At 41.0% G+C, this 57,671-nt stretch carries 50 protein-coding genes and 2 pseudogenes (2 of these 52 running past the window's edge); 16 read left to right on the top strand and 36 right to left on the bottom strand.

All coding sequences use genetic code 11. From position 1 onward, the window contains the following. The 6 genes from purF to truA form a co-directional block, all read right to left on the bottom strand. Window positions 1–597, bottom strand: the 5' end (the start) of a protein-coding gene (purF, locus tag KO530_RS20085) for an amidophosphoribosyltransferase (RefSeq protein ID WP_216050229.1). 930 nt of this gene lie to the left of the window's left edge; the window shows 597 of its 1,527 coding nt (coding positions 1–597); the start codon lies at window positions 595–597; its stop codon lies off the left edge, out of view. A 9-nt stretch (window positions 598–606) separates the two neighbouring features. After that, window positions 607–1,098: a CvpA family protein gene (locus KO530_RS20080; protein WP_216050228.1), complete on the bottom strand. Its 492-nt coding sequence runs from the start codon at window positions 1,096–1,098 to the stop codon at window positions 607–609. A 76-nt stretch (window positions 1,099–1,174) separates the two neighbouring features. Continuing rightward, window positions 1,175–1,831 carry an SPOR domain-containing protein gene (locus KO530_RS20075; RefSeq protein ID WP_216050227.1) on the bottom strand — a complete coding sequence of 219 codons (657 nt, stop codon included), beginning with the start codon at window positions 1,829–1,831 and terminating at the stop codon, window positions 1,175–1,177. Window positions 1,832–1,879: 48 nt separating this feature from the next. Next, window positions 1,880–3,151 (bottom strand): bifunctional tetrahydrofolate synthase/dihydrofolate synthase, encoded by a 1,272-nt coding sequence (folC, locus tag KO530_RS20070; protein WP_216050226.1) that lies wholly within the window; start codon window positions 3,149–3,151, stop codon window positions 1,880–1,882. Beyond that, a complete protein-coding gene (gene accD / locus KO530_RS20065; RefSeq protein ID WP_216050225.1) occupies window positions 3,151–3,999 on the bottom strand; it encodes an acetyl-CoA carboxylase, carboxyltransferase subunit beta in 849 nt (282 codons plus the stop codon). The genes folC and accD overlap by 1 nt, the downstream gene beginning before the upstream one ends. Window positions 4,000–4,193: 194 nt before the next feature. Then, window positions 4,194–4,991: a tRNA pseudouridine(38-40) synthase TruA gene (truA, locus tag KO530_RS20060; protein WP_216050224.1), complete on the bottom strand. Its 798-nt coding sequence runs from the start codon at window positions 4,989–4,991 to the stop codon at window positions 4,194–4,196. Between the two features lie 341 nt (window positions 4,992–5,332). Between truA and KO530_RS20055 the strand changes: the two genes are divergently transcribed. Continuing rightward, window positions 5,333–6,028 (top strand): DUF6090 family protein, encoded by a 696-nt coding sequence (locus tag KO530_RS20055; protein ID WP_216050223.1) that lies wholly within the window; start codon window positions 5,333–5,335, stop codon window positions 6,026–6,028. Between the two features lie 307 nt (window positions 6,029–6,335). Here the strand turns inward: KO530_RS20055 and KO530_RS20050 are convergent, their stop codons facing one another. The 7 genes and pseudogenes from KO530_RS20050 to KO530_RS20020 form a co-directional block, all read right to left on the bottom strand. After that, complete coding sequence (locus KO530_RS20050; RefSeq protein WP_216050222.1) at window positions 6,336–9,623, bottom strand: FimV/HubP family polar landmark protein; 3,288 nt, start codon at window positions 9,621–9,623, stop codon at window positions 6,336–6,338. A gap of 406 nt (window positions 9,624–10,029) precedes the next feature. Continuing rightward, a complete protein-coding gene (locus tag KO530_RS20045) occupies window positions 10,030–11,046 on the bottom strand; it encodes an aspartate-semialdehyde dehydrogenase (RefSeq protein WP_216050221.1) in 1,017 nt (338 codons plus the stop codon). 58 nt (window positions 11,047–11,104) lie between these two features. Beyond that, on the bottom strand, window positions 11,105–12,235 hold the full coding sequence (locus KO530_RS20040) for a 4-phosphoerythronate dehydrogenase (RefSeq protein ID WP_216050220.1): 1,131 nt from the start codon (window positions 12,233–12,235) through the stop codon (window positions 11,105–11,107). A gap of 8 nt (window positions 12,236–12,243) precedes the next feature. After that, the gene (locus KO530_RS20035; RefSeq protein ID WP_216050219.1) at window positions 12,244–12,693 is read right to left on the bottom strand and encodes a DUF3291 domain-containing protein; all 450 of its coding nucleotides are present in this window, start codon (window positions 12,691–12,693) and stop codon (window positions 12,244–12,246) included. A 280-nt stretch (window positions 12,694–12,973) separates the two neighbouring features. After that, a complete protein-coding gene (locus KO530_RS20030; protein WP_216050218.1) occupies window positions 12,974–13,819 on the bottom strand; it encodes a fumarylacetoacetate hydrolase family protein in 846 nt (281 codons plus the stop codon). A gap of 12 nt (window positions 13,820–13,831) precedes the next feature. Continuing rightward, a pseudogene (locus tag KO530_RS20025) lies at window positions 13,832–14,593 on the bottom strand (SDR family NAD(P)-dependent oxidoreductase). Between the two features lie 109 nt (window positions 14,594–14,702). Further along, window positions 14,703–18,701 (bottom strand): eCIS core domain-containing protein, encoded by a 3,999-nt coding sequence (locus KO530_RS20020; protein ID WP_216050217.1) that lies wholly within the window; start codon window positions 18,699–18,701, stop codon window positions 14,703–14,705. Window positions 18,702–18,941: 240 nt separating this feature from the next. Between KO530_RS20020 and KO530_RS20015 the strand changes: the two genes are divergently transcribed. Continuing rightward, window positions 18,942–20,336 (top strand): M20/M25/M40 family metallo-hydrolase, encoded by a 1,395-nt coding sequence (locus tag KO530_RS20015; protein ID WP_216050216.1) that lies wholly within the window; start codon window positions 18,942–18,944, stop codon window positions 20,334–20,336. Between the two features lie 59 nt (window positions 20,337–20,395). Further along, on the top strand, window positions 20,396–20,866 hold the full coding sequence (locus KO530_RS20010; protein ID WP_216050215.1) for an FKBP-type peptidyl-prolyl cis-trans isomerase: 471 nt from the start codon (window positions 20,396–20,398) through the stop codon (window positions 20,864–20,866). Between the two features lie 222 nt (window positions 20,867–21,088). Here KO530_RS20010 and KO530_RS20005 read toward each other — a convergent pair whose 3' ends face one another. After that, window positions 21,089–21,844 carry a class II aldolase/adducin family protein gene (locus KO530_RS20005; protein WP_216050214.1) on the bottom strand — a complete coding sequence of 252 codons (756 nt, stop codon included), beginning with the start codon at window positions 21,842–21,844 and terminating at the stop codon, window positions 21,089–21,091. A gap of 98 nt (window positions 21,845–21,942) precedes the next feature. Here KO530_RS20005 and KO530_RS20000 point away from each other — a divergent pair, with 98 nt between their 5' ends. After that, window positions 21,943–22,635: a Crp/Fnr family transcriptional regulator gene (locus KO530_RS20000; RefSeq protein WP_216050213.1), complete on the top strand. Its 693-nt coding sequence runs from the start codon at window positions 21,943–21,945 to the stop codon at window positions 22,633–22,635. A 35-nt stretch (window positions 22,636–22,670) separates the two neighbouring features. On the opposite strand, the gene fabB is transcribed toward KO530_RS20000, so the two are convergent. Next, a complete protein-coding gene (gene fabB, locus KO530_RS19995; RefSeq protein WP_216050212.1) occupies window positions 22,671–23,885 on the bottom strand; it encodes a beta-ketoacyl-ACP synthase I in 1,215 nt (404 codons plus the stop codon). Between the two features lie 210 nt (window positions 23,886–24,095). On the opposite strand from fabB, the gene mnmC reads away from it, so the two are divergent. Next, window positions 24,096–26,120: a bifunctional tRNA (5-methylaminomethyl-2-thiouridine)(34)-methyltransferase MnmD/FAD-dependent 5-carboxymethylaminomethyl-2-thiouridine(34) oxidoreductase MnmC gene (mnmC, locus tag KO530_RS19990; RefSeq protein ID WP_216050211.1), complete on the top strand. Its 2,025-nt coding sequence runs from the start codon at window positions 24,096–24,098 to the stop codon at window positions 26,118–26,120. Between the two features lie 16 nt (window positions 26,121–26,136). Here the strand turns inward: mnmC and KO530_RS22260 are convergent, their stop codons facing one another. The 6 genes from KO530_RS22260 to KO530_RS19960 form a co-directional block, all read right to left on the bottom strand. After that, the gene (locus KO530_RS22260) at window positions 26,137–26,871 is read right to left on the bottom strand and encodes a FlgO family outer membrane protein (protein ID WP_216050210.1); all 735 of its coding nucleotides are present in this window, start codon (window positions 26,869–26,871) and stop codon (window positions 26,137–26,139) included. A gap of 4 nt (window positions 26,872–26,875) precedes the next feature. Continuing rightward, complete coding sequence (locus KO530_RS19980) at window positions 26,876–27,628, bottom strand: FlgO family outer membrane protein (protein WP_303501152.1); 753 nt, start codon at window positions 27,626–27,628, stop codon at window positions 26,876–26,878. 15 nt (window positions 27,629–27,643) lie between these two features. Beyond that, window positions 27,644–28,264 carry a FlgO family outer membrane protein gene (locus KO530_RS19975; protein ID WP_216050209.1) on the bottom strand — a complete coding sequence of 207 codons (621 nt, stop codon included), beginning with the start codon at window positions 28,262–28,264 and terminating at the stop codon, window positions 27,644–27,646. Window positions 28,265–28,542: 278 nt separating this feature from the next. Continuing rightward, window positions 28,543–28,824, bottom strand: a complete 282-nt coding sequence (locus tag KO530_RS19970) for a YfcL family protein (protein ID WP_216050208.1) — start codon at window positions 28,822–28,824, stop codon at window positions 28,543–28,545. A 40-nt stretch (window positions 28,825–28,864) separates the two neighbouring features. Beyond that, window positions 28,865–29,995, bottom strand: coding sequence for an ATP-NAD kinase family protein (locus KO530_RS19965; protein WP_216050207.1), 1,131 nt, complete (start codon window positions 29,993–29,995; stop codon window positions 28,865–28,867). Continuing rightward, window positions 29,992–30,534 carry an elongation factor P hydroxylase gene (locus KO530_RS19960; RefSeq protein WP_216050206.1) on the bottom strand — a complete coding sequence of 181 codons (543 nt, stop codon included), beginning with the start codon at window positions 30,532–30,534 and terminating at the stop codon, window positions 29,992–29,994. The genes KO530_RS19965 and KO530_RS19960 overlap by 4 nt, the downstream gene beginning before the upstream one ends. Before the next feature lie 167 nt (window positions 30,535–30,701). On the opposite strand from KO530_RS19960, the gene KO530_RS19955 reads away from it, so the two are divergent. The 4 genes from KO530_RS19955 to KO530_RS19940 all read left to right on the top strand — a co-directional run bounded on the left by KO530_RS19955 (window position 30,702) and on the right by KO530_RS19940 (window position 33,866). Further along, window positions 30,702–31,454, top strand: a complete 753-nt coding sequence (locus KO530_RS19955) for a CBM9 family sugar-binding protein (protein WP_252729375.1) — start codon at window positions 30,702–30,704, stop codon at window positions 31,452–31,454. A 7-nt stretch (window positions 31,455–31,461) separates the two neighbouring features. Beyond that, complete coding sequence (locus tag KO530_RS19950) at window positions 31,462–32,163, top strand: FFLEELY motif protein (protein ID WP_216050205.1); 702 nt, start codon at window positions 31,462–31,464, stop codon at window positions 32,161–32,163. A gap of 107 nt (window positions 32,164–32,270) precedes the next feature. After that, complete coding sequence (locus KO530_RS19945; protein WP_252729404.1) at window positions 32,271–32,678, top strand: acyl-CoA thioesterase; 408 nt, start codon at window positions 32,271–32,273, stop codon at window positions 32,676–32,678. Window positions 32,679–32,702: 24 nt separating this feature from the next. After that, window positions 32,703–33,866 (top strand): retropepsin-like aspartic protease family protein, encoded by a 1,164-nt coding sequence (locus KO530_RS19940; protein WP_216050204.1) that lies wholly within the window; start codon window positions 32,703–32,705, stop codon window positions 33,864–33,866. Between the two features lie 6 nt (window positions 33,867–33,872). Here the strand turns inward: KO530_RS19940 and KO530_RS19935 are convergent, their stop codons facing one another. The 4 genes from KO530_RS19935 to prmB form a co-directional block, all read right to left on the bottom strand. Beyond that, entirely contained in the window at window positions 33,873–34,676 is an 804-nt protein-coding gene (locus KO530_RS19935; RefSeq protein ID WP_216050203.1) for a hypothetical protein, read from the bottom strand. Between the two features lie 153 nt (window positions 34,677–34,829). Beyond that, on the bottom strand, window positions 34,830–35,963 hold the full coding sequence (locus KO530_RS19930) for an MFS transporter (RefSeq protein ID WP_216050431.1): 1,134 nt from the start codon (window positions 35,961–35,963) through the stop codon (window positions 34,830–34,832). A gap of 59 nt (window positions 35,964–36,022) precedes the next feature. Beyond that, on the bottom strand, window positions 36,023–37,120 hold the full coding sequence (gene aroC / locus KO530_RS19925) for a chorismate synthase (RefSeq protein WP_216050202.1): 1,098 nt from the start codon (window positions 37,118–37,120) through the stop codon (window positions 36,023–36,025). A gap of 20 nt (window positions 37,121–37,140) precedes the next feature. Further along, entirely contained in the window at window positions 37,141–38,082 is a 942-nt protein-coding gene (gene prmB / locus KO530_RS19920; protein WP_216050201.1) for a 50S ribosomal protein L3 N(5)-glutamine methyltransferase, read from the bottom strand. 97 nt (window positions 38,083–38,179) lie between these two features. Here prmB and smrB point away from each other — a divergent pair, with 97 nt between their 5' ends. Further along, a complete protein-coding gene (gene smrB / locus KO530_RS19915) occupies window positions 38,180–38,782 on the top strand; it encodes an endonuclease SmrB (RefSeq protein ID WP_216050200.1) in 603 nt (200 codons plus the stop codon). A gap of 453 nt (window positions 38,783–39,235) precedes the next feature. After that, complete coding sequence (locus KO530_RS19910) at window positions 39,236–39,964, top strand: NAD(P)-binding domain-containing protein (protein ID WP_216050199.1); 729 nt, start codon at window positions 39,236–39,238, stop codon at window positions 39,962–39,964. Window positions 39,965–39,982: 18 nt separating this feature from the next. On the opposite strand, the gene KO530_RS19905 is transcribed toward KO530_RS19910, so the two are convergent. The 3 genes from KO530_RS19905 to KO530_RS19895 all read right to left on the bottom strand — a co-directional run bounded on the left by KO530_RS19905 (window position 39,983) and on the right by KO530_RS19895 (window position 45,314). Continuing rightward, window positions 39,983–40,624 carry a hypothetical protein gene (locus tag KO530_RS19905; RefSeq protein WP_216050198.1) on the bottom strand — a complete coding sequence of 214 codons (642 nt, stop codon included), beginning with the start codon at window positions 40,622–40,624 and terminating at the stop codon, window positions 39,983–39,985. Window positions 40,625–40,728: 104 nt separating this feature from the next. Then, window positions 40,729–42,333 (bottom strand): glutamate--cysteine ligase, encoded by a 1,605-nt coding sequence (gene gshA / locus KO530_RS19900; RefSeq protein ID WP_436792311.1) that lies wholly within the window; start codon window positions 42,331–42,333, stop codon window positions 40,729–40,731. A 134-nt stretch (window positions 42,334–42,467) separates the two neighbouring features. Beyond that, window positions 42,468–45,314, bottom strand: coding sequence for a M16 family metallopeptidase (locus KO530_RS19895; RefSeq protein ID WP_216050429.1), 2,847 nt, complete (start codon window positions 45,312–45,314; stop codon window positions 42,468–42,470). A 137-nt stretch (window positions 45,315–45,451) separates the two neighbouring features. Here KO530_RS19895 and KO530_RS19890 point away from each other — a divergent pair, with 137 nt between their 5' ends. The 4 genes from KO530_RS19890 to KO530_RS19875 are packed head-to-tail and all read left to right on the top strand — an operon-like array spanning window position 45,452 to window position 47,984. Further along, window positions 45,452–46,012, top strand: coding sequence for an Hpt domain-containing protein (locus KO530_RS19890; protein ID WP_216050197.1), 561 nt, complete (start codon window positions 45,452–45,454; stop codon window positions 46,010–46,012). A 21-nt stretch (window positions 46,013–46,033) separates the two neighbouring features. Beyond that, window positions 46,034–46,735: a TIGR01621 family pseudouridine synthase gene (locus KO530_RS19885; RefSeq protein ID WP_216050196.1), complete on the top strand. Its 702-nt coding sequence runs from the start codon at window positions 46,034–46,036 to the stop codon at window positions 46,733–46,735. Continuing rightward, entirely contained in the window at window positions 46,732–47,100 is a 369-nt protein-coding gene (locus KO530_RS19880) for a VanZ family protein (protein ID WP_216050195.1), read from the top strand. Before KO530_RS19885 ends, KO530_RS19880 begins: the two co-directional genes overlap by 4 nt. Beyond that, on the top strand, window positions 47,100–47,984 hold the full coding sequence (locus KO530_RS19875; protein ID WP_216050194.1) for a ketopantoate reductase family protein: 885 nt from the start codon (window positions 47,100–47,102) through the stop codon (window positions 47,982–47,984). Before KO530_RS19880 ends, KO530_RS19875 begins: the two co-directional genes overlap by 1 nt. A gap of 33 nt (window positions 47,985–48,017) precedes the next feature. On the opposite strand, the gene lysS is transcribed toward KO530_RS19875, so the two are convergent. From lysS to KO530_RS19835, 8 genes and pseudogenes are all read right to left on the bottom strand, one after another. Beyond that, window positions 48,018–49,562 carry a lysine--tRNA ligase gene (lysS, locus tag KO530_RS19870; RefSeq protein WP_216050193.1) on the bottom strand — a complete coding sequence of 515 codons (1,545 nt, stop codon included), beginning with the start codon at window positions 49,560–49,562 and terminating at the stop codon, window positions 48,018–48,020. 44 nt (window positions 49,563–49,606) lie between these two features. Then, window positions 49,607–50,705, bottom strand: a protein-coding gene (gene prfB, locus KO530_RS19865) for a peptide chain release factor 2 (RefSeq protein ID WP_216050192.1) whose coding sequence is annotated in 2 segments (ribosomal slippage) — window positions 49,607–50,629 and window positions 50,631–50,705 — 1,098 coding nt in all. Because the reading frame shifts where the segments join, the coding sequence is not laid out codon by codon here. 187 nt (window positions 50,706–50,892) lie between these two features. Further along, window positions 50,893–52,629: an arginine--tRNA ligase gene (gene argS, locus KO530_RS19860; protein ID WP_216050191.1), complete on the bottom strand. Its 1,737-nt coding sequence runs from the start codon at window positions 52,627–52,629 to the stop codon at window positions 50,893–50,895. Between the two features lie 34 nt (window positions 52,630–52,663). Continuing rightward, the gene (gene prfC / locus KO530_RS19855; protein ID WP_216050190.1) at window positions 52,664–54,250 is read right to left on the bottom strand and encodes a peptide chain release factor 3; all 1,587 of its coding nucleotides are present in this window, start codon (window positions 54,248–54,250) and stop codon (window positions 52,664–52,666) included. A gap of 117 nt (window positions 54,251–54,367) precedes the next feature. Continuing rightward, entirely contained in the window at window positions 54,368–54,973 is a 606-nt protein-coding gene (locus KO530_RS19850) for a mobile mystery protein B (RefSeq protein WP_216050189.1), read from the bottom strand. Beyond that, on the bottom strand, window positions 54,970–55,437 hold the full coding sequence (locus KO530_RS19845) for a mobile mystery protein A (RefSeq protein ID WP_216050188.1): 468 nt from the start codon (window positions 55,435–55,437) through the stop codon (window positions 54,970–54,972). Before KO530_RS19845 ends, KO530_RS19850 begins: the two co-directional genes overlap by 4 nt. Before the next feature lie 248 nt (window positions 55,438–55,685). Further along, window positions 55,686–55,808: pseudogene (locus KO530_RS19840) on the bottom strand (DNA polymerase III subunit epsilon); the annotation flags it as partial. Between the two features lie 131 nt (window positions 55,809–55,939). Continuing rightward, a complete protein-coding gene (locus KO530_RS19835; protein ID WP_216050187.1) occupies window positions 55,940–56,977 on the bottom strand; it encodes a LacI family DNA-binding transcriptional regulator in 1,038 nt (345 codons plus the stop codon). 209 nt (window positions 56,978–57,186) lie between these two features. Between KO530_RS19835 and KO530_RS19830 the strand changes: the two genes are divergently transcribed. Beyond that, window positions 57,187–57,671, top strand: partial view of a glycoside hydrolase family 43 protein gene (locus KO530_RS19830; protein ID WP_216050186.1) — the 5' portion only. The gene runs 1,126 nt beyond the window's last position; the window shows 485 of its 1,611 coding nt (coding positions 1–485); the start codon lies at window positions 57,187–57,189; the stop codon falls past the right edge of the window.

The raw sequence follows: 57,671 nt of genomic DNA, 5'->3' as shown, positions 1-57,671 counted from the left end.
CTGCTCAGTTTTACGCTTACCTAAAGCAAGAGGACGTATGCCATATGGGTCTCGAAACGCAACCATGCCATTGCCGATAATCGCAGCAACCACAGCATAAGCGCCACGAATCTTCTTGTGCACATTGGCAACCGTGGTGAAAACCTCTTCAGGGGTTAAGGTTAAACCTGCACATTGTTGTAATTCATGGGCAAAAATATTTAATAAAAGTTCTGAATCAGACGTCGTATTGATATGTCGTCTGGCAATACGGAATACTTCATCTTGCAAATCATGGGCATTGGTTAAATTCCCATTGTGTGCAAAAGCAATTCCAAATGGCGAGTTGACGTAAAACGGTTGGGCCTCTGCTGAGCTTGAAGACCCTGCAGTGGGGTAACGCACATGACCAATACCAAATTGGCCTGTTAAACGTTGCATATGGCGGTTGTGAAATACATCTCGCACCAATCCATTCGCTTTTCTTAGATGAAACATTTTATCATCTATAGTCATGATCCCTGCGGCATCTTGCCCACGATGCTGAAGAACAGTTAACGCGTCATAAAGTGCTTGACTTACTGCACTCTTTCCAACAATTCCGACAATACCACACATGCAATTTACCTATTTATTCGGCGTTAAAAAACTGGAGTTATTTTGTATAAAACTAAAAAACCACTCAATAATGGGAGTGAATTCAGGAACTAATACTGACTCTATCCACCAAGACGACTCGGAAGCAGTAGTGAAGGTATCTAAGAAGAACAAAGCAGCACTCACAATCAGAATGCCACGGATAATACCAAAAACTGAGCCAAGGGCTCTGTCGGTACCTGTGAGTCCAGTAAACTGTACTAAGCGCGCAATTAAGTAATTTATCAATCCGCCTAGAATCAGCGTACTGGCAAACAAAATCGCTATGGACACCCCATTTCTGACCATCTGATCATCAAATTTAGTCATGTAGACGGCAAGGTATTCATAAAATTGGCTAGCAATAAAAAAAGCGGCGAACCAAATAGCTAAAGAGATAGCTTCTTTAATAAATCCCCGTACCAAACTTATAATGGTGGAGACAGCGATAACGCCAATGATGGTGAAATCTATCCAATTCATAATGACCCGGTCATATTAATTGTTGGTTCGTTAAAATCGCGCGCATTCTATCAGAGATAGCATATATTTCTAGTATTCATTTCACTGTGAATGGTGTTACTCGACCCTGCAACTTAGTCAATTCGCGAAGATGTGGAACCGCTTTTTGCAGTTTTTCTTTATTTAACTCAGGTCCAACAAACACTTTTGTTAACTCACCAGTGCTCGTTTGAACTGGTCGACTGAATGCTTGATAACCTGCATTTCGCAGTGTACTAAGCAATTCGCTGACATTTTTTTGATGACGAAACACACCTAATTGAACAACCCAACCTGCTTTGGCTAGTAAACGATTGTCCATTTTACCGGGATTGACTTCTACTTTGTCTTCAATCGGGTGATCTATTTCGCTCGGGGTAATTTTTTTATTTTCAGTTTTTTGAGAAGATGAATCATTAACCGGCGAGTCTTGGCGCGATGCCAGCTCGTTGTTATCTTCATTTTGGTTAATCTCAAAATCGTCGATTGCTACGTCAGGTACAATTTCAACCTTGCGATTTACTTCTTGTTCGACTTGCTCGAGAGGGAAATCTTGCGTTTCATTAAGTTCACGCATTTTAGGTTGATCTGGTATTGATTCAAATAGATCTTGGCTAGTTTGTTTTTCACCATCGAGCAAATCAGGCAGAAAAATCACTGCTAATGCAACGACTATAATGGTGCCCACCAATCGGTTTTGTAGTGCTGAAGACAAGACTTTTCCTCTTTTAGACCAGTAGCATCGTATATTTATTCAGTCGAATTAAGATGCTTGCAACACTTCGCTTACCGTGAAAAATGAACCAAACACAATGATCAAATCATCATTTCCAGCATTTTTCGTTGCTGCAAGTAGCGCATCAGAAACATGCTCAAACTCTACCACTTTTTGTGATTTAGTGAGCACTGTTTTTAATTGTTTACTCTTTGCGCCGCGAGGCACATTAAGAGACGCAACATACCAATTGGCTTTCAGCGATTCAAGTGGTAAAAAACTACCGGCGATATCTTTATCTTCCAACATAGCCACAACCAGATGCAATTGCGTGTATTTCATTCGTCCAATTCGTGCGGCCAATAACTCGGTTGCTTGCGGATTATGGGCGACATCAACAATGATCTTAGGCTGCTGACTAATCTCTTCAAAGCGCCCAGGTAAGCTCGATTTTTCGATGAGTTCGTTGACCTCATCTTGATTGCGAGGTAAATGCCCTAACAAACTCAATACTTGCAACGCCGTTGACGCGTTTTGCATTGGGATCAATGGAATTGATAAATCACTAAATTGGACTGACTGATTATACCAACACCAACTTGTATCACAATCCTCAAAGCCAAACTCTTTTCCTTGCCAAGATGGTTGCGCTTGCATTTTATCAACCGCTATTAACAGTGTTTCTGGCGGCACTGGCTCGCCTACAACTACAGGAACCTTGGGACGCATTATGCCGGCTTTTTCTGTAGCAATAAGCTCTCGGGTATCCCCTAGCCAATCTTGGTGGTCAAGGGCAATACTTGTAATTACAGCGAGATTGGGATCAACTATATTAACCGCATCCAAACGACCGCCTAAACCAACTTCCAACACCACAAAGTCTGGTTGCTGATTGGCAATTAACACTAGCGCAGCTAAGGTAGCAAACTCAAAATAGGTAAGCGAAATAGCACCTCGAGCATGCTCTACTTGCATAAACGCATTCACATGCTCTTGTTCGCTTAGCATCAAGCCGTTAATGCGCACTCGCTCTCTATAATCAATAATATGCGGTGAACTATACACGGCAACAGTTTGTTGTTGCATGCGTAACCCCATCTCAATCATTCGACAAGTTGTGCCTTTGCCATTAGTTCCGGCAACAGTCACCACAGAACTGTTTGAAAAATCTAAATTCAAACGCTCATAGACTTGCTGGGTTCGGGCAAGACCCATATCGATAGATTTGCTATGGATGGCTTGTAAATAATCTAGCCAAGTAGAAAGAGACCAGGACAAACTAGGCTTGTTCTGGTCTTCTGTAGATGTGTTATTTGACATTAATGGGGCTGTGTATGTAGCTTTTTCAATAAATCGTAGATTTTGTCACGCATCTGGCGACGGTCAACAATCATATCGATAGCGCCCTTCTCCACTAAAAATTCACTGCGTTGGAAACCATCAGGTAAAGTTTCACGTACGGTCTGCTCAATAACTCTTGGACCTGCGAATCCGATTAATGCTTTAGGCTCAGCGATATTAATATCACCTAACATAGCCAAACTGGCGGAAACTCCACCCATAGTAGGATCAGTTAAAACTGATATATAGGGTAAGCCTTTTTTACTCATTCGCGCTAAAGCTGCACTGGTTTTAGCCATTTGCATCAAGGAAAATAATGCTTCCTGCATACGCGCGCCACCACTGGTTGAATAGCACACCAATGGCATATTATGTTCTAAACAAGCTTCTACTGCTTTGACAAAACGAGCGCCAACAACCGAGGCCATGGAGCCACCCATAAATGAGAATTCAAATGCGGCACAAACTACTGGCATGCCTTTCAATTTGCCTTGCATAACAATCAAAGCGTCTTTTTCTTTGGTTGCTTTTTGAGCGGCGGTTAGGCGATCTTTATAACGTTTAGAGTCTTTGAATTTCAATACATCTTGAGGCTCTAAATCTTCTCCGATTTCTTTTCGATCGGCCTGATCTAAAAAGGAGTTAATTCTTGCTCGAGCCGTGATGCGCATGTGGTGATCACATTTAGGGCACACTTCAAGCTGCTTCTCTAATTCGGTTTTATATAAAACCGCTCCACAAGATCCACATTTAGTCCAAATCCCCTCAGGCACATTACTTTTAATAGAGGACTGGGTTCGCGGTAGTATTTTTTGTATCCAACTCATTCAATTCATCCTAATTGCAAAAATTTGCGCTGTATATGCTGCTATTTTCGCCAAAATCATGATTAATATCGCATTATCGACATCTTATCGACGTAAAATATCTATTCTCGCCATTAAAACATAGTTTAGTCTTGGGAAGAAAACAAAACTGGTCTAAGAAGTAGTAACACTGATTCCGATTGATCGAATGACACTCAGAAAAATGCCGGACCTAATGGAATCTCAGGAATCCCAAAATGCTCAGGATAAAGTACATCAACTAAATACAAGCCATTTGGTTTAGCCGTAGCCCCTGCCTTAGCCCTGTCTTTTTGATCAAGCAATTTTTTCATCCATTCAACCGGTTGCTCACCACTGCCTATTACGGCAAGACTGCCGGTAATATTTCGTACCATATGATGCAAAAATGCGTTTGCTTGCACATCAATCATAATGTATTGACCGCGTCGTGTAACCTGAATATGTTCAAGCCTACGCACTGGCGAATTAGCTTGGCATAACGAGGCTCTGAATGCACTAAAATCATGCTCTCCCACCAAACATTGTGCTGCTTCATGCATTTTTTGATGGTCAAGTTCAGTATACATATGTGTCAAGCCACCTGACAGTATTGCTGGGCGAAATGGATTGTTATAAATAATATAACGATAGCGTCGTCCTACCGCAGAAAAACGCGCGTGAAAATCGGGACTCACTTGCTTCGCCCATTTGACAGCAATATCTTTGGGCAAATGCGTATTCACCCCTAATGTCCAACTTCTTTCTGGTCGAAAAGCAGGTGTTTCGAAATGCACTACTTGACCAGTAGCGTGAACCCCAGCATCTGTTCTGCCAGCACATAATACAGCGACAGGATGATTTGCAACTTTGCTCAAGGCTTTTTCTAAATGCAATTGCACACTAGTGACTTGAGATTGTCTTTGCCAGCCATAATAATTGCTGCCATCGTATTCAATCCCTAATGCGATTCGATTTGTTTGTTGTTGTTCCACTGAGGCCCTTGTTTAAAAGTTCTGAATTCCACTAAACGCATTATTTGCGCTATTCAATGCTAAAAATTGCGACATTGTAATGAAATTTACATTACTTTTCATAGCATGTTTGTAAATAGTAGATTGAAAGATAGGTTAAGTTTCCAAATCATAGTCGATAACACAATAAATATTCAAAATTACTATTTGATAACGGCCGCACTGGAAATTAAAACTACCGATTTTAACGCGTTTTAACGATGCAATTTGTTTAAGGTCACTACCACCAAAGCGAACCTGAGTGCCATATACAAGGTTTAATAGTATGCTAAGCTTGTTGAACACAAACGTAGGGACTCGACATGTTATTGAGAAGAATTTCAAAACACGTTAAAGCACAAGATTGGTTCGCTGTAGCAATCGACTTTTTTATTGTAGTTGCAGGTATTTTGATTGCTTTTCAAATAACAAGTTGGAATGAAGCACGCAAAGACAGCAAACGTGAGTTACAAATCATTACTCGTTTGCACTCCGACTTTACAATACTTGAGAACGATACTGTCGAGGCTATTGAATTCATTAAATCAAATACGCCAATTGTAGAAGAGTTTGAACAGCAAATTCTCAATTACCCTAATGGTGCTGATATTGAACTGATGCAACGTTTTTTTGAAACTGCATTTTCTTTACCCCGCCCAGAAGGCCAGTCAGAAACCTACCAGCAGCTTGTTACTAACGGCGATATGAGTGTTTTAAATAACGAAACTTTGCGCGCTAAACTTGTTTATCACGCCTCTTTAACAGATTATTTTATTCATGCAAATCAAGCTAATCGAGAATGGACAAGGCCCTATCTCGTTTCGTTAGTGCGGTTGAGTTCATTGATCGACGTTTTACCAATGGATGAAGCAATTTCCTCGTCAGGCTCTAGAGCAGATCTGATTGTTGCAATTAGCCTCTACAAAGGCGCTTTCGAAGGTCAGTTAGCAATATTTGAGGCGCATAGAGAGAGCTTTGATAATCTCAAAAACATCCTCATCGAAGAGAGTAAAAAATAGAGTAACTTTGATTACAAAACATATTTCCACATTGAAATTATTGAGTTGATTACTCAGTATTTTAAGCAGTTACCTTTTAAGCCATTGATATTTGAATTTATTTTTTAGGGTAAGAAAGAACTGAGCCTACTCTATTTCAATGCAGCCGATGATTGAAGCAATACAATTTGGCTGCTAGTGTAAAGAACATCGGATAAGTAGCGCTAACAGTACAAAAGAATAATCAACCTTCACCGATTACCGTCGTTGTCTTAATAACCAAAACGGCAGTTCGTCAACAAGGCCAATAATTCACTTGGTGAAGACTTTAAGCAAGTTTTTCCAGTAGCTCTTTAGCTTCCTCTTGCTGTGTTTGGTCTCCTTTTTGTAATACTTCTTCCAACAACTCTTTAGCTGAGTCAATATCGTCAGTTTCCAAATAGGCTTGGGCCAAATCTAACTTAGCACCAATGCCGTTGTCTGAGTCAACATCCACTTCGTCGGCTTCACCAAAACCTTCGTAAGATTCGAAGGCTGCAGCAAGATTAAGTTCCTTGTCAATATCAAGGGTCCCTTCGGCCTCGATACTTTCGTTGATTAAATCATCCACATCTAGAAAATCGTCTTCTGATTTTTCCTCAGTTACTGTTTCTTTGGTTTGCCCTGGCGCATCATCTATATCATTTAGAAGTGCGTCGAAATCCAAACCACTATCAATGTTGGCTAATGGATCTTTATCAACAATCGGTGAATTTTCCGGTGCGTCCATTTCGCTTGAATCAAGACTATCGAGCAACTCATCAAAGCTTGTATTCTCTAGCTCATCAAGGGAGTTCGTTTCTTCTGCATCATCAGAGGACAACCAATCACCTAACCCTGGTAAATCATCTAACTCTACATTTTCACGCTTTTCAGATGGTTGTTTTTCCGTCTGGGTGTCTTGCTCGTCTAGATAGCCTTCATCAAATGCTTTGAGAGCTTCGTCTAAATCGGCATCATCAAAACCATCCGAATCCTCACCCGTCAAACTATCAATATCATCAATACTTGGGATCTCTTCATCAAAACCCGATAATACTTTCTCTATATCGTCATCTTTCTCTGGCGGGATAATCTGCTCTAATTGCATATCATCCAGATCTTCGCTTGCGGAGCTTAAGGTTTCATCATCTAACTCAACATCAAAACTTGTGGCTTCAGATACCACTTCTTGCTCAAATTCATCTAGCGCCTTGTCGAGATCTTCGATGCCGTGATTTTCAGCTTTATTTATGTCGGTATCGCTCTCGCTACTTTGTTCGGCAGTTAAATCTTCTTCAGCGTGCTCTGTCTCTTCAAGGTCTTGTTGTTCTTCTACAACATCTAAAGCTTCCTCGATATCTTGAACTTGTTCGATATCTTGAACTTGTTCGACATCTTGAACTTGCTCTACGTCTTCACTTTTTACATTTATATCTTGTTGAGACTGCTCAACAACAGGCTCTTCAGACTGGCCTTGAGCATCGGTTTCAGGTATGACGGCTTCGTCCGCAGGTTGTTGTTTATCAGCTTCAATTTCGGCTAAAAGTTCGTCTGCAGACAGAGATTCTACACTGCTGTTATCAACACTTTGTTGATTTAGTAAATCGTCGATGTCATCAACATCAACAATATTTTGATTTTCATCGATTTGATTGTCGTTGGATATACCTGCATCTAGGTCTTCTGTAGGTTGAACCTCTGCAGAGGTTTCAATTTCGCTGTCAACATCAGCTTCTGTTTCACTATCTTCGATCGCATCAAACAGCTCATCCGCAATATCAAGCTCTTCACCATTGTCAACATCAACGCTGATATCATCGTCATCTTCAATGATCTCCGACAGTGAATCTAATTCCTGAATTCCCATCTGACTTTCAATCGACTCGTCATCCGCAGGCGTTTCTGGCTGTTCCTCGAGCATCCCGCCCATTTGCTCCAGTTGCTCTATTTCATTGAGCAACTCATCAGTAATATTATCCAGTTGGGCATTCTGTTGATGAATTTCTTTATCAATACTCTGCAGCATTTCCTCATTCATTAAATCTGAGTTATCAGAAATAATTGAATCGCCATCTTCTTCTGCTAGTGGCTGTTCGAGCAATTCATCGATACTGATTTCTGGTTTGTCGGGCTCATCATCAATGTCTGGGGCTGAAATTGAAGGGCTTGATTCCGCATCCAGATCTGCAGCTTTGGAATCTGAATCGATTTGCTCAACGTCGTTTTCTGGCGTATCAATATCTAAATCAGCTATTTCTTCGCTTAACTCGTCATCAGCACTGACATCAAGGTTAGATTCCGACAAATCCAATTCATCATCAGCTAGCACGTCATCGCTTTTTGCTTCTGCTAAACTGTCGCTTTCGCCTAATTCATCACCAATATCAGCAAGTAAGTCTTCTTCTTCATCAAATAAATTATCTAGATCGTCTTCAAGCGGGTTGTCTTCCTTTGCAACATCATCGGTCGACTCTTCTATCACTGGATCTAGACTTTCATCATCCAAATCATCAAAGGCTTCGAAATTGTCGTCACTGTCTGCATCTAAAGACTCTTCTAACTCTTCGGCCAAAACATCATCTAAGAGATCGTCATCGCCAAATAAGTCGTCATCGTCGCTATCATCTAGTTCTTCGCTTAATTCATTGGTTAGGGCATCAGCCAGATCATCCATTTCATCACTTTGCTCCAATATCGCAGCGTGATTTTCATCTAGTATGGCGTCAGTTTCAGCTTCAGTGCGCTTGCGACGAATTAACCACATTGCCAATGCGCCGAGTAAACTAATGGTCAAAAGTACTGAAAGAAAAATTAAAAACAACGGGTCGGTTAGCCAAGCGAAACTATTTTTTTCCAGCTCAGCTTTACGCTGGTTTTCTGCTTCACGGGAAATCGCTAAGAGTTCGTTTTGCAATGCCAGCATCTGGTCCATTTGGACTTGTAATTCTTCATCAACACGCCCACGCAAACTGCTAATTTCGGTATCGACTGTATCTAAACGCTCAACTAGTTTGCGGTTTTCATTAAGTAAGCTTTGCACGCTTTCAATTGATTCGGCAAATTGCTGCCGAATTGCCGTAAACTGGCGATTTTGTTCCGCATCAAGAGCACTTAATTTATCTTCTATAACCTGTTTGGTTTCCGATAAGTCATCTTTACTGGCTGCTTCTTTTGAACTTCGAACCACGACTTTATCGGTTTCACCTTTGCTGAAAGCTTGCCATGCGCTATCGTCTTGCTCGGCTTTCATCTGAGCAACTTTAGGGTCTATTCTCGCCACATAACGTTCAGAAGGGAGTTGCAGGATACTGCCATCAACTAGGTGGTTGAAGTTTTGATCTTCAAAGGCATCAGGGTTGAGCTGATAAATCGCCTGCATAACTTGGTATACAGAAAGGTTCTTATTCTGACGGTACCTACTGGCGATTCGCCATAACGTATCTTCAGGTACCACTGGACCATAGGTAGTTCCAGAGAGCTCTGCAGTGTTACTTTTGGGCCCTCTAATTTGTAATTGTTGGGCATCAGTAGTGGCGCTAATAGACCAAAGTCCTACGCTGGCAAATAGTAAAAACGCTACCTGTCGCACATTCATATAATTAAGTCGTCGCCCTGTAATAATTATTATTTTTTGCTCACCTAGATGTGAACAATTCCATAAAAACTAATTGTGAAGTTTTATCTCTAATCAACCTTTATTACTGTGCAGTTAAAATTAGAGCTCTATAAAATGAGTATCAAGCAAAACTCATTCCATACTAAGTTGATTCAAAAATAGTGATCAATAAATATCGATTAATACAAATATAAACCACATAAGATGGATGATCTACATAGATAGAAAATTAAGCGCCATATCGCTGTTTTTTGCTGTTTTAACAACCCAAACTTGCCATTTTTCAAGATACTTACTTTTGGTTATCGGCATAGCGGTTGATTACTAAAAATAAATCAAAAAAAAGGCCAGACGTCAGTCTGACCTTTCATCAATATTAATCTTATTACATGTAATCTCGGACAAGCACTTCGGCTATCTGAACACTGTTTAATGCAGCGCCTTTTCTTACGTTGTCAGACACTACCCACATGTTTAAGCCATTTGGATGAGAGATATCGTTTCTTACTCGACCAACGAATGTTTCATCATGGCCACTAGCATCGCCAACTTGAGTTGGGAAGTCTTCTGGATTCTCCATCAATTTCACACCAGGCGCTTCAGCTAATAGTCTTTTAGCATCTTCAGCATCCAAAGGTGAATGGGTTTCTAAATGTATAGCTTCACCATGACCAAAGAATACAGGTACTCGTACCGCAGTTGCGTTGACCAAAATAGAATCATCGCCCATTATTTTTTGCGTTTCCCAGACCATTTTCATTTCTTCTTTGGTGTAGTCATTGTCCATGAATACATCAATTTGAGGGATTACATTAAATGCGATTTGACGACTAAAGGCTTTAGGTGTTATTTCTCTGCCGCTTAGCAGATCGGTAGTTTGTTTAGCTAATTCTTCCATAGCTGACTTACCGGCACCAGAAACAGATTGATAAGTGGCCACGTTAATACGAGCTATGCCAACGGCATCTTGAATTGGCTTTAATGCCACCATCATTTGAATAGTTGAACAATTAGGATTAGCAATAATATTGCGGTTTCTAAAATCGGCCAATGCATGAGGGTTCACTTCAGGTACTACCAATGGAATATCGGGTTCGTAGCGAAAATGCGACGTGTTGTCGATAACCACACAGCCAGCTTCAGCCGCTTTAGGTGCAAAAATTTCGGAAACACTGCCACCAGCAGAGAAGAAACCAAGTTGAACACTCGACCAGTCGAATGTATCTGCATCTAACACGGTAATCTCTTTGCCCTTGAAGGTCACTTTACCACCCGCGGAGCGACTGCTCGCCAATGGATACAATTTATTAACCGGAAAATCTCGTTGTTCGAGAATTTCAATCATGTGTTGACCAACTAAACCAGTTGCCCCTAAAACAGCAACATCAAAAGCGCGAGACATTAGTGCATTACTCCAAAAAATATAATCAAATTAAGCGAATCGTGAACAAACACGCAGCTTACTCTTCAATGGTATTAAAACCAAGGCCGTAGAGTGCCTCGGAAATGTCTAAATTTCCAGTTTTTAAGGTTACAGATGCAAATTCTCTTCTTATAGCATAGTGTTTTCGGCTATAAACGAAGTCTGCGGCTGATTTGACACCTTGTTTGAACGAGTCACTATCCATTTTAACATCGTAAGTGCTAAGAATTGCAGCGCTGACTTGCTCAAATTTGGTTTTATCACAAAGGTCTCTAATTTCAATCGTTTCAGCCGCTGGCAGACAACTTTCAAAATTTAATTTTTGCGGTAGGTCAAATCGTTTACACAACTGTTCATACAGCATGTAGGTACCTCTGGCTTTACCTTCAATAGTATGTCCAGCAATGTGGGCTGTAGCAATGCGGCTGTAGGGAACCAAGTCAAAATCAATCCCCGGTTCATTTTCCCATACATCCATATTTAGACGTAAGCCTTTACCACTTTGTAATAGGCTTTTTGCGGCTTGGTTATCAATGACCTCACCACGACAAGCATTGATTAATAATTGAGAGTCTTGTAACTCGGACAAGCGCTTAAGATCAAACATGTGATGGGTTACATCGTCTCCTTCAGCAACAAAAGGAACGTGCAGGCTGATAATGTCACATTGACAAATCTCATCGAAGGAATAAAAACGTCTAGTATCCCCTGCTTTTTGTAATGGAGGGTCACATAACTTAGTGTTTATACCCAGCACTTGTAAACGTTTATCTAACTGCGTGCCTACATGCCCCGCCCCAACGATACCAACCGTTTTATCAGCCAAAGCGGTTAGGTTATCTGCATATTCGTTTACCAAACAACTCAATACATATTCGGCCACAGCGATTGCATTGCAACCTGCTGCACTGCCCCAAGGTATCGATTTTTCAGCCAACATGGTTTTGTTAATATGATCAGAACCCGCTGTTGCAGTGGCCACATATTTCAGTTTTTGTGCTTTGCTGAGTAATTGCTCGGTTACTTTAGTTGTTGAGCGAACAAGTAAAACGTCAATATCCTTAAGATCTTCTGGTGTTAAGGTTTGACTTGAGAATGACTGAATATCACCAAGGGGTGAGAAAAAGTGCTCGGCATAGGGCATCGAGTCTTCGTATAAAATTTTCATGACTAGCATTATTCCGTTGGTTTAGGAAAAATCTTTGAAAAAGTAAAAGCGGAGGAACTAATGCCCTGCTCTCGCAATTGAGTTAAACGCGCTAACGCTTCTGGAATTTCAGGTAAATGACCAGCTGGAATCCACCACAGCACATAGGTATCTGAGCGTTCAGGCTGAAACCACTTTTTACGCTGCTTAAGGAAATCCATATGATGAGTTTTAAACATAAAATCTTGTAAACTCTCTACATCTTCCCAAACGGATAAATTGACCAACATATTTGGATCATCAAAATAATGTATATTCGTCGCATTACCACTATCATCTTTTAACCGCCAAACGAATCCAGCGGATTGCTCTGCTAACAAATTGATAGGCTCAAGACCATCGGCAAACTCTTTCATCACTGTGCTGTCCATGCTGTCTCGAGCTTTACCGATATTCAGTTGGGCTAAGTGATAAGGCATGATTTTTCCAGATAATTATTTATCGAATAGTTTATACCTTTGATAGGGTAAAATCACTACTTGCTAACTAAAGTGGTTATATACAGTTTTTATGTAGAGACTAAAGGTATTTTTGATCGTTACACTGGAGCGAAGTGCCATCTGCGCCAAACAAGTTTAACGCAGATGCAAGTACGGAAAACCCTCACATCAAGATGTTCAGCAAGAGTTCAGTTTTAAGATTTATTAAATATTCTCGGTTTCGCTTTTTTTAGCCTGCTTTTTCAAGTTCAGACATTAACTAGTTGCACTCAATAACCGTTTGCGATTGCTTTCCCAGGCCTTCAATTCCCAGTGTAATCTTGTCGCCTACATTTAAATATAATGGTGGATTTTGCCCCAGACCAACTCCTGGAGGTGTGCCTGTTGAAATAACATCACCTGGCTCTAATGTGCAAAACTGACTAAGATAGCTGACGATAAAAGCGGGTTTAAAAATCATCGTTTTAGTATTACCGTCTTGGAAACGTTTTCCATTTACCTCAAGCCACATAGCTAAGTTATGTGGATCGGTAACATCATCGCTGGTAACCAAATAAGGGCCAATAGGACCAAATGAATCACAGCCTTTTCCTTTATCCCACTGATTGCCACGTTCTAGCTGGAACGTTCTTTCAGAAACGTCATTACAGATACAATAACCGGCAATATGATCTGCTGCTTCGCTTTCAGGTACGTAGGACGCTTTCTTACCAATTACGATAGCTAGCTCAACTTCCCAGTCTAATTTATCACTATTTTTAGGTTTGATGATGTCATCATTTGGGCCCGTTATAGCGCTAGTAAATTTTGAAAATACTTCTGGTTCTGTGGGAATCGGCATTTTAGATTCAGCGGCATGATCTGCATAGTTAAGACCGATGCAAATAAACTTACCAACCCGGTTGACACAAGCCCCCAGACGCACATCAGAATTAGCTTTAGGTAAAGTGGTTAAATCAACTTTTCTGATTTTTTCTAACATTTCAGGTTGTAGAGTCGCTCCATCAATATCATCTACGACAGATGACAAGTCACGAATTTCATTGTTGGTATCTAAAATTCCTGGCGCTTCTTGCCCTTTAAGACCAAATCGCAATAATTTCATTATTAATTCCTGTTAGTTGTTAATAGTGACAAAACCACCGTCTATTGGAAAATTACTTCCAGTGATAAAGCTGGCATCATCTGAACATAAATACTTTACCAATTGGGCAATTTCCACGGGCTTAGCCATCCGACCTATTGGCTGAGTTTTAGATAGTTTCTGAAACATTTCCTGTTTGTTTTCTGGATAATTCTTTTCTAAATAGTTATCAACAAATGGAGTATGCACACGTGCAGGGGCTACACAGTTACAACGAATGCCCTCTTCAACATAGTCTTTAGCAATCGAGTAAGTCATGGTTAACACTGCGCCTTTACTCATTGAATATGCAAACCTATCTGGAATACCTACACTCGAGGCAATAGACGCCATATTAACAATGACACCTGACTGCTGTTTTTTCATCTGAGAAATGGTTGCGAATGCACAATTGTATACACCTTTAACATTCACCTGATACACTTTGTCTAATTCACTTTCAGTAGTTTCTTCTAAGGTCCCAATTGAGCCAATACCTGCATTATTGACCAACACATCAATGCTGCCGTATTGCTGGGCTACTTGCTCAAAAGCGTGTTTGACCTGTTTGTGGTCTGAAACATCTAATGCTATGGCGTGTGCGTCTCCCCCCTCCGATAGAATTTCCTGGGCAACCTCCTCACTCGCAGACGCTTATAAATCAACCACTATGACTTTATGACCATCTGCTGCCAAGGCCTTACAAACGGCCAAACCAATACCACTTCCTCCACCTGTGACGATGGATATTTTCATTTCAATTTTGACTTTAGCACTTTTGATATCAAACTCGGTGTCGAAAATAGCTTATTTAACGATAGCTTCAGGATCTCAATTAGCCGCAAATTGGGTTAGAGGTCGTTAGTTAATTTGGCTGAAAAAAGTTAGGATGTGAAGGATCTGTATATCGAGTTAAGTCAATTGGTGATAAATAAGGTGTGCCATCTGGCAGCGTTGTACTAATATCAAGACGCGAAACGTCAATTGTCGCACCTTGCAGATTAGCACCGGTTAAATCTGCACCACGTAAATCTGTGTAGCTCAAATCAACATTGTAAAAATCTGAATGCCTTAACTGCGCGTCCCTTAAACTCACCCCATCCATTGAAACATGTCGAAAACTACGACGATCCAGAACTAAACCGCCTAACTCTCCTCCAGCAAGCTCTACTAAATCAATATCATGTAATTGGCCTGCTCCAGTTAAATCATCCGCGTATCCGACACTGGGTAAATCAGGTAAATGGCCTAAATTAAAGTGTTCAGCCAAGGCCCCGAACTGACTATCTACATCTAACTCAATTCCTTCAATACCAATATTTCGTCCTCCCCTATGGATATGTGAAGAACTTCTAATTTCAGTTTGAGGTATCGTAATGCTGGCTTCGAACATAGGTCGTAATTCAGTCAATCCGCCACCAGCCATTTCTTCTACCATTTCAACACGATAAGTAATGCGCTCCAATACGTCAAAACCGTTATGAGGAGTCAAACTTAAATCGAGATGAACACGGAATCGAGTGCCAGGTGCACGCATTTGATGTAGCTCACGAATTAATCTTTCGATACCTTGATTTTGGTAAATTTGATTAACCACTTCAGGGCCGTAGGCGATGCCTGTGCGCAACTCAATCCCAAACCCAGCTCCAGAAGCATGTAGTCGCTCAGCAAACATATCACTCAATAGTCGAGATAATTGATTCATAGGATCATTAGCAGCCAAATCTGCTCGACGGCCTAACTCAGCCGCATGAGAGGCTAATTCCGTTGCATCAACATCGCCTCTCATTACAGCCGCCTGAGCTTGTATAGCTGCCTCATCTGCTTGTTGCCGAATAGACAAAGCAAAATCACTGGCATCATCGCTCAAACCGGCTATTTCTGAACGCGTAGGAAGTATGGATTCATACCCCTGCCGATTCACACCATCGCCAATTAGAATATTAGTATTTGCAGAGCCAAGCTGTTGTGTCTCATCAATAAGGCGCCCACTGGCGCCTGTGTCTATTCGACGAGTTGGTCCCATTGAAACTCGATAACCACGGGCTTGTGCTTCGAACATATTCATTTGTTGATAAGAGCCAAGGGTGTCCCAGTGAACAGATTCGAATAAGTGAAAAACACGCCTATCACCGGCCGTATTTAAGTTAATACGCACTTGTGTCTGCAACAGTTGACGCAGCAAACCTTCTTCGGTGCCAGCAATAACAGTTACCATCCGTTGAAACATTTCAGAGTTAAAATCACCACTGGCAACGACATCAGACAAAGACTGCAAAACTCTATCAGACAATTCAGGTGCTAATTCTCTGGCTAGTAACCTATCTAGATCTGCACTATCAGATAAAGCCGCACGTATTGGCCGAGCACGCTGTTGTTTGAGTTCAGCAACTAAATCACCGGCCTGTTGCCGCCAAGCTGGACTTTCAGGTGCCCTACGCGCTGCGGATTCAACAGCATCTAAGCGAGCCAATAAACCACTATGCTCCGCTAACTCTTGACGATAAAAAGACCGAATAAGTGTACATTGATCACTACAGCGAATGAGCATGCCGTTGCCAGCAGCTTTTAAATGATGCGCACCATTTTCTATTTCACTGATTAAACGTGCTTGCTCAATCAAATCATCAGTCCCGTTTCGCAGACTCGACGTGACCTCGTCAATTTGTGACTGAACCCGGTGTAACGCCGATTGTGCATTCTGAGATTGAGTCACCTTCTGGCGGATACCGCGAGCGATACTTTCAGCCATAGCTCGGGTTGCATCACCTCCAGGCTCAGCACTGGCTGATTGCTCAACAAGTTCGATAATTCTATTTTCCATTACATCTAGTGCTTCATCAGACGCACTATTCATCGCCCGTCGAATACTCGATGCAGCTCCACGAAATACTTGCCTAGCGGCAGGAAGCTCAAGACCCGCGCCGACAATATCAACGGCCACCCATAGTAACGACGGATCAGCTGCTGATACGGCTTGGGCTTTTTCGAAATGACTACCAGAGGCGGCGACATCCAATTGATATTGATCTAGACTACGAAGGGCGATCGCTGTATTAACCGCTAAACTAGCCCCTGCCCCCACAACTGCAATACCTGCAACTAAGCTACTGCCGCCAGTAGGAATCGCAGCAAGCAATCCAAAACCCAAGGCGAGCACCCCAAGTGCCATGTCTATAAAAGCTTGGTCTTCTTCAGTTTGGGCGCGCATAGCGTTGACCAATTCAGATTGTAGTCCACCATCTTCATAACCAAGTTCACGTTTTGTCCAATCAATAATACGGGGCAACTCCCAAATAACATCATTGTCATCAAGTATGCGCTCTCTCGTTTCAGCTATATTTTCAAGGGTCTCAAATATCGTTTCGCCAACTTGTTGGGCCACTGGTGACATCATGCTATCTAAGGGAATATCATCATTTGATGCAATCGCCCTTAATGCATTGTCATTGCCGTAACCTGGTTCTGCATAAGCGGCTAGAATAGGAAAGTTCTGTTGGTGGACAGATTGTAGAGCATTAAGTACTTCTTGTTGTTCACTAATTTGCCTCCCCAAAGCCTCATGTCGGTCAGGATTGCGAATCATGTCATACACGATTCTTCCACCTATTGCATTCCCCCCAGTACCATGCTGCTCTAAACTTCCTCGCTCAGCCGATAAGCGATTAATGTGTGCCCGGCGGTCTGATAACTGCGATGCGGCTAATCTAAGCGCTTGGGTTTCAGGTGAGTCAACCATAATGCTTAAAGAAACGGGGTTTTGAGTAACATTGACTAGACCATAGCGTATCCGTTCATTATTCACATTGATTTTGCTGAGCTCTAGAATGTTGAGGACGAATTCAACAGCAGCACGTCTGAACTGATTTAAAAAGTTCTGTACTACCGGTAATTGCATGTCAGTAATAGCCAATCCTGCTTCATAACTTTTCCGAAAAAGAGTGATATGGAGATTAACCATTTGCGGGAAACGCTCGCCAAAGCTAGACCAGAGACGCTCTAACGCATTTTCTTCTGAAGGTGTGACCCACCAAGTATTAAGTAATTGCTTTATCGCCGCTATTTTGCGTTCATCGTCCCAAGCAGAAATATCAGTTGCAATGACTTCAATGGCTAACGATTGTGGTGGGGCATTAAAATTTAAATAGTCATCAGATATCCGTTGAATTCTATTTGTGTATCTGCTTTGTTGAACCGTATGGGTTGCCTCATGTGCAATGAGGCCTAAATCAGTTGAGCTTTGTTGCGCTCCTAAATAGATATTATTTTTAAGGGTAAACGCTTTTGCATTGATTGAGGCTGCCATTTGATGGCTTTTTGAATCGGAATGCACCCTCACCTGACTTAAATCAGCTCCAATAACCGGTTCAATTTTATCTTTAATCTCTTTGTTAATTGGCCTACCTGGAGATTTAGAGTTGTGAGTCTTCAGTTGACTTTCAATATTAGTGTGCATATTGACTGGATCTGTCGCGGTATTTTTTAAACTAGTTTGTACAGGTTTAGCAAGTACCTTGCTCGGCATAATTGCATCGTGACTACCAGAGATTACTTTTTCAGCAACTAAATCAGCTTGTTGTTCAAAGTGGTCATTAGGCATACCAATATTGAGCTTAGGTTGCATAAAAGAATCAATAGGATCATCGCAGGGTGTTTGGGAGCTCGCACAACCGTTGCATTTCCTTTGTATGTATTGGCTCGCGCTACTTGCTGCAGACATCGTCAGTTGCTGCCAATGTTGATTCAGTTCAGGAGGTTTTTGTTCTGCTATTTTAGATAGCGCAGAATTCGCTCGAGCGTTTTTAGTTTCGCCCGCAGTGGAGTCTTTGCTTGATTTTGTGGCATGATGCCGACCGTTCATCATATCTATTATTAGTAGGTCTAGAATGGACCTATATCCCTCAGTTATAACCTAATCAGAATCCTGCCAATGTTAAAATGAGTATAGGAATAAATACTAAAATCGTCTAGAAAAGCCGTTTAAATATACTCCTGATAGCAATTAAATAGAGTCCAGTATAAATAAAGTTAAAGGGATGAATGCATTTACCCTTCGTTGCCGTTAATCTAGACGACCTACTTAATTTAAATAAAGAGCTAACCAATGAAAAATGCTTTAGTATTTTGCATCTTGCTAATATCGACCGCATCGGCACTGGCAAACGATTTAAAAAATTCCGAACATGCGAAGAAATCTTTGGAAATTTATAGAACGATTATCGGTATCCCCACGGTAGCCGGCAAAGGAAATGTGCCCAAAATGGCGGCATATTTGGCAAGTGAATTTAAAGCGGTAGGGTTTAGTAACGACGACATTCAGATTATTCCTAGCGGAGAAACGGCTTCCTTAATTGTGCGTTATCCAACAAATGGTTTAAGTGACAAGGAGCCTATTTTGTTGTTAGGTCACATGGATGTAGTAGAAGCCTTGGCAAAAGATTGGCAACGACCACCATTTGAACTGACCCAAGATGACAAAAACTTTTATGGACGGGGTAGCATTGATAATAAGTTTGGGATTGCCATGCTTTCATCAACGTTTATACGTTTAAAAAAGCAAGGGTTTGTTCCTAATAGAGAACTCTATCTGGTTTTTTCGGGTGATGAAGAAACTGGCATGGTCACAACCCGTATGTTAGCCAATGAACGTCCTGAATTAGCAACGGCTGAATTCGCATTAAATTCGGATGCCGGTGGTGGTGACTTGGATGAAAATGGTAATGCCATCGCGTATCTTGTTCAGGCTGCAGAAAAAACTTACGTGAGCTTTGAGCTGACATTGCGCAATAAAGGTGGGCACAGTTCAAGACCACGCACTGATAATGCAATTTACGAACTATCTAGCGCCTTACTAAATATCAAAGACTACCACTTTCCTGTCATGTGGAGTGATATGACCCGTAAGTTTTTTAAAGTCTCAGGGCATCAATTTGGCGGCGAATTGGGTGAGGCGATGATCGCTTTTGCTAAAGATCCTACCGATAAGCAAGCCTCTGACCGCTTACAGATAGAATCATCTTATGTAGGTACAACACGTACCACATGCGTTGCGACTATGTTAAATGCTGGACACGCTGAAAATGCCCTACCTCAATCCGCAACTGCAACTGTGAATTGTCGCGTTTTCCCTGGGGTTTCCGTAGAAAAAATTAAACAAACCTTACAAAAAGTGGTCGATAACGATGAAATTGAGATTGTCACGCTAGATGAACCGGTTGAAAGCCCCATTTCCGAGTTACGAGAAGACGTAATGTCTGCCATTGCCAAAGCCGTACATCTAAGGTATCCCAACCTAGATATCATCGCTTATATGGAATCAGGCGGCACCGATGGTAAGCATTTTCGTAAAGCTGGGATTCCAACATGGGCGATATCCAGTGCATTTATCAATCCAGACGACATGTATGCCCATGGCCTTAATGAACGGCTGCCCATCAAAGCATTTTATGATGGATTAGATCATTGGAGTATTATTCTGAAGGAATTGGCGGGCAACTAACTTAGAAAAAAACCTTGTTAGGCATTTACATTAATTAATCAAAATAAATAGGAAAAGTGATGAAATTTATTGTTTTAGCTGTGGTCATTGCAATAGCAATATTCTACTTCAATAGAAATTCAAATAATAAAAAGTTAGCAATTGAAAATATTGCTGTGGGAAAAGAATTTTTGGTTAACAACAAAACTAACCAAGATGTTGTGGAAACAGCCTCAGGGCTGCAATATCAAATATTGCAAAAAGGTAATGGTGACGAACATCCAAAAGCCAACTCAACTGTTAAAGTACACTACCACGGCATGTTAATAGATGGCAGTGTGTTTGATAGCTCAGTTGACCGAGGCGAACCTATCAGTTTTCCATTGAACCAAGTTATTCCAGGTTGGACCGAGGGTGTTCAATTGATGGTGGTTGGAGATAAGTTTAAGTTTTTCATACCTGCTGATTTAGCCTATGGTGACCGTGCTACCGGAAAAATAACACCGGGCTCTTTGCTCATTTTCGAAGTGGAACTGTTAGAAATACAATAATCATTCTGACATACATATTCACCAACTGTAGCAAATATAAAATAAGGTTTTTCAATACCTGAAAAACCTCATTATTTCTGCGTTCCTGATATCGGTAAACACTACTCACCCAATTAAAACATGCCTGTCCATGCTAATTCACTACTCACCGAAATAAAACATGCCTGTCCATGCTAATTCAATGCCTGTCCACGATGAGCTGACTTAGACCACGGGTTCTATTTACTGATCGTAACCAGGGCTAACTTTGTCTAATTTGCGCAAAATTCCTGGCCATGCCAAAGCACCACCAACGGAACGTGTGACTTGTTTCGCCTGAGCTTGAATACCATCTAAAATGGGATCTGGAATTTTAATCAATGGCTGTCCTGTTGCCTGTGCCTGTAGTTGAATTTCACAGGAGCGTTGCAACAAAAACATATACAAAAACGTGTCAGCTACGGTTTCACCACAAGTTAATAAACCATGATTGCGCAAAATCATAAAGTTTTTATCAGCCAAATCAGTAACTAGGCGTATTTTCTCATCGGGATTAAGGGCAACCCCTTCATAATCATGATAAGCCAATGAAGACAGAGGGAATAAGGATTGCTGGCTATAAGCCTGTAGTCCACCTTCAAGGGTTGAAAGCGCAACGCCAGCAGTGGTATGCAAATGCATTACACATAAAGCGTCTTCTCTGGCCTCATGCACTGCAGAGTGAATCGTAAATCCAGCAGGATTAATATTATACGGCGAGTCCATCACTATCTTTCCTTGCAGATCAACTTTGACTAAGTTGGAAGCTGTCACCTCGTCAAACATTAAGCCATACGGATTAATTAAAAAATGGTGCTCTGGTCCAGGTACACGGGCGGAAATATGGGTAAACACCAAATCATCCCAACCATAATGGGCGACGATACGATAACACGCGGCTAAATTAACGCGCATTTGCCACTCTTGCTCACTTACTAATTCTTGAACTTTGGAATCCACTTTTACGCTCCGATATTACATTTTAATAACATTTGTACACTCTAAGGTATATTTACAGGTTAGACTGTCGTCTATTTGACAGTTTCAATGAAATAGCAATGGATAATTCAGAGATAGAGTATCTTTTCAAACACAACAATTGGCTCGATCAGTTGCCTATTGATGTCATTCAAGCATTAATTTCAGTGAGTAAAATAAAGATGCTCAGCAAAGGGCAAATATTGCATGCTAAAGGCGATAGTGCAGACGGAATTTATTGTATTCTGAAAGGAAAAATTCGAGTTAGTAACGTCAATTCACAGGGTAAGGAAATGGTTCTCACTTGGCTGGAAAGTGGGACTTGGTTTGGTGAAATATCGATGTTTGACGATTTGCCTAGAAGCCATGACGCCCATGCGGATGAAACCACCAGCTTGCTGATGATCCCCAAACTAACATTTCAGAATTTACTGCAAAATAAACCACACTTCTATCCGCATTTTATGCGTATGTTGTGTCAACGTATCAGAGTCACGTTTAATCTAATCGACGAAACTGGCGGTTTATCTTTATTGGGACAATTGGCGCGCCGAATTATATTACTGGCCAACGGACTCCATAACAGCAACCAAAATCAAAAAAGCAAACGGATCGCTATATCGCAAGAATCATTGGCACATATGATTAATAGTTCGCGGCAAACAGTAAATAAACTATTGAATGAGTTGAATCAAAAGAAAATTGTCAAAGTTGACTACGGGACAATAGAAATTATAAATATGCAGGGGTTAGAAAGACTGTGTGAAATATAATGAGCAAGGTTACACCCTGCTCATTATACAAATCATTAAGCTTCGTATTTTTTCAAAACTAATGTGGCGTTAGTACCACCAAAACCAAAACTATTCGACATAATAGTATTGAGCTTAGCTTCTCGTGGTGAAGTCACCACATCTAACCCCTCAGCGGCTGCGTCCAAATTATCAATATTAATAGATGGTGCAATGAAGTCATTTTCCATCATCAAAATACTGTAAATAGTTTCGTTAACCCCCGCTGCACCTAGCGCGTGACCAGTCATAGACTTAGTTGAGCTAATTGCTGGGCTTTTACCACCAAACACTTCTTGAATGGCTGCTAATTCCTTAACATCACCCACTGGTGTAGAGGTACCGTGAGTATTTAGATAATCGATTGGTGTATCGACATCTTGCATTGCCATTTTCATACAACGCACTGCGCCTTCACCTGAAGGGGCTACCATATCCACACCATCAGAAGTGGCACCATAGCCTACAACTTCAGCGTAAATTTTAGCGCCACGGGCCAAAGCATGTTCAAGTTCTTCAACCACGACCATGCCACCACCGCCAGAGCTGACAAAACCATCGCGGTCAGCATCATAGGTGCGTGACGCGACTGACGGATTGTCATTATATTTAGATGACAATGCACCCATAGCGTCAAACTGCACGGATAAGGTCCAGTGAAGTTCTTCACCACCACCAGCAAACACAACATCTTGTTTGTTTAATTGAATCAACTCTAACGCGTTACCAATACAATGGGCACTGGTAGCACAGGCTGAAGCAATTGAGTAATTAATCCCTTTGATCTTAAATGGCGTTGCCAAGCATGCAGAAACAGTACTAGCCATCGACTTGGTAACCATATAAGGACCAACGCGCTTAACCCCTTTCTCACGCAAAATATCAGCAGCATCAACCTGACTTTTAGACGATGCGCCGCCAGAACCAGCAATAATACCAGTTCGAATGTTAGACACTTGATCTTCAGGCAAACCTGAATCTTCAACAGCTTGCTGCATTGCAATGTATGCATAAGCCGCTGCGTCACCCATGAAGCGTAACTGTTTACGATCTATGTGCTCTTTAAAATCAATATCTACCTTTCCCCAGACCTGTGAACGCAGACCCATTTCCGCGAACTCATCTGAAAAGGTGATGCCTGAACGACCTTGTTGCAAAGATTCCAGAACTTCTTGCTGGTTATTACCTATGCTAGAAACAATGCCGATACCTGTTATGACTGCTCTTCTCATTTTTCACCTTTTTTACGATTTAGTCGAAAAATTTTTCGCATATAATAATGATTTTACAGACTTAACTGGTCTGCTCTTCTGCTAAATGAAATAATGTATTCAGTAATGCTAGCATGTGAATTACTAAGTTACCTAAAAATCACTATTTTAAACACAATTAAAATTAAATTTAGTTATCTCAACAATTCAAAGATGAATTAAGGACACCCGTTGACTATCAAACCTGCCAAAATTGTATATAACTCAGATGGTACTCCCGTGGCAGAAGATTTCGACGATGTGTATTTCTCTAATCACAATGGCTTAGAAGAAAGTCGATACGTTTTTTTGAAAAACAATCAATTGCCGGAAAGTTGGACAACACACAGTCAAAGAAGTTTTGTAATTGCTGAGACTGGTTTCGGCACCGGTTTAAATTTTTTGGCCACTTGGCAGCTATTCGAACAATTTTCCCTTCATTCAGAAAAATCTGAACCTTTGTGTTTACACTTTATAAGTTGTGAAAAATTTCCAATACCCAAAGCTGATTTAATCACTGCTTTAGATAAATGGCCAGAACTAAAACAGTACGCTACGCAACTAATTGACCAATACCCGGATTTGGTTGCTGGTTGCCATCGTATGAGCTTTGCCCAAGGGAAAGTTATCCTAGACCTTTGGTTAGGAGAAGCTACCGAGGTTTTTTCAAGTATGCACAATCAACCTCAAGGTCTCGTAGACGCTTGGTTTTTAGATGGATTTGCACCGAGTAAAAATCCTCAGATGTGGAACTCTGATCTCTATCAACAAATGGCAAGGCTGAGCAAACAAGGGGCTAGCTTTGCCACTTTCACCGCTGCTGGAATTGTTAAGCGAGGTTTAGCCGAACAAGGGTTTGAAGTAAAAAAGGTCAAAGGGTTTGGGCGCAAACGGGACATGTTAGTGGGTCAGTTTAACCAGGCTGGCGTTAATCGCCGATCTAGTCGCTATTTCCAACGCCATGGTATGCAACTCACGTCAGCAAAAAAACGCTCCATTGGCATCGTGGGAGGCGGCATAGCTGCTGCGAATTTAGCCCTATCACTTATCCAAAAAGGATTTCAAGTGACAGTCATGTGTAAGGACGCTAAATTGGCCCAAGGCGCTTCAGGTAACCCCCAAGGCGGTTTTTATCCACAGCTCAACGCAGAAGCGAATATTTCCAGCCGTATTCAAGCATTATCGTTTGGTTTTGCCTGTCGTCGATACCGACAACTGCTAAACCAAGGCTACCAATACGCTCACCAATGGTGTGGCGTATTGCAAGTGGGATTTAATCCTGCGGTACTAAAGCGCCAGCAAAACCTATTGCAAAATGGCATTTGGCCAGACACTTTAATAAATTACAGTGATGAGCAAAACTCCACTCTCGTCTCCGGCCTAGACTTGCCCTACGAAGGATTATTTATTCAACAAGGGGGATGGTTAAGTCCACCAGATTTAGTCAATGCAATGTTTAAATGGGCACAAGAGCAAGGTCATTGCGACATTCTATTAGATGCAGAAGTCTCACAAATTACTAAACAAGACGAGCAATGGGTTGTAGACCTTCCTGAGAAGTATCACAGTCAGTGTAAGACATTTGATGGGTTAATTATTGCCACAGGCTCTGATATTCCACATTTTTCGTACTGTGATGCAATTCCTTTCCAGTTAGTAAGAGGACAGGTTGAAGCAATTCCAACCCAACCACCGTTGGATAATCTGCGAACAGTTTTATGCCACAAAGGTTACATGACACCTGCTTTGGATGGGTTTCATGCTTTAGGGTCCACCTATGTCAAACAAGATACTAGTCAGGTTTATAGAGAAAAAGAACAAGCTAGTAATTTAGACATGCACAAAAAAGCCTTAGCAAAAACCAGTTGGGCAGAAGGTATTTATGCACAAGAAACAGGACGGGCGGCGATTCGCTGTTCCTTACCAGATCACCTTCCAGCAGTAGGTGCAGCGTTTGAATCCAGTCAACAAGCACAGCAATTTAAGCATTTATACAAAGCGTTACCCATTGAGCATTATGAAGATGCAAAGGATTTAGGAGGATTATTTATTTTTGCAGGTTTAGGCTCAAGAGGATTAACCACCGCCCCTTTACTGTCAGAGCTATTGGCATCGCAGATTAGTAATGAACCACTCCCAATGGCTAATCAGTTGCTCGATGCGCTTAATCCAAATCGGTTTTTAATTAAAAATTTAATCAGGCGGATTTACGATTAAATTGAAAGTTTAGAGCTTATTCGCCGACTAAAACATATTCCGGCAGCAAGGATTTCACAACAAAATTGGGGATAAGTACCGAAGCACTAGAAACCACAATTTTAGAATCCATGGAGATAATTCTCGCATTCACACGAACTCCCTTTTCATTGCGAACCAAGGTACCTGACAAGATAAAATCTAGCCCTAACTGGTTGGACAATTTTCGCGCATCACGGCTAAACACCATGTCTCCGTTGGCCCCAACACCTATGTAATCGGTAGTTTTAAAATCGATTACTTGCACACCAAACCCTTGCACTTCTACAATCAACATTTCAGCCAATTGATTGCCTAGTACGCTAGTGTGTTTTAACGTATTGTCGAAGTTTACAAAAGATGCAATCCCCACTTTACTTTGGGTGTCTAATTGTCGGCCATTTCTGACCAGCTCCATAGTCAACTGCTCAGCATAGTCAGCTAGAGATTTGTGGGTGTACGCGGGTTGATACAAGGAGTTAGGGGCACGATAAATTGCCCTAGACTGCTGCTCACTTTGCAAATTTGAATCCTTCATCCGCTGCCTCGAGTCAGCACGATAAACCAATCCAGTGTCAGGATCTGGAGACATATCGACCTTTACAGCAGGTGCTTCGGGAGGAGGTTCAGGAGTCGAGAACCAGTTAGCAAATGCATTTTCAGTCGAAGCACAGCCGCTTATCAACAAGCATGTGCAAGTCAATAAAACTGGAATATTTTTAATGCACTTCACGGCTCTATTCCCCTTGGGTTAATTGCACACCATCAACCATATTGTGTTCACTTGGTAATAAAGCATCTACCACGTAAAACGGCATCAGCATTTGTGCACTTGCCACCACGGCTTTACTTTTTAAACCAAGTATCCGTGCATTAACAATGTATCCACCTTGATGCTTAGTCAAAGTACCCGTTAGGATATATTCGATTGGAGATTGCTCTGTTAACTCTAAAAAATCTCTGCTTAGCAAAAAGTCTCCATGTTCGGTAACACGAATATATTCAGTGGCTTTGAAATCAATCACGGGAATCCGAAATTTGTGCAATTCATGCATAAAAGACTCGGTGAGTTGAAATCCTAAAAGGTTACTTCTTTGCAGGTTACTGTCGATTAGCGCAAAATTAGTCACTCCAACGGGAGTTTTATCGGTTATGTACTCCATGTTAGAAATCAAATCTTGGGTCATGTTTTGCACATAATCTCCAACATGTTTTGTTACCATGCGCGCACTAGTACCGCTGCCATTACCGTAAAGCGCGTCTGCCTGTTCACTGCCATATAAATCTGGCTGTGACGAGGTTGATGACTTTGTATTGTCAGTAGATTGCATAGCAGGATCAGCAACAATATTGACTACCTGCATTTGCGGTGTCATTTCCGTTTTAGAGTTATTCTCAGGCTTTTGTGAGTCTGACTCTCCAAATAAAGAAAAGCTTGAACAACCTGACATAAGTAAGGTGGCAGTGAATAATAATATTAGTTTAGTCACTTAAGACTCCTTTATTTAAGAACCTGTGCGATAAATCATGCCACCTCTCATGGTGACTTTTTCTCTTTGCCAAAACAGTTCTGCAGGAAAAAATTTAGTTGCCGAAGCCACAACATCTTTAGTTTCCACGTGAATAATTCTCGCATTTACGATAGCCCCTTCTTGCTGTTCGGTAATAGTACCGGCAATATAAAAGTCTACATTTTGCAATGGCGCCAATCGAGAAACGTCACGACTTAAGGCGTATTCTGCTTCTTTCGTTACTAATATATCGTTTGTAATCTTATAGTCTTGAGTAATAAATCCACGACGACTCGCTTCAGTGACCATTCCTTCCGATAATTGATGCCCTAAAAGCATCAACGGATGCTGATAAGTTTTATCAAATTGCAGATTGGTCACAGGCACAAAGCTCACCACAGCATAGCGATAATCGCGATTGGCGGTCACACCTGCAAACAATTCATTGGCGAGTATTGACGTGTGATATTCAATGTTGCCAAGTGCCGGTAAAGATTCTTCATATTGCATTTTTGGCTGATTTTCAGAATCCGACATAGAAGAACAGCCTGTCAAACACAAAGCTAGAATCGTCCATACACAGCCATGCAGTTTTTGTTTTTTTAGAATCTTCACACTCTACTCTCTTGGTCTTGGGCATTCAGCCATCAATTATCTCAACAATAGATGATGAGATATTTTTCATCATCCATTGTTAACATGCGCAAAGACATGCTGGTTAATAGGCTCAAAAGCAAATATTAAGCCATTTCATAAATGGCCGTGTATCACACTCAATTCAGCTATATATGATGTATGTTTGGTAAGATAATCTAAAAAAACGGCAATGAATCACCTTTTAGCGGCAAAGTTTAGGCGAAATCGAAGGTGGTTAACCAAGAATTTGATGAGTATTAAGCGCTTTTCAAGATGGACTGCCACAACATCAACACTTTTTGCTGATCCTCTGGTTCCAGCTCCTTTTGCTCAAAGGCGCTGTTTAAGTTTTCAGATAACAAGGTATCTAAGGTTTCGATATTGGCTTGCTCACTGCTTAGCGCTTGACTGACAACGAGTGAAAAGTGGCCATGCAAATAACCAGCAATAAAAAGTTCGTCATCGGTGCCTGTTTCCACCACTCCATCTAACTGAGATTCGGCTTGTTGAATAAAGTTTTCTAATTGCTGGTGCGACACTACGATAACTTCCTATTGATAATGATAAATATTGTAATTTTTAAGTTTCTGCAATTGGATATAAAACCTGGTCACGATAACCGGTTATCACCGGAATTAACCCTGATAACTGGGCATCCAACTTAGTATCCCCTGAGTCACTAATTAATGGCCGACCTTGCAAAGATTGCAGTTTAGTCTTAGTGGCGACTATATTGATATTTTGACGTCCGATAGTATTGACTACTTGCGGACTAAGTTGTTGATTTCCTCGTCCAAAGATATGTCCTTGACCACCGATTAATGTGATCACCAGTTTGCTGGGTTTATCCTTAATGAATTCTAAAATATCTTGTTCAGTTGCATCTTGATGGACTAATTGCTGGTCGATCACTATATCAACGCCCAACAGAGTGTTTTCCAGTCCTAACTCATGCATGATGGCGGCTACTGTTGACCCCGACCCCATCACGAATACAGTCTCGGGCAAATCTTGCATCAAATCTATAATCTGCGCGGCAATATCAGTTAACACTAACTCTTCTGATTCCTTGCCGCCCATTTTAACAGCTTGAACATAACGCAACTCAGTGGGGACTCGCATTTCGCCATAATATCGTGCACTCACTCGGCCTTGGCGAAACTGCTCCTCGTCGATATCTTTCACTTCAGCTTCACTCAAACTGACGATTTCCCCTTGAATCAACATATTCACAACCCGACCGGCAGATTTAGGTGTGATGGCGTAAACACCAGAATGAATTTTACAGCCTGCGGGCACGCCTAACACTGCGACGTTATCAGCAACAGTGTCATAAATATTACGGGCAGTTCCATCGCCTCCAGCGAACAGTATTAGATCCACATTAACATCGAGCAAACAAGCGGCGGCCTGTTGGCTATCAAACGCCTCTGTTTGAGAGGTTTCTGGTGTATATATTACTTGGGTGTTAAACCCCATTGAACGGCTTAGGTCTTCGCCCATTTCTCCTGCTGCCGTGTAGATAGTCAGATTTTCTTTGTGCGTTAATAATTCTTCCAGTGCTAACTTTGTTTTTGCATTGGCGCGTTTTTCAGCCCCCATTGCCAGTGCTTTTGCTCGGATTTCGGGGCCATCACTGCCTTTTAACGCCAGCGCGCCACCGATTCCCGCATAAGGATTGATAACCAGACCTAATTTAAAATGTCTCATGCGCTTAATCTATTTGAGTGGCAATGAGAAACAATAATGGATTGCAAAGAAACCTGATAAAACGAACACAGCGCCTCAATCATCACCAGCGCCCTTGGTGGAAAACCATGTTGCTGATAGTACTCTAGTTGTAGACGCACTTTTTGTTGAAATGCAGCTCTGTCAGGCTGAACACCATTTAAATTGTCCGTACTGACCTGGAAGGGGAAATTCGCGGCTAAGCTGAACGCCCACTCAATTGCTTGAGGTTTTATTTCAACTTGTTCGAATGCTAGTTGCTGCTGTTCGTCACGACCATCTGGACAGTACCAATAGCCATAATCTTCTAGTAGTCGCCTTTGCTTACCCGCAATGCACCAGTGGGCTATTTCATGCAAACCACTGGCAAAAAAACCATTGGCAAAAACTACCTGATGATAGTCAACCTGTTCGTTGGCGGGCAAATAAATCGGCTCACTTTCCCCTTTAATTAACCGCGTATTCTCGCTTTTTTCGAAGCACTGATTAAATATGTCAATTAAGTCACGATAGTGATGCACAAATTATCCGAAACAAGGTTGCAATTTAGAGGGCTATTGTAACCAATTGCAACTGGGTAACTCAACCACCATCAACGCTTGTCTTCAATTGATGTATTTAGTTATTGTTATAAAAGCTGGTTTAAGACAAGCTAGCACTTAAGGTTAATAACTTAACAGGAATGAATATGAATATACTTCGCATGAAAATTTTCGCGCTAAGCACAATCGTTTTATTCTTTTCATTGATTTTCAGTGGACGGGTTTCTGCTATCGATGTAGTCGCCACCGCCACTCCTCCGATCATTGATGGCGAAAACAATGAAGCTCAATGGCAAAAAGCGAAATGGTTGCCAATTGACCAAGTCATTATGGGCGGTCCGTTAAGTAAACAAGACTTCCAAGGTCAGTACCGATTGCTGTGGGACGCCAACAAGCTTTATTTACAAGTTGAAATCGTCGACGACCGCTTAGTCGATTTTAATGCCGATCCCTTGGATAAATATTGGGATGACGATACCTTAGAAATATTTTTGGACGAAGACGCATCAGGCGGTAATCATCAGTATTCTTATAACGCGTTTGCTTACCACATCGCTTTAGATAACCAAGTTGTTGATATAACGCCAGAGCGTACTTTTGCGCTGTTCAATGATCACATAGAGAGTCGCTGGAAAAGAGACGTCAATGCACCTCATAAAATTATTTGGGAAGCAGCAATTTCGCTCTATGCAGATGATTTTGATCCAACCAAGTCTAACTCTCCTGTGAGTTTAACTGCCGGTAAAAAGGTCGGCTTCATGCTGGCCTACTGCGATAACGACAACAGTGAAGTTCGCGAGCACTTCATTGGCTCAAAAGATGTTGAAGCAGTAAATGGCGACAAAAACCGGGGTTGGATAGATGCCAGCGTGTTTGATACTTTAATTTTGAGTGAATAAGAAAGTTATGAGTTTAATTTTGGATAATATTATCCAACACCTTCACCATGCCAACGATATGCATGAGCATACCATTGAGGCTAATCTGACTGAGCCGTTACGGGAGTTGCAACATTGGCAAACCAAACGGCTTTTAGCTACCCATCACGATTTATGGGAAAGCAAACGTTTTCGTCCCGCAATGAGTTTCTTCATTGATGAATTATACGGGCCGCAGGACTTCAGCCAACGGGATCAAGAGTTAGCCAGAGTCGTACCCAAAATGGCCAAGATAATCCCCAAACAAGCTTTAGAATCTTTAGAGGCTGCCCTACGCTTGAATAGTTTATCCTTGGAATTGGATATAGCCCTAACAGAACAATTATCGACAACGCCTGTTTCTCGAGAAAGTTATGCTCAAGCCTACTTAAAATGTGACAACGAAGCTATGCGTGAAGAGCAAATAGTGCTACTTGAAAGGTTAGGCGTGGATTTAGCCGACGTGGTAAAAATTAAAGGTATTTCAACCTTATTAATGTTGTCGCGTAAGCCTGCTAAAATGGCTGGAGTGGAAAGTCTTCATACATTTCTTGAGTCCGGATTTAAATCCTTCAAAAAACTCGGTAATGTGGATGAGTTTATTCAACCAATTATTACTCGAGAGCGGGCTTTAAAAAATGCGCTTTTTGCCCAACAACGTCCCAATCCCCTGCCCGATGTTGAGGTGTAATCATGTCACACGAGTCGATGATAGATAAAATTGAGACGCAAAAAACGGCGAACAATCAAACTGCTTATCAAGATAATTTCCAATGGCAGTTACCTTCTCCACACATTATGAAATGGATTATTGCCCCCGAGCAAATCGACCACTATAACCATGTAAATAATGTTGCCTATGTTTCGCAATTGGAGCGAGTATCTTGGTCACACTCGATGTCTTTAGGTTTGGATATTGGCATATATCAGCAATTAGACAGAGGTATGGCAATTAGTAAACATGTGATTGAATACCATGCTGCGGCCTTATTAGGTGATCATTTGCTGTGTGCAACTTGGGTAACAAAGTGTGATGGAAAATTAAAACTGTCTCGTCGATTTCAGTTTATTCGTGAATCGGATGGGGTCACTGTATTGACGGCTCAAACGGACTTCGTGTGCATCGCTTTATCGTCAGGAAAACCCAAACGTATGCCCATTGAATTTAGCGAGACATATGGCAACGTATGTTTATCCAGTGAATAAATTGTATTTAAGGGCCACTGAGCAATGAGCAAATATTGGGCTATTTTTGGTTTGTTATGCTTAGGGATTTCGGTGTCTTTGAATGTGTTTTTCTGGCATCAATTAACATCAGCGGAATCCACTGCCAACACGAATAATAGACCACAAAAGCAACAACCGTTTAGCGCCAATAACCGCAATGCAAGCAGCGATCCTTTGCTTGTTTCCGGTAGTGGAACTGCGGAACAACAACCCCTTGATCAAACAATCAATACGAACAAAAACAGTCAATATCAAAAAGCCATCTATTGGATTAAGCAGCAACTGGCCGCTGGCGAATTGGTAGATGCTAAAGAGGCGATACAAGCTTATTTGCGCAATCAACCACAAAATATTGATTACTTATTGCTAGAAGGACAACTGATTGCCAAAACGGCCTCCACGAGCGAAGTATTGGCCCACTATTATGGGTTGCTAGACTTGCCCTTAGAAACTGAGCAAAAAGCCCAAGTACTTGCACTGATTACCGATCTGACCAACACTAATATTAATAAACTCAAAGGCATTCGTTCTTGGGATGTACTGGCTACATTTCTTGAGCCGCTGTGGCAATTTGACCCAACTCGACGCTCCATTATTGTCGCACTTGCTGAAGCCTATGCTTATCAAAATCAGGAATTTCTGATGGAAAATGTGTTGGCATCTTTACAACAAGGTGATTTAGATGCTGCGCGAATACGGCAAATCTTAGGACAACAAACGACCGTCATCAATCACTCAGATCCTATTCAAGAGAAGGATCCACTGGCTGAAGACTATGAACGTAATATTAAATTGCGTTCTTTGGGTGATCATTACACTACCCCAATAATGATTGGCAGAAGCACCCACGAATTAATGCTGGATACAGGCGCAACAACAACGGTACTGACCTCGGAAGCATTCGATAAAATCTCCAGAAGGACGAGTTGGGAATATGTAGGAACCTATAAAATAAATACCGCTGGCGGTCTTTTTGATGCGCCAGTTTATCAAATCAAGCAAGTATTTTTTGCCGGTTTTCGACTGGATAATGTCGCGGTCGTGGTGTTACCTATGCCAGAATTCAGCTATGCTGACGGTCTTCTTGGTATGAACATTCTACGCCAATTCGACTTTAAGATTGACCAACAAAATGATCTATTGCTTTTAAACAGAACCAGTTCTTAGTTCAGGTTAAAAGGTAATATCTATTTCAGGTTGCTGTTGCTCTAATTCGAAATGTTCAATTTTGTTTTGAATTGCAAAATTTCGCAGGGTGAGTGTTATTCCCTGCCCCTTCATATTGCCACTAGATGGCTGAAAGGAACACAAGCTCAATAACTCTTCAAACTCATTAAGTGGCCAAAAGTAGCACTGTCTAAATCCAGTTAACAACAGTGCGTGCCCTGTATCTGTTTCCACGAAATGGGTTTTAGGGGTGACTTGCAAGTACTTGAAATACCCTTTGATTAAATCTGCGATTTCGGCTTTATGAGGTAACTTTGCAACAAAGGCGCTTAACCTGACTTTATCCCCCTTGTCCTGGGTCATCTCTTGTACTTGCTTAAAACTCATAGGTTGACCGTATTTTATAATCGCTTGATCTACGGTTTTATTGTAAACCGGCAAAATATCGAGATAGCGACTGGCAATCCGATAGGTCAGAGATACCTGATTCACAAAACCAAGATCTTTATCAAATAGTAACGATAGTGTTTGCAGAAGCTCGGATTCTAAATACGCTTGCCTAAAAATAATGTCTACTTTTTCACTGCGATTTCCACCAGAGATATATTGTACTTCGCCATTTTTGTTAATCAGATTAAGAGCTTGGCCCAATACATTATCGCCAATTCTGACATCACGAAGATCCATTTGCGAATGGACATTGAGATTAAGATTACTGTCAAAACGAGTTAAGCTGGACAGATTTTTATCATCTTGAGCAAAGACGTTTGAAACTAAAAGTGTACAGGCTATACAGATACTTCTAAGCATAATTAAACTTCACACTCTGGCTTGGTTGTAAAATCAGTGATTTTAAATTTGTAAATAGAGTATATACCCAAGTGAGGTCAAAATGCAGGTTTGTGTGCAGGCGGTTACTTGTGCGCAGTTAACTCAAGAATGTGATTGGCTGAAGAATTGAAATCAGTACGACATTTTTCTAGCACTAATTGCCAACAAGAAAAAAGCCGCTAGTAAGGCTGTAATGGCAGAGAAAATAAAGGCGTTGTAAGAACCAGCCCCTTGTTGCCACAAGTATCCAGATACGTAATTGCCCGCTGCCCCACCAAACCCGAATGCGATGCTGATATACAGCGCCTGTCCACGACTTTGGTATGCCTGTCCAAAATAGTCGTGGATGAATTTTATTGAAGCCGCATGATGCATACCAAAACTAAATGCATGTATGATTTGACTTGAAATAAGTATCCACAGGTATTCTGCTGCAACGGCTAACACATACCAACGAACCGCAGTTAGCCCAATACTGATAAATAAAATCCATTTAAGTCCAAATATTTTAATTAATTTTCCGGCCAGCAAAAAGATTACTATTTCTGCAGCAACAGCCAAAGCCAACAATAGGCCGGTGGTTTGGCCGCTGTAGCCTAAATCACGAGTATATAATGCAAAAAATCCGTAATAGGTTGCAAAACTAACTTGTAAAAAAATCGCACTGAGCATAAATAATATAAAAGGTATGGTGCTCGCTTTACGCCATATACTGCCTTGCGCAGGCGCACTTTTAACTGAACTGCGACCTTCGTAAATAAACAAAGTAGAAAAGAATAAACACAACAAAACCGCTGCGCTTACATAAATAGGGGCTTCTGATGAGCTAATGTCAATGGCTTTACCGGTAATGATGGTTAAGATGATAAAACCAACGCTTCCCCACAACCGAATACGACTGTAACGACTTGGATCACTGGCTACGCAATTGAGTGTTAATACTTCAAGCTGAGGCAAAACCGCAGTCCAAAACATCATCATTAAAGCAAATGCTAAAGTTAATCCCCAAAAACCATCCAGCCAAAACACCAGACAAAATGTTGCAACCGTGAGTAAACTACCTAAGCGTAAGATAGCTAGGCCTTTGCCTGATTTATCGGCCATCGAAGCCCAGAGATTGGGGCCTAGAATACGAGCAATTGTGATAAGCGCGAACAATTCGCCAATTTGTTGCGAACTGAAGCCTCGGCCATCCAAAAAAACACCCAAGTAAGGCACCAGAACACCCAACTGCCCAAAGTAGAGCAGATAGGTAATCGCCAACAAGATTAAATTTATTTTAGAATTTGCTTGCTTAACAGAGGAACTGGCTCCGGGCAATGGTGTTACGCCTGCCCGGGAATGATAGGAGTGATAGAACTGACATCTGCATTTTGTCCACGGTGCCGCAGTAAATGATCCATTAAAACAATGGCCATCATAGCTTCAGCGATAGGCACAGCGCGGATTCCTACGCATGGATCGTGTCGACCTCTGGTGATAATTTCCGCCGCTTCTCCGTGAATATCTACCGAATCGCCAGGAACGCTGATGCTAGATGTGGGTTTTAGCGCCAAATGCACTATCACATCTTGACCAGACGAAATGCCACCCAATATGCCACCAGCACGATTGGATTTAAACCCTTGCGGGGTGATCTCATCGCGATGTTCACTTCCCTTTTGCTCTACTACATCAAAGCCATCGCCCACCTCAACGCCTTTCACTGCATTGATGCCCATCATAGCCGACGCCAAATCCGCATCTAAACGATCAAATATTGGCTCACCTAATCCAACCGGCATATTTTTCGCGACAACTGAGACCTTAGCGCCAATGGAATCACCCTGTTTGATTAGATCTCGCATATATTCGTCGAGCGCATCCAACTTTGAGGCATCTGGACAGAAAAACGCATTAGTATTGGTCACGCTTTGATCAACACTATCAATTTTTATTGGCCCTAATTGTGACAAATAGCCATGTATTTCTATGCCATGCATTTGCTTCAGGTACTTCTTAGCAATACCGCCCGCGGCCACACGAATAGCTGTTTCACGAGCAGAAGAACGGCCACCGCCTCGATAGTCACGTAACCCATACTTTTGCTGGTAAGTATAGTCAGCATGTCCAGGACGAAAGGTATCTTTAATTTTTGAGTAGTCTTGACTACGCTGATTTGTATTATTGATTAATAAACCAATACTCGTGCCCGTAGTTTTACCTTCAAATACACCGGACAAAATTTGCACTTCGTCGCCTTCTCGTCTTGCCGTGGTGTAGCGCGATGTGCCGGGTTTGCGACGATCCAAATCTATTTGTAAATCTTCTTCGCTAATTTCAAGGTTAGGTGGGCAACCATCCACTACTCCACCGATCGCGATACCGTGACTTTCACCGAATGTGGTTACGGTAAACAGCTTACCAAATGTATTTCCAGCCATATTTATTTCAATTCCTAACGTTAACTATGTGTAGCCCAATATGCTTTAAGCTTAGCTTGGTTAATAGCGAACACGCCACTTCCGCCGTGTTCAAATTCGACCCATTGAATATCTAAATCTGGGTACTTATGGTTCATATGCACTTCACTATTACCCACTTCCACGAACAACCAACCATTGGGATTTAAATGCTCTACTGCTTGACGGAGTATGTGATCAACCAACTCTAATCCATCATCACCGGCGGCTAAGCCAAGTTCTGGTTCGTGCTGAAATTCATCTGGCAAATCAGCCATATCTTCGGCATCGACGTATGGCGGATTACTAACAATCAAATCGTATTTTTGGCCTTGCAGTGCATTCATTAAATCTGACTTAATTGGAAAAACTTGTTCATTCAGAGCATGCTCTTGAATATTAATTTCGGCAACTTCCAACGCATCCTCACTGATATCAACGGCGTCTACTTGCGCTTCTGAAAATTCATAAGCCAATGCAATCGCAATACATGCACTGCCTGTGCATAAATCAAGAATATGTTGTGGTTCAGTCTTTAACCACGTAGAAAAGTGTTGATTAATCAATTCAGCGAAAGGAGAACGGGGTACTAACACACGCTCATCCACATAAAAGGGCAATCCGCAGAACCAAGCTTGATTGGTCAAATAGGCTACAGGCACTTTTTCAGTAATACGCCTTTTTACCAATGCCAAAACCTGATTCTTTTCAGCCGTTGTCAGCGTTGATTGCAGCAACATACGTATATCTTCTTCGGGCATATTTTGCGGTAAATGTAACACTTGAAGAGCAAGGGTAAGTGCTTCGCTCCAGGCATTATCAGTACCATGGCCAAAATATAAATCTGCTTGATTAAATTGGCTCATGGACCATCTTACTATATCCAAAATGGAGGTAAGTTCAGTTGCCGTGCTTTCCAAATCAATGGAGTCAATTGATGTCATATAAAATGGTCTTATTTAAGATGTTTAGTGCCAGTCAGTATTTTGCTATGCTTCAAACAAAATTGCCTGTCGAATTACGCATAAACCATAACAAAATATGAAAAAGCAGCCCAACAACCCACTTAAAACGTTATCTGTAGCATCGGTTAAACCAGTCGAGCCAGATGACCATTCACTGTTTAGAGGTGAATTTAAGGATGTTGCGCCAATTAAGCAGGACAAAATAACGCCTCCGCGTCCTTCCAGCAAGCAGATTTCGCATTTACAGCTTAAAAAGCAGCAAGAAAACCGCGAAACGAAACAAGCAATGGCGTCATTTCATTTTTCAGATGGGTTTGAAGCCTACTTTTCTGAGCAAGGACCACTGAAATATATAAAACCGGGAAAACCGAGTTATGAAGTAAAACGACTGCGACGGGGAGAATACCCACCGGATTTAATTCTGGATTTACACGGACTTACCAGAGAAAATGCAAAATTGGAGATAGCGGCATTGATTGTTGCGGCCAAGAAACAAAATGCGCACTGTGTTTGCATTGTTCATGGTCTTGGCTCACTGATTTTAAAAAACGCCGTGCCCAATTGGCTGGTTCAACATCCCGATGTCGAAGGTTTTCACCAAGCACCATTAGAATGGGGTGGCAAAGGCGCACTTTTAGTCTTAATCGAGCAACCTGAGTCGTTTAAAGATTTATACTGACTCGGCAAACAAACTTGAACCTCTGTTACTTTAGCTCAAAAAGCCGTGTTTTATAAATCCTGATTAGTATTGTGTAAAAACAAGTAAGTGTAATAAACACAAATTCCAACCACTACAGATAAACCTAATAGTGAGCCCCAAACGACAGGATCTTTTATTAATAATTCAAACATGTCTTTTTCCTCATAGCGATGTAATTTGATTAACTAATTTATGAGCTAAGTATAAGATCGAAGGAAAAAGTCGAACTGATCTGGATCAACAAATTAACCCATAATTTGGGAGCCTTTACATGAAGTGTCTGCAAAAAGCATCACTCAGAACTTTCAAAAACCAAAGACATTCCATAAACCATTGATACATCTACACTTTTAAACATTGGAATGAATTATGCGATATATTAAATACCGATTCTAAACATACGTTTTTAAAGTACTAAGTAGGTAATTTATCATGTATCACTCACTCCAAAGCCAAGCAAGAACACGCCCTATCTACAATTACAGACACCCAGCGACCTCCCCTATAAACTCTGCTGTCAGTTCGCAGAACGAACGTATTAGTGTAGTGGGTATCGGTTTGATGGGGAGTCTACTCAGTGTTTCTTTTGCCAACAATGATCATAAAGTGATTGCGGTTGATATGGATTCTCGCAAAGTAAATGGTATCAACCAAAATCATTCACCCATTCAAGACGCCGAATTAGAAGCCGCTATAGTATCAGCGCGAAACAAGCGTAATTTGATTGCAACTAGCGATTTGCATAATGCAATTTTGCAAACAGAAGTGACCTTAGTCTGTATTGGGAAAATCGATTCAAAGGAATCAACTGTAGCCAAAAATATAGAAACTGTTTGCCAGCAAATTGGCGCAACCTTGGCAATCAAAGGTCAGTATCACTTGGTTGTGATTCATAGCAACTTGGAAACAACGAGTTGTGAGCAGCACTTAAAACCGATCATAGAGAAGTGGTCAAACAAGCGCTGTGGTAAAGATTTTGGTTTGTGCTATTTGCCCTTATATGTTGCTCACAAAAGCCAATATTCAACAGCCAAAATACATGATGGTATTTTGCAAGGCGCCCACGACAATAAAAGTGCAAATGCCGCTTCCAGGTTATTTTCCACCTTAGATATCGGATTGAAAAATGTGGGGGTCGCTGCAAGCCTGAATTCAGATTAAAAAATGAAACACCCAGAGTTAGTCAAATAACTTCCAAAACCAGCTTTTGTCTAACTCGGCTTCACATTTTTTAAGTTGAGTCGCGTAGCGCAGAGAACGGGCGTTGACCTTTTTAGCGACTTTTACTAACCAAGCTTTTTTATTGTAGGTACGCCTTTTGTAGCCCCCCCAACCTTCATGGTAGTTCAGGTATTGCGCGTACGCGTCCCACTTGGAAATCCCATTCACTTTATAGGTTTTAGAAATAAACCATCCCATAAAATCAATGGCATCATCAAAATCGTCGCGATCTGCACCGCTATTATTAGTTTCTCTAATGTAGTCAGACCAAGTAGGCGTCTTTGCTTGAGAATAACCATAAGCGCTACTTATTCTTCCCCAAGGAATTAAACCAAAAAATACGTAATCTCTGGGCGGCAATGCATCGTGCCTAAAGGAACTCTCCTGATACATCATCGCCATAGGAACATGTATGGGTACGCCCCATTTTTCATTCATATCTTTAGCAGCGTCGTACCAATGATCTTTTTCTTCGAAAATATTACAAATATTGCTGATATTTTTGGGAGGGGTGGTGCTACAGCCCACAAAAAATAAAGATATCGTAGCGATAAAGAAAGTTTTTATAAAAAAACTAGGAATTTTTGTGAACTTTCTCATTACTACTGACTCTATACCTGTGTGTGTTTAAGTTATTGTGTGTTTTCCCTGGTAGTAGTTTAATGCCTGACCTAGAGTCAGGCATTTTTTTGCCTACAATTTAGTTACTTGGCTAAATAATTACTCTGAGGAGCGGCAAAATAATCCTTCAAAAAATCTTCAAAAGACACAGTGTCTTCTTTTTCCTTTTGTTTTTGTATCGCAATGGAGTCTTTAGCCTGTTGTTCAAATGATGCTTTGGAATACACCTTATAATCAGCAGACATAAGCTCGTCACGATACTTCTGTGCAAGCTCTACACCGAATCGACCATTATCTTTGTTTTGGGTAATCAACATGTCCAACAACTGTGCAGAAGGCGTTAAGGAGGGATCCGCAACCTTTTGCTTTTGTTGTTCAAGGGCTTGAGTATAAAGCGTACAATTATTAGCTTCATCTAATACAGCGGCAACTTGTGCCATTTCTGCGAACAGCTTTTCTGTCCATTGAGGAATAGATTTGGCTACAGAATCATCACTTAATTTCAATTCTGGATCTCTACCATTCACCACTACCGCTTTTAGATTAGACTCGGTTTCAGCGTATTGTTGCTGGGTCATAAAATCACTTGGGGCAATGAGACAATAGGTTAGGAATACATCCAAGAAATAAAACTGCTCTTTCGCGATACCGATGTCACTAAACGGGTTCACATCAAGGGCTCGAACTTCAATATAATTAACGCCTCTTTTCGCTAATGCATCCGTAGGTTTCTCTAGCGGCAAGGTTGGTTGTTTAGGACGAATTGGAGAATAAAGCTCGTTTTCAATTTGCAATACATTGCTGTTGAGTTGGCGATACTCTTCACCTTCTTTGGTCTCAAATTCGGCATATTTTTCCGAAGGTGTATTAATCGCTTTGCGCACCGATGAAATATAACTGTCCATTTGGTTGTAGCAGATATTCAAACCCGATTGTTCTGAGTTGGTATATCCTAGATCACTCATTCTTAAAGACGTCGCATAAGGCAAATACATAGTTCCCTTAGCCAAATGCTGAAACGGTAAATTTGTTTTTTTACCACGAATAAAAGAACCACAAATAGCTGGCGAAGCACCAAATAAAAAGGGGATTAACCAACAAAAACGTCGATAATTTCTTATCATTGCAAAATATGCATCTGAAATACTGTGTTTGTCGGCTTTAGTCCCATCAAGGTTAGCTAACCATTGCTGCCAAAACTCTGTCGACAACGAAAAGTTAAAATGCACCCCTGCGATGGCTTGCATCATACTACCGTAACGATTTTTTAATCCAACCCGATAGAGACTCTTCATTTTTGCGACGTTCGAGCTACCATAATTAGCAATAGGAATATTGTCTTCACCATTAATAAAACACGGCATACTCATTGGCCACAAACGTTCATCTCCAATATTTTCCATCACATATTTGTGAACATCACGGAGTTGTTCGATAGTAACATTGGGATCAGACTCTGGTGGTGTAATAAATTCAAGCAGAGACTCAGAAAAATCGGTGGTGATAAAATCATGGGTTAACGCTGACCCTAATTTTTCATTATGGGGAGTTTGCGCTAGGCCTCCATCGGCATTAATTCTCAGAGTTTCACGCTCTACACCATGTTTGATTTGAGGTAAAGTAGCACGCACTTCTGGGCGTTGAAGGATCGCTAACCGATCAGTAAAAGACATTGAACTGGACGTCAAAATACATTCCTAATGAAAAATCGAATTTTAAAGGTGGGGAAAAATATCTGATTTTCAAGCAAAAATCGCCAAATATCGACTAAATACATATTCCCTCCCCCCTATTTTAAAGTTAAAACAAATAATAACAAATATTATTCAGAAACGTGTATTTCAACAATTTCACGGCCTAATTTAGTTAATTGCGGTTTAACCTTTTTAGCATCAGCCACTACAATAACTTGCATACGGTTAATATCAAGCAAAGAACGCGCTAAGCTATTTAACTCTGCCAATGTGATATTCTCAATTACTTCGCCTTGTTTATCGCGATACTCGCGCTCTAGGTCATAAGTTAATAAGTGATTTAAAAAGTTCGCTTTACTAAATGGGGTTTCGTAGCTCAACGCATCTGCTTGCGTGTATGCACTGCGCATAGACAACAATTCAGCTTCGGTCATACCGCTTTTACTAAAGGTATCTATTTCTGTGAGAATTTCCACGATACTGTCACCCGTATTCTCTTGCTTCACATCCGCTGAAGCTTGAAAACGCCCTAAGGTTTTGCCACCAATAAAGCGACTTGAAGCACCATAGGTGTAACCTTTATCTTCACGTAAATTTAGATTAATACGACTGTTAAACATGCCCCCTAATGGGTAGTTCATTAGCTTACTTTTAAACTGTTTTCCGCTAGCGTCATAAGGTAACGCAAGTTCAACAACGCGCACTACAGACTGCGCCGAATCAGGTTTATCAACGAGGTAAATTTTACCTTCATTGTGCTTAGGAAATGTCTGGTACTCAGGAATTTGATAAGGCGCTCCTTGCCAGTCAATTAAAAACTGAATATCGTTGGCAATCTGCTGTTGTTCGATATCTCCCACGATGACCAAATTAGCCATTGCTGGCGAATAGTATTGCTGATAGAAAGCCTTAACATCGTTAAGTTCAATATTGCTTAAGGTGGTCAAATTACCCGAGTCAGGTAAGCTAATACGATTATCCTGCCCATACAATAAAGTATCAGTGGCACGCGCCGCCAACACTGACGGATTTTTTAATTGTTGCTGCAACTGTTGCGCTAAATTTTGTTTGATACGCTCAAAATCTTCAGGCAAAAACGCAGGCTTAAACAATTTTTCTTTTAATAGTGCCAGTGTTTTATCTAAATTATGCACTAAAGAATTAACGCGAATTTGTGTATATCGCCCACCTGCGCTGAAGCTAATCTGGCTACCCAGCAATGCCAGCTCATTAGCCATTTGTTCATTTGACATTGTGGTGGTGGATTCATTCATCATTTCAGCAGTAAAGCTGGCTAATCCGGCTTTTTCTATTGGATCAAGCAATGGGCCGCCTTCTAAACTCAATAAAAGTGTGACTGTGGGTGTTTCATCCGTGCTGTGGGTCAACATTTCAATCCCATTGGCAAATTGAGTACGTTGATACTCAGGCACCTTCACCGTAGGGTTTGGACCAGCCTTGGGCATAATCGAGCGGTCAAAATTATCATTTATCACCTCAGCGGTGACTTTTTGGTTGACCGTAGTAGTGGTAATTTGACGTTCTGGTAACTCAAAATTCTGTGGTTTTGCGACCAATTCAGTTTGTCCAACGGGCACAATACTCAATACAACCTTGGCTTTACCTTTAATGTACTGGCGATAAACGCGCATAACATCTTGTGCAGTGACATTGTTGTATCGATCAAGATCATATTGAACTAAATCTGGCTTAGCGTCGAAGATCTCATTTGCTGCTAGCGTAGAGACTTTGCCTGAAACACTCTGTAAACCGAAAATGGTCGAAGATTCGATGCTTGCTTTGGTTCTAGCTAAATCATCTTCACTGACACCGCGTGATTCAAACTCGACCAAAGACTCTTCAATGCGCTTTTGCAAATCAGATAGCTTTGTGGACTTAGCTGGGTTAGCTAAGGCAATTAATTGAAATTCGCAGGAAAGTTCTCTGCAAGGATGAGAAACCATTGCTTGAACAGCATGGTTATCTTTCACTAAGTTTTTGTAAAACAGTGAAGTTTTACCACCACCTAAAATATCAGACAGCACGTCCAATGGTGCTTCATCAGGGTGTCTGACATACACGGTTGGAAATGTTAATTGAATAAGCGGTAAATAGACCTGGTCTTCGATTGTGACGTAACGGTCGTTTTCCAGTGTCACCGCCACTTTCTCTGGCGCTTCTACTGCTGGTCCTGCAGGTATGCTACCAAAATATTTTTTAACCCAGGCCAAGGTTTTGTTTGTATCAATGTCTCCGCCTATGGTTAACACCGCATTATTTGGTCCATACCAGCGTTTGAAAAATGCTTTTAAGTCATCCACGGTTACGCGGTCAAGATCTTCGACGTAGCCAATGGTAGACCAAGAATACGGGTGGCCTACGGGATATAAAGTTTCACTGTTGCGCTCACTTCTCAATCCGTAAGGTTGGTTGTCGTAACTTTGTCCACGTTCATTTTTAACAGTTTCACGTTGGATTTCGAACTTCTCTTGGGTGACAGTATCGAGTAAAAACCCCATACGGTCAGATTCTAACCAAAGCACTTTTTCCAATTGATTGGCCGGCACAGTTTCATAATAGTTAGTTCTGTCACTATTGGTTGAGCCATTCATACTGCCGCCAGCTTCAGTGATGATCTTAAAATGTTCATCATCCGCCACGTTCTTAGAACCTTGAAACATCATGTGTTCAAAAAAGTGTGCGAAACCGGATTTTCCAATCTCTTCTCTAGCAGAGCCAACATGGTAAGTAACGTCAACATGGACCAATGGATCGGAATGGTCTTCGTGCAACACTACGGTGAGACCATTATCTAACTTATATTTACTAAAAGGGATGGAAACATCGCCATCTTGGTTAGCTAAGTGTTGTTCAACTAGTTGTACACCAGCGGGTAAATTATCGATAAATACTTGCGGTTTAGATTGATTATCAGTGGAACATCCAGCGAGAAGTAAAGTCACACTTCCCAACATCAAAACGAGTCTCTTCACAATACTGCCTTATATTAATATGCTATTCGTGATTTTTTGTTTAACTATGTGTATTAAGTCTACCTTGATGGTACAAATAAAGTAATATGTTGTTAGAAAATGTGTACGATGGGAATGAAATGAATAAAAAAGAACAAATTATTGATTTAGATTTTGCTGTTTCTCAGCTAAGTGGCAATCAATCATTACTGATTAAATTACTGTTGAAGTTCAACGATCAATATCAAAACTTAGGGCAAGAGTTAGTTGTTTTAAAAGAAAAAAACGATCTCAAAGCCTACAAGGAAGTTATTCATACGGTAAAAGGGGTATCCGGTAACTTGGGTCTAAACGCGTTGCATTTTGCATCTAAAAAGTTGGAAACATCAGTTATCAATCAAAACGATTTTACTGAACTTGAAGAAAATTTTGTTAATCAACTCAACGCCACTGTGAATAAAATTAACAGTTTAGCCAACGACGAAAACGCCTCTGCGGATACGGGTGCAGAACAAGCGGACAAAAGTAGTCAAAGTATATTAATTGAGATGTTAGAAAATAACGAATTCATTACCCCTGATAAGCTAAACTCCTTGCTCGCTGACTGCGCGATTTCCGAAATGGAGAAACAAGCATTGCACAATGCGATTGGTGACTTAGATTACGAAGAAGCCCTCAGCGTAATAAATAAAAACAGCTAATTTACTCACGGCATTAGATAGATGAAGACAATTCCCATTGTGTTTGAAAATGACGATTTTGTCATTGTAAATAAGCCTGACGGTGTAGCTGTTCAAAATGAACAGTTGCAATCAGGTATTCTGCCGTACATTCAAAAACAATTGCAGTTAGACAAATTGTGGCTGGTTCACAGATTAGATAAAGTCACATCAGGTTTGCTTCTATTAGCTAAAAACGCCAGCGCAGCAAGTCGATTAAGTCAGTATTTTGCTGAGCGTAAAATTCAAAAATATTATTTAGCGATCAGTGACAAAAAGCCCAAGAAAAAACAGGGGGCAGTGATCGGCGACATGCATAAAATACGTGATGGGAAGTGGGCCTTAAAAACATCGCTGCATCAACCAGCCGCAGGACAATTTTTTAGTGCCGGTCTAGGTAATGGGCTACGTTTGTTTGTAATCAAACCCCATACCGGTAAAACCCATCAAATTAGAGTCATGTTAAAAAGCTTAAGCAGTCCAATTCTCGGTGATAATACTTATGCTGGGACCGAATCTGAGCGTACTTACCTGCACGCATACGGACTAGCCTTCGAGGATTGTGGACAACAAATTCAGATAAGCTGCATGCCAGTCTCAGGACAACACTTTACAATTCCAACTGACAATCAAAAAGCCGTAGCTTTGTTGTCTCCATGGGACTTAGTTTGGCCTAAATTAACCATTAAAAAGTCGAACAAATGATTAACAGCTATATTCGACATCCAATTGGCGTTTTGATCGCTGTGTCGATTTTTCTCACGTTTTCCATTGCCATGGTGATCCCAGTCGAATACATACCCGTTGATACCCGGTACGACAAAATACAACACGCCTGCGTTTTTCTCATTTTAACCTGCTCAATCTCAGCATGTTTGCGTATTAATCATTGGTTTATTGGAATTTTCCTAGCAATATTGGCAATAGCAAGTGAGTGTATTCAAGACTTGATACCTTACCGCAGCGGCAGTTGGGAAGATCTCTATGCTGATATTATTGGTATTTCTGTAGCGTGCCTAATTATCGAAATAGCCATTCGGATTTATCAAGCGTGGCGGAGCGGGGTTTAATGCTGACTATAGTAGGCAATGGTGCAATAGGTAACTTATTGGCCTTGCAATGCCACCACTTGCAATTTGATTATCGTATTGTAGTGCGCAATCAATCGCCATCAGAAATACGTTGCCAGACTGTACATCAACAAGAAATACTGCGCCCAGTTTATCAGCGTAGCAGTGATACTATTGAGCAAGGCTTATTCATTTTGCCACTCAAGGCCTATCAAATCATTCCAGCTATCGGGCAATTTAAGTCGCAATTGAGCGCTGAGGTCCCGTTGGTTTTGTTGCACAATGGGATGGTGGATCATGCACAGATTTTGGAGTTGTTACCAAACAATCCGATTTTAGTTGCGACCACGAGTTATGGAGCATTTAAACCCCAGTATGATGGCTTAAATGTAACAGGAATAGGTGCAACTCAAGCTGGATGGTTAAGAAACAGCGACGATAACTTGGGTTACCAACAAGTATTTGAAAAGCTATTGCCGCCCTGCAGTTGGCATAAAGATATTTTACAGATTTTGTGGCGAAAATTAGCGGTAAACTCAGTGATTAATCCACTTACCGCGATTCATAACGTTGCCAATGGTGAATTAGCTAAACAACCATATCGCAGCACAATTATGGGTGTCACTAAGGAAATTTCGACGCTCATGAATGCTGTAAATTTAGCGGTAACACAGCAGGAATTGTTCGCTAATTGTATGGCAATTATTGAAAAAACAGCAGGCAATTATTCTTCAATGCATCAAGATGTGCAGTATAAACGCAAAACAGAAATTGAAAATATTAGTGGCTATGTGGTTAGCCAAGGAAAACAATTATCGATACCAGTGCCATTCAACAACGAGTTGTTTGAGCAGGTCAAAAAAATAGAGACTTATTACCTTTAAATAATAAGTCTCTATCTGATCCATACTTTAAACTTATTCCTGTGGAGCCTGAGGCTTCATATGCGGGAATAAAATAACGTCTTTAATAGTTGGACTATCAGTGAATAACATGACCAAGCGATCGATACCAATCCCTTCGCCAGCAGTAGGTGGAAGACCATACTCAAGTGCCGTAATGTAATCTTCATCAAAATGCATGGCTTCATCATCCCCAGCATCTTTTTCTTCTACTTGCTTTTTAAATCGTGCAGCTTGATCTTCAGAATCATTCAATTCCGAGAATCCATTGGCTAACTCACGTCCACCTACAAAAAACTCAAATCTATCGGTAACAAAGTGATTTTCATCGTTACGGCGAGCCAAAGGTGAAACTTCCCATGGATAGGCGGTGATAAAAGTAGGTTGGATTAATTTCTCTTCTGCGGTTGCTTCAAAGATTTCACACAAGTACTTACCCGCTCCCCAAATACCATCCACTTCAGGTTCTTTGATATTCAGCTGTTTCGCCATGGCTTTTAGTTCATCCAAATGATTTTCTGGATCTTTAATTGCCGCTTCATTGGCTTCAGGCCAATATTTTAAGACAGCGTCATTCATAGTCAGGCGTTCGAAAGGTTGACCGAAGTCATATTCGATCTCACTAATAACGTTGCCTTCAACGTCTTTTTCAGTACTTTTAATAATAGTGCTACCCAATACATCCTGCGCCAGAGTGCGCAACATGTCTTCGGTCAAATTCATCAAATCATGATAATCGGCATACGCCTGATAAAACTCAAGCATGGTGAATTCAGGATTGTGACGTGTCGATAAACCTTCATTACGGAAGTTTCTGTTAATTTCAAACACACGTTCAAAACCACCGACCACTAGACGCTTCAAATAAAGTTCAGGCGCAATACGTAGGTACATGTCAATATCGAGCGCATTATGATGAGTGACAAAAGGTTTCGCTGTAGCCCCACCAGGAATCACTTGAAGCATTGGCGTTTCGACTTCCATGTAATTTCTTTCAGTTAAGAAATTACGGATACCAGTAACAATTTTACTGCGGATCATGAAAGTATCACGAGTTTGCGTATTAGTGATCAGATCAACATAACGCTGACGATATTTGGTTTCTTGATCAGCCAAGCCGTGGAACTTTTCAGGCAATGGACGCAATGACTTTGTGAGCAACTGATATTCATCCATATTGACATACAAGTCGCCTTTACCAGATTTATGTAAGACGCCTTTTACACCAATAATGTCACCAATATCCAAGCTACCGTATCGGGCTTTAATATCTTTTTGGGTATCTTTGGCAGCGTAAGATTGAATACGCCCTTTCATGTCTTGTAATAATAAAAATGGACCACGTTTGGCGAGTATACGTCCAGCGATACTAACCACTTTACCCAAGTCAGCAAGGGCTTCTTTTTCGTGCTCTCCAAACTCGTTCTGTAAATCTTGGCTATAAAATTCACGTCTAAATGAATTTGGAAAACCATTAGAGCTGCATTCGCTCCGAATTTGTTCTAGTTTACTGCGGCGTTCCGCAATCAATTTGTTTTCATCTTGCTGAATGTCAGTCATCGACTTTCCTGAAAGTGTTTATATCTTTAAAAAGACTATGTTTGTTAAAGACCAGACTTTAAGCTGGCCTGAATAAATTTATCTAAGTCACCGTCTAACACGGCTTGGGTATTTCTGGTTTCAACACCTGTACGTAAATCTTTAATTCGCGAATCATCTAAAACATAAGAACGAATTTGACTACCCCAACCAATATCTGACTTACTGTCTTCCATGGCTTGCTTCTCATCATTCTGTTTTTGCATTTCGTATTCGTGAAGTTTCGCCTTCAGTTGTTTAAACGCCTGATCTTTATTTTTATGTTGTGAACGGTCATTCTGACATTGCACCACTATATTAGTGGGTAAATGAGTAATTCGCACCGCTGAATCTGTACGGTTAACGTGTTGTCCCCCCGCACCTGATGCACGATAAGTATCTATCCGCAAATCAGCAGGGTTGATATCAATTTCTATATCATCATTGATTTCAGGATAAACAAACGCGGATGCAAACGACGTATGTCGACGGTTACCCGAGTCAAATGGCGATTTTCTTACTAAGCGGTGTACACCTGTTTCAGTGCGTAACCAACCAAATGCATATTCACCAGCGAATCGAATAGTGGCACTTTTGATGCCTGCCACATCGCCATCGGAGACTTCAATTAACTCTGGTTTAAAACCGTGGGCTTCTCCCCAACGCAAATACATGCGCAGAATCATATTGGCCCAATCTTGGGCTTCGGTCCCACCAGATCCCGATTGAATATCAAGATAACAATCATTGCTATCGTTCGGTCCTGAGAACATGCGGCGAAACTCTAGTAATTCAAGTTTCTCAACAAGCTGATCTAGTTCAGCTTGAGCTTCATCGAAGGTTTCCTGATCTTCTGCTTCAACAGCTAATTCAAGTAAGCCTTCCACATCTTCCGTTCCTTGATCAAGTTTTTCAATAGTTTCAACAACTTGTTCTAAAGCAACTTTCTCTTTACCTAATGCTTGCGCACGCGCAGGTTCATTCCAAACATCAGGACTTTCTAGTTCGCGGCTAACTTCTTCTAAGCGTTCTTTCTTAAGATCGAAGTCAAAGATACCCCCGAAGCAAAGCATTACGTTCTCTAACGTCTGCTAGCAAATTTTGTATAGGATTGATTTCAAACATAAATCTTATATGAGTATTTTAAATTAGGGCGTGGATTCTACCGGATTTAGCGGCGTTTGGACAGATAGCAAACAGCATAAAGGCAGTATTAATCACACTGCCTTTAGCTAATCTTAAAACAATTCCTGTATTTTAAGCTAGAAGCTGAATGTATACCGCAGTTTTAGCAACCGGATATAACTTTTAGCTACATCTTCTCTAATGTACTAATACCCAGCAAATCCAGACCAGACTTAATGGTTTTTGCCGTTAAAGCAGAGAGCGCAATGCGACTATTTTTTTGCTCTTCAGTTACCCCATCTTTAAATATCGGGCAAGCTTCGTAGAAAGTCATAAAGTTGCTGGCCAAATCGTACAAGTAGCTACATAAAACGTGTGGCGTTGCTTCACTAGTAAGCAAGTTCAGCGCTTCAACATATTGCAATAATTTAACAGCTAGAGTGCGCTCTTGTGGACTTTGTAAATCAAAATTAGCCACAAAATTGCTGGTGTCGCCGGCTCCATCTTTAAATATTTTATTGGCTCGGGTGTAAGCATATTGAATGTAGGGCGCAGTGTTGCCTTCGAAACTTAACATTGAGTCCCAATTAAAAATATAATCAGTGGTTCTATTTTTACTCAAGTCTGCGTATTTAACTGCGCTAATACCAATTTTTTCAGCAATTTGTTGACGTTCTTGCTCACTGAAATCAGATTTTCTGGCCGCCATCAATTTCTCAGCACGCTCTACAGCTTCATCTAGCAAATCAGCTAGTTTTACGGTACTGCCACTGCGCGTTTTAAACGGTTTACCGTCTTGGCCTAACATCATGCCAAATGGACAATGTTCATAGGTTTGTTGTGCCGAAATAAAGCCTGCTTTTCGTGCCACAATTTCAGTCTGTTTAAAATGTAAAGCTTGACGTGCATCAGTAAAGATTAAGGTTCTATCTGCATGGAGCTTTTGACAGCGGTAGCGAATTGCAGCCTGATCGGTAGTTGAATACAAATACCCACCACCAGACTTTTGGATTATGTATACTGCCGGCTCGCCTTCTTTATTGGCTAATTCTTGAATGAATACAACTAACGCACCTTGGTCTTCTACAGCGATGCCTTTTTGTTTTAGTTCGTCAACGGTAGGCTTTAAATCATCGTTATAAGCGCTCTCACCCATAATATCTTTGCGAGTAAGGGAAACATTCAACTTGTTGTACACTTCTTCGCTATGCTTAATTGAGATATCGATAAAATCTTGCCACAACGACAAACAGTGAGCGTCGCCACCTTGCAGTTTCACTACGTATTGTCTAGCGCGATCGGCAAAGCCTTGCTCTTCGTCAAATCTAACTTTAGCTTCACGATAGAAATCTTCTAAGTCAGATAAAGCGGTTTCCGCTACTTGGTTAGCGGCAATTTTATCACTCAAATGGGCTAACAACATGCCAAACTGTGTACCCCAGTCCCCCATATGATTCTGACGAATAACGTTATGCCCCATAAATTCGAGGGCTTTTACAACAGCATCACCTATGATTGTGCTGCGAAGATGGCCGACATGCATTTCTTTGGCGAGATTAGGAGAAGAATAGTCAATCACTACGGTTTTCGCTTCTTGCTTTTCAACCCCTAAACGCTCATCGCTAAACGCAGTTTGTAATTGTGTTGCTAACCATTGCGGGTTCAAATGAATATTGATAAAACCCGGACCGGCAATTTCCAATTTTTCAGCGATATCATCTAACTCAACGGCATCCACAATTTTTGCTGCGATATCTCTAGGCTTCTGTTTTAATAACTTTGCCAACGCCATAGCGCCATTGAATTGGTATTCACCGAACTCTGGGCGCGTGCTTTTTGCCAGAGGCGCAGGGGCGTTTTCGGGAGCACCTATGGCGACTAAAGCGGCTTTAAAACGGTCTAACAAGACAGTATGTAAATTCATAATTTAAACTTAATTTCTTAGTAATTTATAAGTATTAGTGTTCACGAGTAGTATGAAATTCGATTTCAGGATAGCGTTCGCGAGACAAATTCAAATTCACCATAGTAGGAGCGATATATGTCAGGTTGTCGCCACCATCTAGGGCTAAATTGATTTCTGCTTTACGCCTAAATTCATCCAGCTTTTTAGCATCTTTACTGTAAACCCAACGGGCTGTACTGACATTTACATGCTCATATAATGCGTCTACATTATATTCGGCTTTTAAACGCGCCACGACCACATCAAATTGCAAAACCCCAACAGCACCTACAATTAGATCATTGTTCACTAATGGTCTAAATACCTGCACAGCGCCCTCTTCGGATAATTGAATTAGGCCCTTTTGTAGCTGTTTCTGCTTCAATGGATCTTTTAAGCGAATGCGTTTAAATAACTCTGGTGCGAAATTAGGAATACCCGCAAACCGAAATTTTTCACCCCAGGTAAAAGTATCACCAATTTGAATCGAACCGTGATTATGTAACCCGATAATATCACCAGCGTAGGCTTCTTCTAGCAATGCGCGATCACCGGCCAAGAATGTAAGCGCATCAGATATACGTACATCTTTGCCAATTCGAGTTTGATGCATTTTCATGCCTTTTTCGTATTTACCAGAAACAATGCGACAAAATGCAATACGATCTCGATGTTTAGGATCCATATTGGCTTGAATTTTAAACACAAAACCACTGAATTTATTTTGCTCAGAGGGTACAAGTCCATTATTAGACTCCCTGCCCTGGGGTTTGGGCGCCCATTCAACCAACCCATCCAACATATGATCAACACCAAAATTACCTAGAGCTGTACCAAAATAAACCGGTGTCAGTTCGCCATCTAAAAACTCTTGCATATCAAATTCATGTGAAGCGCCTTTTACTAAATCCAACATTTCACGTAGTTCTTCTGCATAACTACCAATGGCTTCGTCTAACAACGGATTATCAATACCTTTGATAATCCGTTCTTCTTGGATAGTGTGACCCATTCCCGTTTGGTAAAGAATGGTTTCATCTCTAAGCAAGTGGTAGACACCTTTGAATTCTTTGCCCATGCCTATTGGCCAAGTAATAGGTGCGCATTTAATTTTCATTACATCTTCGATTTCGTCTAACAGGTCGATAGGATCGCGTGTATCCCTATCCAACTTATTTACAAACGTAATGATTGGGGTATCACGTAAACGCGTTACCTCCATAAGTTTGATAGTTCTTGCTTCAACACCTTTGGCTGCATCTATAACCATCAAGCAAGAATCTACAGCCGTCAGAGTTCGGTAAGTATCTTCTGAGAAGTCTTCGTGCCCAGGCGTATCCAACAAATTTACCAAATGCTCTTTATACGGAAATTGCATCACTGAAGTAGTAACGGAGATACCCCGCTCTTTTTCCATTTCCATCCAATCAGACTTAGCGTGCTGACCGGATTTTTTGCCTTTGACGGTTCCTGCTTTTTGCAAAGCATTTCCAAACAAAAGCACTTTTTCAGTGATCGTGGTTTTACCCGCATCCGGGTGCGAGATGATAGCGAAAGTTCTTCGCTTATTGATTTCATTGATAAAATTGCTACCACTCATACCCAAAAAACCCTTATATACACCTAAATTTACACACGTTATTCCCCCTCAATATCTTGCTAGAAGGTGGCTTGTGATCTGGAGGTTGATAGTTATTTATCAAGATCCAGCATTTTTTCAAGCGCCGACAAACTTAAGTAATGGACTGAACTCATGCCCATCGGCGGCTCGAAGCGCTGCAATATATTCATTGCGGCGTTCATTCATGGCTTCCAGCCTGTAATTACCCGCCCAATCAATGGCAGGCTCATTTAATAGTTTAGTTAATATCGCATCAGCCATGATTCGGGCATGACGACCGTTACCATTAGGGAACGGATGGATATAGACCAATTTATGATGAAACCTTGCGGCCAGTTCTTTGGGCTCATAGGATCCATGTTCGATCCAATATTTTGCATCATCCAATAATTGTCTTAACTGAACGGCCACCTGAATCGGGTCAACACCAATATTTTTTTCAACACGGCGGAACGTACCCGCCCAAAACCAAACGCTATCAAATAACTTTCTGTGTAGTTCACAAACAAAAGCTTCCGATAATACATCAGGCTTTTTCTGCTTGGCCAACCATTTGATACCGTCTGTGATACCGGCTTGTTCCAGTTGGTCAAGCTCACCTCTGGTCGAAACATGCTTAAAACGAAGGCCTGCAAGCTCATCTGGATCTAGAGGCGTCGCGCCTTCTGGGTATTCCCCAAATTTGGAATGATCATCGCTCATTCATCATTCCAAAAATCTGACGGCATCTTATCAATGATTTGTGCTGCAATTCGTTCAATCTCGAATTCAAGTTGTTCTTTGTTCAGTGACTGTGCTTCCAGCGCCATATGTGTAGAGGCTGCTTTTACCTGCAACCGAGCTTTCCTCTTTGCCCGTTGCTGGATGATTGCCTCTACATCTTCATTTGGCACGACCGCATATACAAACTTACAATCCATAGCCTCTGCCATGCTTTGCATTGTCTTCAATGTTACACTACCTGAAGGTTCGTCATGTTCTGCTTTTGACACTCTAGCCTTGGTAACACCAAGCCGCTTTGCCAATTGAGTACCTGACATGCCTAGTGCCGTTCTAACGGTTCTTAGCCATCCTTCTTGTGGATGTATAGAGAAGTCACCAAACTGTTTTACAGCTTGGTTAACTTTATCTCGATATTGCTTAGCAACTATCTTCTCTATACTCATTGTCGACCTTTATGTTTACGATGACGATATTTCAGTCAACATATTTATATACCAGCCACCCACCAAAGTCAACTTAAATGTATACTTCGACCACCAATTTGTATACATATATATTTACCACAAATCCACAATAGTAAACATATACATTGACAATTTTTTTAAATTCCGTTGTTTTTACGGCGGATTTTGCCGTAAAAACCAAAACCGCTCTGTGGTTTTCAAATATGCAAGGCTTACCTTATAAAAAGCTAAAGCGCTTTAAATCGATTGCGGGCATCTTTGTAGTCATAGTGGGCATGTTCTGAGCCACGATGGTACAAATCATCTAGGTAAGTTTGCTCCTGAGGTAACTCGTCTTCGCTGATTTCGCGCTACTAATGGTTACGACAAAAAAACACACTAATAACAGCACATTGTCTTTGTCGTTTATAAGTATCCATATTGTGTGTTGTTGTTATTTTATATAGATTTTGCAGCTCAAAACTTTGCACATATTTCTCTTTCAATTGTTGTTTATTGAGCTGGATTCTCTTTCTATTAGTTCAAAATCTAAAATATGTCTTAAATCTAAGCTTTTTACATTACTTAAGTCGTTATACTGCCCAGATGCGAGCAGAGTAATAGACAGCTCAGCCATTTCGTTAATGGGCTGTTTTACTGTAGAGATATTTGGCCATACAACGGTTGCAAGTTGTGTATCATCAAAACCAACGACCGAAAGTTCATCAGGAATATTAATACCTTGCTTTTGTGCAATTGAAATAACAGCTGCTGCCATATCATCATTCGCTGCAAAAATAGCGGTAGGCTTATCGTCTAGTGAAAGTAACTTCACCGCTGCTTCCATACCCGATTGATAGGTAAAACTGCCCTGTTCTATATACTCTGGTGGCGTAATTATTTGGTTAGAGCGCAGCGCATCTAAATAACCTTGATAACGTAAACGGCTCACACCTTGTTTAGCGTCGCCAATAATGTGTGCTATTTTGCTATGTCCTTGATTTATTAAGTGTTCTGTCACATCAAATGCAGCTTGATAATCATCCATGCATATATAAGGAGAACGATTTAATTTAGTATCCGGGGTTATTCTTATAAACGGAACCTTTGCTTTTGTGAGTACATCTAAAACCGCTTCATTATCGCACATAGGTGGCAGTAAAATCATGCCATCAACTTGAGTTACATCAATAAGTTGCTTGACCGACTCAATGGTTTTATTAATCTCAGCATGGGCTTCGTCAACCACAAGGTGATAACCTAAAGTTCGGCATTTTTTTAATGCTGCTAACAAAAATTGGCTAATATAAGTATCACTTGGGTTGTCGTATAAAAGCCCTAAAAAGAAAGATTTAGTACTTGCAAGTCGTCTTGCTGACACATTTGGCCGATAATTTAATTGCTCAACAACAGCCATTACTTTTTCGCGGGTTTTAACGCTTACTTTTTTGTCTTGATTGAGCACGCGCGAAACTGTCATCATTGATACACCAGCCTGCTCGGCTACATCTTGAATTCTTGCTCTTTTATGATCAGCCATGTTTACTATTACCTATTCACAATCATTTGATTGTTATATTTAACTTTCTTAATTTTCCATTATACCTAATTGCAAAGCTTGAACCTGTTTACAGCATTCTTGAAATGATTACTTATTGACAAAGTCCAATACTACACCGAAAATGTTAGCGCTAACAATAAAATAATACTATTGAGACTTAATAAATAAAAACTTAAAAGGTCGATACCATGAGCATGTTGCAAAACCCAATACTAAGAGGCTTTAACCCAGATCCCAACATTGTCAGAGTTAATGACGACTATTACATTGCTACCTCAACATTTGAATGGTTTGGTGGTGTGCAAATTCATCACTCTACCGATTTAGTAAATTGGCGAATTATAGGCCAAGCGCTTAATTCGATTGAGCAACTCGACATGCGCGGAGTACCCGACTCATGCGGCGTGTGGGCACCACAACTTAGCTATACTAATGGCCGATTTTATTTAGTGTATACCAATGTAAAAAGTTTTGATGGTCCGTGGAAAGACACCCCTAATTACTTTGTATCAACCGACGATATAACCGGCAAATGGTCTCAGGCTACTTACTTAAACTCAAGTGGTTTTGATCCATCTATTTTTCATGATGATGACGGCAAAAGCTATTTATTAAACATGCTGGTTGATCACCGCAGCAACGCATTTTTTGGTGGTATAGTTATGCAAGAGCT

The organism is Aliiglaciecola lipolytica, from assembly GCF_018860635.1.
Lineage (GTDB): Bacteria > Pseudomonadota > Gammaproteobacteria > Enterobacterales > Alteromonadaceae > Aliiglaciecola > Aliiglaciecola lipolytica_A.
This window is presented reverse-complemented; position numbering and strand designations above follow the sequence as displayed.

Coding starts and splice junctions, on each gene's coding strand:
- KO530_RS20080 (WP_216050228.1), bottom strand. CDS start 1,098: ATGAATTGGATAGATTTCACCATCATTGGCGTTATCGCTGTCTCCACC.
- folC (WP_216050226.1), bottom strand. CDS start 3,151: ATGTCAAATAACACATCTACAGAAGACCAGAACAAGCCTAGTTTGTCC.
- accD (WP_216050225.1), bottom strand. CDS start 3,999: ATGAGTTGGATACAAAAAATACTACCGCGAACCCAGTCCTCTATTAAA.
- KO530_RS20055 (WP_216050223.1), top strand. CDS start 5,333: ATGTTATTGAGAAGAATTTCAAAACACGTTAAAGCACAAGATTGGTTC.
- KO530_RS20050 (WP_216050222.1), bottom strand. CDS start 9,623: ATGAATGTGCGACAGGTAGCGTTTTTACTATTTGCCAGCGTAGGACTT.
- KO530_RS20045 (WP_216050221.1), bottom strand. CDS start 11,046: ATGTCTCGCGCTTTTGATGTTGCTGTTTTAGGGGCAACTGGTTTAGTT.
- KO530_RS20040 (WP_216050220.1), bottom strand. CDS start 12,235: ATGAAAATTTTATACGAAGACTCGATGCCCTATGCCGAGCACTTTTTC.
- KO530_RS20035 (WP_216050219.1), bottom strand. CDS start 12,693: ATGCCTTATCACTTAGCCCAACTGAATATCGGTAAAGCTCGAGACAGC.
- KO530_RS20030 (WP_216050218.1), bottom strand. CDS start 13,819: ATGAAATTATTGCGATTTGGTCTTAAAGGGCAAGAAGCGCCAGGAATT.
- KO530_RS20020 (WP_216050217.1), bottom strand. CDS start 18,701: ATGATGAACGGTCGGCATCATGCCACAAAATCAAGCAAAGACTCCACT.
- KO530_RS20015 (WP_216050216.1), top strand. CDS start 18,942: ATGAAAAATGCTTTAGTATTTTGCATCTTGCTAATATCGACCGCATCG.
- KO530_RS20010 (WP_216050215.1), top strand. CDS start 20,396: ATGAAATTTATTGTTTTAGCTGTGGTCATTGCAATAGCAATATTCTAC.
- KO530_RS20000 (WP_216050213.1), top strand. CDS start 21,943: ATGGATAATTCAGAGATAGAGTATCTTTTCAAACACAACAATTGGCTC.
- fabB (WP_216050212.1), bottom strand. CDS start 23,885: ATGAGAAGAGCAGTCATAACAGGTATCGGCATTGTTTCTAGCATAGGT.
- KO530_RS19965 (WP_216050207.1), bottom strand. CDS start 29,995: ATGAGACATTTTAAATTAGGTCTGGTTATCAATCCTTATGCGGGAATC.
- KO530_RS19955 (WP_252729375.1), top strand. CDS start 30,702: ATGAATATACTTCGCATGAAAATTTTCGCGCTAAGCACAATCGTTTTA.
- KO530_RS19950 (WP_216050205.1), top strand. CDS start 31,462: ATGAGTTTAATTTTGGATAATATTATCCAACACCTTCACCATGCCAAC.
- KO530_RS19945 (WP_252729404.1), top strand. CDS start 32,271: ATGAAATGGATTATTGCCCCCGAGCAAATCGACCACTATAACCATGTA.
- KO530_RS19940 (WP_216050204.1), top strand. CDS start 32,703: ATGAGCAAATATTGGGCTATTTTTGGTTTGTTATGCTTAGGGATTTCG.
- KO530_RS19935 (WP_216050203.1), bottom strand. CDS start 34,676: ATGCTTAGAAGTATCTGTATAGCCTGTACACTTTTAGTTTCAAACGTC.
- aroC (WP_216050202.1), bottom strand. CDS start 37,120: ATGGCTGGAAATACATTTGGTAAGCTGTTTACCGTAACCACATTCGGT.
- prmB (WP_216050201.1), bottom strand. CDS start 38,082: ATGACATCAATTGACTCCATTGATTTGGAAAGCACGGCAACTGAACTT.
- smrB (WP_216050200.1), top strand. CDS start 38,180: ATGAAAAAGCAGCCCAACAACCCACTTAAAACGTTATCTGTAGCATCG.
- KO530_RS19910 (WP_216050199.1), top strand. CDS start 39,236: ATGTATCACTCACTCCAAAGCCAAGCAAGAACACGCCCTATCTACAAT.
- KO530_RS19905 (WP_216050198.1), bottom strand. CDS start 40,624: ATGAGAAAGTTCACAAAAATTCCTAGTTTTTTTATAAAAACTTTCTTT.
- KO530_RS19895 (WP_216050429.1), bottom strand. CDS start 45,314: ATGTTGGGAAGTGTGACTTTACTTCTCGCTGGATGTTCCACTGATAAT.
- KO530_RS19890 (WP_216050197.1), top strand. CDS start 45,452: ATGAATAAAAAAGAACAAATTATTGATTTAGATTTTGCTGTTTCTCAG.
- KO530_RS19885 (WP_216050196.1), top strand. CDS start 46,034: ATGAAGACAATTCCCATTGTGTTTGAAAATGACGATTTTGTCATTGTA.
- KO530_RS19880 (WP_216050195.1), top strand. CDS start 46,732: ATGATTAACAGCTATATTCGACATCCAATTGGCGTTTTGATCGCTGTG.
- KO530_RS19875 (WP_216050194.1), top strand. CDS start 47,100: ATGCTGACTATAGTAGGCAATGGTGCAATAGGTAACTTATTGGCCTTG.
- lysS (WP_216050193.1), bottom strand. CDS start 49,562: ATGACTGACATTCAGCAAGATGAAAACAAATTGATTGCGGAACGCCGC.
- argS (WP_216050191.1), bottom strand. CDS start 52,629: ATGAATTTACATACTGTCTTGTTAGACCGTTTTAAAGCCGCTTTAGTC.
- prfC (WP_216050190.1), bottom strand. CDS start 54,250: ATGAGTGGTAGCAATTTTATCAATGAAATCAATAAGCGAAGAACTTTC.
- KO530_RS19850 (WP_216050189.1), bottom strand. CDS start 54,973: ATGAGCGATGATCATTCCAAATTTGGGGAATACCCAGAAGGCGCGACG.
- KO530_RS19845 (WP_216050188.1), bottom strand. CDS start 55,437: ATGAGTATAGAGAAGATAGTTGCTAAGCAATATCGAGATAAAGTTAAC.
- KO530_RS19835 (WP_216050187.1), bottom strand. CDS start 56,977: ATGGCTGATCATAAAAGAGCAAGAATTCAAGATGTAGCCGAGCAGGCT.